Source organism: Ruminococcus sp. RTP21484sp1_RTP21281st1_A8_RTP21281_210402, from assembly GCF_040914025.1.
GTDB classification, from domain to species: domain Bacteria; phylum Bacillota; class Clostridia; order Lachnospirales; family Lachnospiraceae; genus Blautia_A; species Blautia_A faecis.
The window spans coordinates 55,464-97,785 of the sequence record NZ_JBCPGE010000003.1 but is presented as its reverse complement, the minus strand read 5'-3'; the positions used below and the strand labels follow the sequence as shown (position 1 = coordinate 97,785).

Sequence of the window (42,322 nt, the reverse complement as noted above, 5' to 3'; positions counted from 1 at the left end):
AGGAAGTCTCATAGTCTTTTACCGGAGTCTCCTCCACACGGTATGTGATCTTCTGCTGATTCTCATACTCCGGAAGGTTTTCGAAGCTGTAGTTCCAGGTGTCACTGTTGGTATTTGTCCAGGTTGCTTTCACTCCCTGTACCAGTTCTTCATCTCCAGTGCCGACTTTCCGGTAAAGCTTCAGTTCCACTTTCTCAGGTCTCAGACCGTCCTGGTTGCTGTTGTCATCCCAGGTCTTGGTTCCGCTGATTTCTATTGTTCTTTTTTCTTCCTCATTAGTAATAGAAACTGCCTGTTCTTTCTTACCTTCTGACAAAACAACATCCGTTTTCTGATAAGTTACAGTATAGTTGATACCATTAACATTCGCCTTGCCATCCTTATCTAATGTAAGAATATTACCCTGTGCATCGGTTTCGAATACATAATATATAGTTTCATTTTCTTCACCAAGCGGAAGATTGTTAAATACGACTGATTCAGTTGTTCCAGTTGTAGTACCTGTCAAAGTCAAACTCTTGACTGGTGAATAACGAACAAACTTATTATTCTCATTCCTTGTAAATACTGCGAAATAAAATGTTCTTTCTGTATTCTCAGATTTAAAGGTTTTATTAACTGTAATTTTTCCAGATTCTGGTGTTTTAACCCATACACCAACCTTTGCTGGCTCTGCGATCAAAATACCAGAGGTTTTTCCTTCATCTGTATAACTATAAGCAAAACTATTCCATGCAATATTACTTTCCCCAGTATTTTCTACATATTCCGGAACTTTACCATTAAACTGGATTGTAACAGTCTTTCCTGCTGGAAGTTTGAAATCTGCTGGGAACTGGAAGCGAATCAGTCGATCTCCAGCCTGATATTCATTATGCCATTCTACTGTATCGTTATCCTTTTCAGTAGACCATTCTCCAGCACCATCTCCAATTGTTGTTGACGCATCACTTGAGAATTGTACCGTAACACCCTTAATAGTTGAGCCATCTGCACTTACTACAAGACCTCCATTGTAAGATACTTCAAAAGCACTTCCTCTTCCATAACCAGCAATTACACCAATATCTCCTACATATGGAAGGCGATCGATTACAACCATATTTGCAATTGTTGTAGTAGTTGCTTCATTCTTTACATTCAAGGTATATGTTACATCTTCTCCCTGCATGCCTTCCACATAGTTTTCTGGCATTGGACGGTCACCACTTCCGGTATCATCCTTCGGATCCTTCTTATGATTTGCATGTCTATTATATGCAATAGTCTTTACAGAAGATGTTGCTACACTGGAAAGTGTATAAGATGCGGAATCCTCATATTCCTTATCAAAATCATCCTCACCTGGAACAGTTCCTGGCTCTGTATATCCATGAACAGTCAATTTAGCATGGTTTGTATAGATACCATCCTTAGAATCATCGGTGGATCTTATACTGGTGGCATATTTAATTTCAAGATATTCGCCAGGCTCCAGCTTAAACTCGCTATTCTTTGCCGTGTCAAAATTCCAAGCAATTGTTCCCACTTCAGTGTCTATAGTTGGTTCAACAAATGGAATTTCACGACGTAATGTTCCATCACTTTTACTATAGACTATCATAGTATTTTTATATTCACCATTTTTAGATTTCTGATACTGATATCCGCTAGGTAACGTATCCAGAATAGAATAATTAGTGAGTGCCGCACCTCCGTTTCCATACGTATCATTATTAATTACAAGTTTCCATACAATCTTACTTCCAGCAGTTCCACCAATAGTGGTCAACTGACCATTATAATCTTCTCCTCCTGCATAACATCCTTCAGCAGCCTTTTCGAAAGAAATATGTGTAGTATCTTCTTCTATTGTGAAGTTATCACTGTCACTTGTTTCTGTTCCTACTTTTCCTTCTGAATTAATAAATGGTTTCGTTGCCTTTAAAGTAGCTGTATTTTTGAAAGTTTCAAGGACAAGGGAATCTTTAGAATCCTTCAGTTTCTTATATATTTCTTCGGCTTTTTCTCTTGTCAGTCTCGCCTTATAAAAGATTATTAAACTAATTTTTTCATCGTTATTTCCCTGAACTGCTTTCGAAAACTTAGTTGTTATAGTATTTCCAGAAACACTTACCGAAACTTTTCCCCAGCTGTTTTCTGATTCCCAGGTGTATTTGTTTTTATCTGTTCCAACTTTCACAAGAACATCTTTTGTCTCATCATATTTCGTCCATTCCAGTCCTTCTGGCAAAGTATCTGTAACTACAAAATCATCCGAAACTTGGCTTCCACTTTTTTCTGAAAGATTTTTTACAACTACAGCATAAGGTATTATAAGTTTATTCTGCAAATCCTCTACACTGCTATAATCATCTGGATTTAAAGAAATAGACTTATTCAAATTATCTGGTTCAAAAGAATTTCCCTCGCCCAGACTTCCGCCTGCATATTTAAACACATCCAGTTTTCCATCTGCGCTCCCATATTCCACAGAAGTCACAGGCTCACGTCCATTAATTGAAACCTGATTATACGAATCTTTAAAATTATCTTTCAGTTTCAATTTGTAAGACAAAACCAGTTTTCCCTTCGGTTCAATGCAGAAGCCATCTATTTTTTTAATCACATCCGCATTCTTTTGCGAATTTTTATTAGATGTAATCAGGAAACTAAAATCTTTTACATCCCACTTATTTATAACCAATTCATCGCCTTTATTAATTCCTTTTACACCTTCGGCTTCTTCCACTGTTAAAATTAATTGATAATTATTATTTGCATCATCTACTTGATGCGTTGTATCACTGCTATTATCCTTATTTACCAGAGTGTCTTTTCCATATACTTCTGTGATATTACTCTCTCCAGTATTGGTAATGGTAATTTTATAAGTAAGAACATCCCCTCTTGAAACAATTCCTGGATTAGGCAAAGGATTTCCATCTTTATCATATACTACTTTTGTTTCCGTAATGTCCCCTTGACTTGGTTCTACTACAACCTCAGAATCTGATTTATGATTTTCATCGATTTCTGCTGTATTTTTAACTTTAACAAAGCCAGTCTCTACTTTCGGCATCGTCGCCCAAACATTAACGGATGCAGATTCACCAGCATTAAAAGTTCCAACGGCCTTAAATATAACTTTTGTAATTTTCCCGTTTTCGTCTTTTTCATAAACTCTTTCAATAGTGACATCGTTAGGTTTATTTTCCACGAATTTATCACTCTGTTTATTTTCTTCAATGGTAATTCCATTTGGAATATCCCAAAATGCCAATGGCTCATTTTCTGTTAATACAGATGAACTAATTCCAGTATTTTTTACTGTAATTGTATATTTTACAAGATCTTCGGAATCAGCCAAAGTTCTGTCAGCTGTTTTGGTAATATCAAAATTGCGGGAATTCTTATGTACGGTTACTTCACCCTTTACAACATGCTCCCCTTTAATCACCTGTGCAACATTTTTGAAACTCTCTTCTGTTGAATTACTTTTCAGCTTAACTGGAACTTTGATGGTAACACTTCCGCCAGGTTGTATATCCGCCAAAGTGCCTGCAATTTCACCAGTAACTGAATCATAAGTGACCTCGCTAGTAAAGCTGCCACCCTCAATAGTTACCTTTGCAACCGTACCGTCCAGTTCCATTCCAGCAGGAAGCACATCTGAGAACTTCCAGCCACTAGCCGCTGCAGTTCCTGTATTTTTAATTGTGATGGTATACTCTTCTTTTCCATCTACAATTGGTTCGGCGGAAGCAGTTTTGGTTACTTCCATTTTTTCTTCATCTTTTTTCTGCTTTACGGTATTGGTTTTAGTTGCTTTATCATTATTGATTGTAATCTGGTTTGTAATTTCCTGGGTTTCGTTTTGAACAACTTTCATGAGTACATAGCCCAAAACTTCTTTTCCAGATGGTACACTTTCAAATTTCCAGGTTGCCTTATCTCCAGCTATTTCTGCTGTTGCTTTTATTGGGGAATCTGCTTTTGTCCAAATTCTCTTAGATGGAGTAAATGCATTTCCACCTACATTCCACTGACCATTAGTCGACAATGTATTAAGCTCATCTTCAGTAATAAACGCAAGACTTCTGGCAGGACTAACCTTAGTAAGATCATCTTCAATAACGATATCTGTATCAACGTCTCCGTTATTTGTTGCTTTTACCTGATATAAAATATAATCGCCATAAAGTACATAGCTATTATTTTGATTATAATCATTCCAGTGCCCTGTCTTAGCTGTTTCAACATGCAAAATTGATTTATTATTGCCATAGTCATCCCGAAAATCAATCTCACCAGGTTTCTTAACGAGAACAGTTGCTTCCGCTTTATCAGCAAGCTTAATATCTGCAGAATTATCAATAGGTGAAACTGTTGTTTCTAACTCGTTGTTCACTTCTCCATCTACATAATTTTCTGCAAACTTAATTTTATCTTTGCTTACTATTACTTTTCCAGTCCAGTCATCAAGCTGTTTTTTTGGATCCTCAGAACTAGAACTTTTTGTATATGTAATAGTATATCCCACAACCTTATTCGAATCATTTTCATCATAGATTGAATTTTTCATGTATCCATCCATATTCTCAAAGGAAATAGCGGCATCTGCATCAGCCGCATCAATATACATTCCTTCAGGAAAACGCATTGTATCTGTAATGCTAAAACCTTTCAGCCAAAGATTTCCCTCTTTAATCTCATCGTGATATTCATGCAGAGTAAACTTGAGATCATCTTTCATTACAAAACTTGTTGTAGTGCCAGTAGTTCCAATAGATACATTATCTGCTGTTTTTTTATGATGCCATTTCGGCTCTGCTTCACATTTCAATGAGGCATTCGCTTTGTTTTCTCCATCTACTGTAAAACTAGCATTAATATCATCTTTACTACTGCTTACGCCTTCTGGAAATTTCACTCTCATTTTTATCAACTGAGTAGATCCATTTTCAGTCAATCCTTCAACTTTGATTTTTTGATTGCCATCCGCATCAGTGCTCAAAGTGTATGTTATACCATTTGCAACATATATGTTATTTACAAAATCTGGAAATTTTGCATTCGTCTTTCCAAGATTAATTTCTACGTCAGAAGTAACAATATGATCATTGTTATTAGCCATTCCAATGGATGCAAACAAGTATCCTTCTTTACCAGATTTTATACTGTCAATAGATGCACTACCACTTTCCCCATTTTCCTTAAAAGACAAAGCAACACTAGTAATTACATTTGGATTTGAAGCGCGCGTAATTGTAGTCGTCACGCCACCCACAATTGAAAAACTATCCTGCGTAAAACCCATAGAGGTGATCTCGCCGTCTGCGTTTGTGTTTACGTATTCGGTTACAACTTCGGCCTGTCCATCATTGTCCAAGTGGACAACATCTTTATTTACGACGTCGCCATCAACGGTGCTTTCCTGAATCTGTTTGAAGCTCATATCTACTTTTACATTTCCGTTTTCAGGTTCAATTCTGCTTCCATCGGCGGTCAGGAAATATACATCGTAAAGTACGTACTCAGCTTCCGTATTCTCAGCGTCCAGTCCCAACTGGCTGCTCAGCTGGCTGTTGAATGCTGCTACTGCTGCATTGTAGCGGTCGGTGCCAGGTGCGATGTAGTCCGCTTTGATTTCTGCATCCTGTGGAAGGTTTGCATCTTCCGGAGCTGTTGCTGTAATCACTACACGACTGTCTTCATATCTGAAAGAAGTCTTCGGTGCTTCTGTCGGAGTCGGTGTCTCACTTGGGGACGCGCTGACTTCTGGTGTCGGAGTTGCAGTTGCCTCGGCAGCTGGTGTTGCTGTAGCTTCCGGTGCTGCAGGAGCTTCCGTCACTTCTGCTGCAGGTGCCGCTGTGGGCTCTGTTGCAGGTGTTTCTGTCGGAGCTGCTGCAGGCGCCTCTGTTGGCTGCTCTGCTGGCGCTTCTGTCGGCTGCTCGGCAGGTGCTTCCGTCGGCTGCTCTGCTGGCGCTTCTGTTGGCTGCTCAGCAGGTGCTTCCGTTGGCTCCTGAGCTTGTTCCGCAGCAGGAGTTTCCTGCACTTGCTGAGATTCTTCCTGTTTCTCAGCAACCGGTTCCGCTCCCTCCTCTGTTGCGTATGCTTCTGCTTCGCTTTCAGACGGAGTCGGTGTTGCCGTCGCGTCCTCAACGTAGGTATCGTCTGTTGCCAGAACAGTCAGACTGGACTGCTGGAATATCATAGATACCGCCAGAAGTATGGCAAAAAACGATTTCAGCCTTGAATTCTTTTTCATGTTACAACCTCCTTTTTAAGATCGGGTTTTCCTTTTTTTCGGTGTGGTTTCGCAGGCAGAAGTAGCCCAAAACCCATTTTTATCATCATATCACACTGATTTTGAAGGAGCAATAATTTATGATCACCTGAAAAATCCCTGTTTTCTGCTGTTTCACTAAGGAACCTGGCATGAATCGGTCTTCATTTTCGTATTTTTATAGTGTGTATTTTAGTGTACTGTCTCCATTTTCGACTTTTCATTGAAAAAAACACACAATTTCTTATTTTCTCTGCTTTCACAGGACAAAAAAGCTACATGTTTACTCCATTTTCTCTGTTTGAATTTCAGCATATTGCACAATTTCACGCCCTGTTTTCTAAACTATATTCGCTCCAATTTTCGTATTTTTTCATGGTGTATCTTGATGTACACTCTTTCGTGTGGTATAATAAATGCCAGAAAACCAATGCACTTATACAATTGGCAAACAAGAAATACGCACCATCTTCATTTTCAAATGATAAAGCATACAGGAGGACTCCCTATGTTTCTCAAAAAGACCCCTAAGGCAAAGGGAACTTACCTTGCCATCACCGAATCCTACTATGATAAAGAGAAGAAAGCCACTCGTCAGAAGACCATTATGGGGTTGGGATATCTGGAAGATTTAAAGAAGGATTACCCGGATCCCATCAGCCATTTCGAGAAGGTTGTCGCTGATATGAACCAGGAACGAGAAGCTAAAAAGAACTCTGTGGTATATGTTGACCTTACTACTGCTCTCTCACCGGGAGAACACTCTCTGAAAAATGTAGGCTACGGCATTCTGAAATACCTTTATAAGGAGCTTCAGCTGGACATTTTCTGGCGTACCAGGACCTGGAATCTATCTCTCCCCTATAATATAGAAGAGCTTTTCCGATATATGGTCATTTCCCGTGCGCTTTACCCAAATTGCACCTGGAATGAAGCTATTGAAAAAGGAATCTACTTCGAAGAATCCGGAAGCATCTCAGACAAAGACCTGGATTCTGCCTTTCATGTTATTGTGAAACTGCAAAAAGATCTGCAGAAGTGGATTTATGAGCATTCCGGCAGCATCCTTTCCAGAGATACTACTTCTGCTTTTTTGGATCACACCAGCTATAATTTTTCCATTCCGGGAAGCATGCCCTCTGACACGCAGCCCAATGCCAAACGTACAGATTCCACCCTTCACCTGGATCTTCTCACGGACAGAAATGGAATTCCCATTGCATATGACCTGTCTACCAGTGGTACTGTGTTGAACCAGTCTGTTTTTAATGCCGTAAAGCAATTAAAGAGAGAGAATCCCAGAACCCGTTTTTATAATACTGCACCTGCACGTCCGGAGGAGGAGCCTTTTATTTGCAATGGAGTTCCGGCAGACGGATATATTTATGGTCTGCCTGTACATACTGCGAATGCAGAATTTAAGGATTGGGTACTGAAGGATGGTTATCAGGAAATGAAAATTCTGAATGAAAAGCATCAGACTATCCCTCTTCTTTATAAAGAGCGGATTTTTGAGGATAGGGAAAAACAATTTGTATACTACCATGAGCTTCAGGCCAGACAGCAGCGCCTTGCCAGGGAGTCTTCCGGAAGGCGTACCGGATTGAAGCTGGACGGATATACTGCCATTGCTACTGATAATCTGGAGGTGGATAATCTTGCCCCTTATCGTCTTTTCAGCGGACTTCGTCATATGGAGAAAATTTTCCTTGATTCCAAAAGCCAGTATGACTCCTCTGCTACCTTCATCTGGACACCGGATAAGATCAATGCCCATTTTGTGATTGGGTTTGTGTCCTTTACTTTAATGCGTATGCTGCAGGCGAAGCTTGATTTCCAGTTTTCCATGGAACAAATCGGGACTTCTTTGCAGCGGTATAATTGTGTGCAGATTGCAGGTAATATTTATCAGTTTACCTATTATGATGTGATTCTGGATGCATGTGAGAAGGCGCTGAAGCTGGAGCTGCATAATAAATACCGCAGCCAGCTCCAGATTCGGAGACTGCTGCGGTACTAAGGACTTTATATTTTTATATCTTTTTATACATGTCAGGCTTTTTCGCCTGGCATGTTATCTGTCTGCTCCCAGGCTTCCCTCTCCTGGAAAATGCAGTTCGTACATTTCCCGGGCGGCGCGGGTGACGATTCCAAGCTCTTCTTCCATCTTCAATGTCTGCGGAAGCACCACGGCAGTATCATAAATATCCGCTTTCAGCTTGTCCTTGGCACGCTCACTGCTCATTTTCATAATTCCAAACAGCGTGCTGTTATAAGCCTTATCAGACTCACTAAGCTCCATATACGTCTTCACCATATGGCAGCACTCCCTGTAAAGAAGCTCTTCATAATCCTTTCCCTTGGCGCAGATTTCCTGGAATTTCATTTTATTCAGCTGTTTCATGATCTCCTTACGTCCGCCACGGACTCCCATAAAGCGCTTGCCGCTGTCTTTATTAAACTCCATCAGCATCCACAGTGCGATCAAACCGTCAGCCCGGGTATCACCGCCAAGCTCAGACGGATCCTGATAACGGATGTCCCAAAGCTCCTTGCGGATCTGATTCAGCTCCGGCTCCTCTCCTGCCTCAATTGACATATTCAAAAGTGCCAGACGTCTGGCCGGGTCCGATTCTCTGTAGTATTGTGTAATAGTCGGGGTATCCATAATATTCTCCTTTATACTTCTTCGTAGGTCAGCTCGGTCTCAGCCATATTAAGAGCTTCCTCGATTACTTTATCCATATCCATATAGCGGTACATGCCCAGTCGTCCGCCGAAGAGTACATTCTTCTCTTCTAATGCACGACGCTCATACTTGTCAAAGAGCTCGTCATTCTTCGGATCATTAATGGGATAATATGGCTCTTTTCCCTTCTCCCATGCTGCCGGATATTCTCTTGTGATAACTGTCTTCGGCTGTGTCCCAAACTCGAAGTGCTTATGCTCAATAATACGGGTATAGGGCACCTCATAATCGGTATAGTTCACAACCGCATTTCCCTGATAGTTCCCCATATCAAGCACTTCTGTCTCAAAACGCAGGGAACGGTACTCCAGCTCACCATAGCAGTAATCATAAAATTCATCGATCATACCGGTAAAAAGGATCTTATCTGCCTGTGCAGTGAGCTCTTCTCTATTTGCAAAGAAATCCGTCTTCAGGCAAACCTGGACACCCTCCAGAAGCTTCTTGATAATACGGGTATAGCCGCCCTTCGGAATACCCTGATAGGGATCCTTAAAATAGTTATTATCATAGGTATAACGAAGAGGAAGTCTCTTGATAATAAAGGACGGAAGGTCCTTACACTCTCTTCCCCACTGCTTGCGGGTATAGCCCTCTACCAGCTTCTCATACACATCCTGTCCCACCAGCGCCAGTGCCTGCTCTTCCAGGTTCTTCGGGTGTGTGATGTGCATGCGGCTGATCTGCTCCTGAATCTTCGCCTTCGCCTCTGCCGGAGTCCGAACTCCCCAGAGCTGGTGGAATGTATTCATATTAAACGGAAGATTATACAATTCATCCTTATACACAGCAATAGGTGAATTTACAAAGTGGTTAAACTCTGTAAACTGATTCACATAGTCCCAGATTTCCTTCTTAGAAGTATGGAAAATATGTGCGCCATACTTGTGGACCTGGATGCCTTCTACTTCCTCTGTGTAAATATTACCGCCGATATGATCACGCTTGTCGATCACCAGGCAGGTCTTGCCCTTCTTAGTAGCTTCGTGAGCAAATACAGCTCCAAAAAGTCCGGCTCCTACAATTAAATAATCATATTTTTTCATCTTGTGTTGCCCCTTTCTGTTATGGGAATGCAGATTTATTACGTCCGTTTTCTGCCAGACACTGATATACAATGTCTTTCATTCCCGGATAAAGATGTTATTATTATAACAAATTTTCAGAAAAAAAGGTAGCCCTTTCCATATAAGGACTACCTTTTTTATAAAACTTTCTTAATGGTCGCATCGCAACCTATAACACGCATCACGATGCACAACGATCATGCAACTGCATTATTTCGCAGCAACTCTGTCAAACTCATCTGTGATTTCTTTGGACGGAGCCTTAGTCACAAGGCTGACGATCACGATCATCACCAGACTGAGCAGGAAACCAACTGCCAGGGAATAAAGTCCTGTATAGGTTCCCAGTGTCTGTCCTCCGACTAACGGAATATAGTCCCAGATAATAACGGTAAGTCCGCCAGTCACCATACCTGCAATGGCACCTGGAAGATTGGTTCTTCTCCAGAACAGGGACATTACCACGATCGGTCCAAATGCGGAACCAAGTCCTGCCCATGCATTGGAAACCAGTCCCATAATACTGCTGTCCGGATTCCATGCAATGACAAATGCGATCACTGCAATCACAATAACCGTGATGCGGCTTACTTTCAGAATTTCCTCTGTATCAGCATCCTTCTTGATAAAGCTCTGATACAGATCCTCAGACACTGCAGAAGCCGTTACCAGAAGCTGGGAATCCGCTGTGGACATGATCGCTGCAAGGATTCCGCAGAGGAACAGTCCACCGATAAAGGGAAGCGCAAGCTCTGAGGTAAACACCTTGCGGATCATCTCAATAAATACGCTCTCAGAAGAAGCAGCTCCGTTCTCCCCAAGAATAACAGGAAGCAGATAAGCTCTTCCGATCACAGCGATTGCAAATGCAGCTGTCAGGGAAAGAAGATCCCATACAATGGCAATCGCCCAGGATTTTTTCAGTTCCTTCTCGTTCTTAACTGCCATAAATCTTACCAGTACGTGGGGCATTCCACAGTATCCAAAGCCCCATGCCAGCTGGGAAAAGATCTCTATAAAGGTATATGGTCTGTCTCCATTCATAAACGGGTTCAGATAAGCACCTGCACCGCCGGTCACGCCGCTCTGGGAGATCAGGTCTGTAAGATTGCCTGGAAGCAGGAAATATGCCACCAGCGGAACTACAAGAAGTCCGATAAGCATCAGGGTTCCCTGTACAAAGTCTGTTACACAGACCGCCATAAAGCCGCCCATGAAGGTATAGCAAAGAATAACCGCAGCTCCAATGGCAAGTGCTATATGATAATCAAGTCCAAATACGGTATTGAACAGCTTACCGCCTGCTGCCAGCGCAGAAGCTGTATACACCAGGAAAAAGATTACGATTACCACTGATGAGATCAGAAGCAGGATCTTTTTCTTATCACGGTAGCGGTTCTCGAAAAATGCCGGGATGGTCATGGAATTGTTTGCTGCGATGGTGTATTTACGAAGTCTTCCGGAAATACAAACCCAGTTGAGAACAGTTCCGATAAAAAGTCCTACCGCGATCCAGATCTGTCCGGATCCAAAAGAATAAATGGCTCCGGGAAGACCCATCAGAAGCCATCCGCTCATATCAGAAGCCTGTGCAGAAAGGGCTGCCACCCATCCGTTCAGTCCTCGTCCTCCAAGGAAGTAATCCTCTGAGCTGGAGGTCTTTTTCATGTAAACCGCGCCGATGACGATCATCATGGCAAGGTAAAACACAAAAGCAATCAGAATTATCACTGTTGTACCACTCAATTTTTTCTCCTCCTCTGTTATAAAATCTGCCGTCCCCAAATCATCCGGACAGCAAAATAACATATTTCATACTTTACCACAGAAGAGTATGAAAGTGCAAGTGATATTATATATTTTTTTGAAAGTATGCGTTTTATAAACACAGAATATGAAACTACTTCTCTTTCCCTTTCAGATAAACATGTTTAATATACCACAAAGCCTTTTCTTCCCCCTTGTCATTGAGGATCCGAAGCAGCCCCTCTAGCTCTTTTTTTGTCTGGGGATGTACAAACCACAGCTTCGGCTTGCTTTTCAGAAAATATTCCAGCGGCTTATGATTGTCGTATGCGGCCCCAAGATACGTCCTGGAAGCACTGATCCTGTCCATCACCATCTCTGCCACATATCTACGAGGCATTTTCGCCCCCATGATCACATGCTCCGGATCATTTATGGAATAATCCACCCAATGCTCATAATGATGCTTATTGCGCCCTTTATGATGAAGCCAGGCGGTAGACACGCCAGTATCCTCACGTTCTGCGTTATTTGGACTTCTGTTCCCCTGATAATATTTGCAGCCCACCAGAAATTCCGATGGAGTATATTTGGAAAGGTCATGGAGAAGCCCCTGCTTGTAAAGTCCGATTCGGAAGCAATAGTGCATGACCATCAGCTTATGCTTTGTGATCGTTTTAAAGTGAAGCCATGGATGCATTGTCACCGGACCTCCTTTCCTTATTCTCAGCTTCTGTCACAGTATTGTCTGTAGCTGCAGTTTTCTTCGCTTTTGCGACTGGCAGTTTTTCATTCTTTTTTCCTTTGCCAGTATGTTTTCTTTCAGGCTCCGGTTTCTTCACACCCTGAAGTACAACCACTGTACGCGGTCCCACCTCCACGGCTCTTTCATAAACCTGGCCATTTTCCCCATAAAATCCGTCACAGGTCAGATCTCCGGTATCCATCACTTTCTTCCACTCCATCCCCTCTGGAAGATTGGGAAGCGCAATATTCCTGGTTTCCCAGTGAAAATTATAGCCTGTATAAAGGAAATCATCCTCGCTTCCGTCCGGCAGCTTTGCGTATGCCCCGCACAGCATCATGCCGATCATGCGGCTGGTATTTTCCATGTTGCAGAACCATGCACGTTCCCCATGAAAAGACATATCCGGGAATCCCTTGCCAAGGTAATCTGCTTCTTTCATGCTCTCACTCATATGAAGGACAGGATGAGCCTTCCGAAGTGCAACTGCCTTTTTTACAAAGGCGAGCATACTGGCATTTCTCCGCAGTCCCCGCCAGTCAATCCAGCCAATGGAATTGTCCTGACAGTAAGCATTGTTATTTCCCTCCTGGGAATTGCCGATCTCATCACCGCCATAGATCATGGGTACTCCCTGGGAAAACAGCAGCATGGCAAAAGCAGCACGCATCTGGCGCTCCCTCATCTGACGGATCCACTGCTTCCGGCTTGGTCCCTCAATGCCGCAATTCCAGGAATAATTATAGCTGCAGCCGTCATTATTGCCTTCCCCATTTGCCTCATTGTGCTTATAATTGTAGGAAACAAGGTCATTTAAAGTAAAACCGTCCTGGCAGGTGATATAATTGATCACTCCATGGTCATCCGGGTTATGACGGATGCGATACTGCACAGCCGGAACCATATCCTCATCGCTTTTCAGGAATCTGCGCATATCCTGCAAAAATCCCAGATTATATTCCGCAAAGCAGCGCTTTCCTGGTCTGCGGTTCTTATAAAGAGCAGCCGTATCCATTCCTTCTGCCATGATCTTCGTCCCTGCAAGCAGGCCGTCCTTCATGATCAGGTCAAGAGGTGCCCCTTCTCCCAGAATATGAAAGCCGTCCACATGATAATTCTGTTTCCAGAACTGCACTGCACGAAGTGCCATTAAAGGATTAACTTCTGCCGGAAAATACATTTCCATGATACAGCCAATCCCTGCTTTGTGAAAAGCCCTGATCATGTCACAAAATTCCCTGTGGGGATCCCGGGTAGCGCAATAAGCACTCTTTGGCGCGAAATAAAGACCATTTCCATATCCCCAGTAATTTACCTCGTCTTTTTTCCCCTTCTGGGAAACCAGACCGTCTGGCTCCTTTGGCGGAACCACCTCCATAAATTCATAGGCCGGCATAAGCTCTACTGTATTAATGCCAAGCTCCTGCCAGTATGGGATCATCTGTACCAGACCGGAAAAAGTGCCCCGAAGGCCTGCCGGCAGCTTAGCCTGCCTGGTATATCCACGGACATGTACTTTATAGAGGATCATATCTCCAAAGTCTGTTTCCGGTGCTTTCTCATCCCCCCAGTCATAACCATTGCCTGACCAGAAGCCGCATCGCACCTTGTGGGGATCCTCCTCCCACGCTGCCCCAAAGTGCTCTCTTCCGCTGATTCTGCTGGCACAGGGATCCAGATAGATTTCCCCGTTTATCTTAAAATTGTATTCCAGATTGGTTACATTTAATTTTTTCATAAAGACAGAAAAAATCCGTCCTGTACGATATTTTTCATCCAGAAGAAGCTCATAAAAGGGCTCTCTTCCCCTCTTCCTGTAAAGAAGCAGGTAAACCTCGGAATCCTCTTCCGCTTCCACTGCAAAATTATATCCATCTGCCATCTGGGTTACCCCAAGTAAAAGAGGATAACCGTATGTCACAACCACGCTCTTATTTCCCGGTATTGGCACTTTATAAGCCCTCCTGTCTTTGTCTGCTGTCTCGTCTGTAGCCATTTTTGTACACAGAGCACGTTTCCCAAAGGGAATCTGCATAATGCAATCTTTCTCATGAAATAAAATCATCCGATGATATCTGTTTATCCCCAGATCCTGCCATACAGGACTCCCTATGGTCTAAAATTTCAGATCCAGCTCTACAGGACAATGGTCGGACCCCATTATCTCGCTGTGAATCTTCGCATCCTCCAGATTCTCTTTCAAGGACGGAGAGGTGATGAAATAGTCAATTCTCCATCCGGCATTCTTCTCTCTTGCCTTAAATCGGTAAGACCACCAGGAGTAGGCACCCTCAAGCTCCGGATAAAAGTAACGGAATGTGTCAATAAATCCAGCTTCCAGAGTTCTGGTAAAGCAGGCTCTCTCTTCATCTGTGAAACCCGCGTTCATCCGATTGGTCTTAGGATTCTTCAGGTCAATTTCCTGATGTGCCACATTCATGTCTCCACAGCAGATCACAGGCTTTTTCTCCTGAAGCTTCAGAAGATAAGCCAGAAAATCTCTTTCCCATTCCATGCGGTATTCCAGTCTTCGAAGCTCTGACTGGGAATTGGGCGTATATACGGTAACCAGATAAAAATTGTCCATCTCTGCAGTGATCACACGTCCTTCTTTATCGTGTTCCTCTATTCCAAGTCCGTAGGTTACGGACAACGGTTCTTTTTTCGTAAAAACAGCTGTTCCGGAATATCCCTTGCGGTTCGCGTAATTCCAATATTGATAATAACCTGGAAGCTCCAGCTTCACCTGGTTCTCCTGACATTTGGTCTCCTGAAGACAGAAAATGTCTGCGTCCAGCTTCGCAAAGCTTTCTTCAAAGCCCTTGGTGATACAGGCACGGATTCCATTTACGTTCCATGATACAAGCTTCATGTTGTTCTCCAATCTGTAAAAATTTATATGATGCACAAAAATCCTTCTGTACATGATTTTGCCCATTTTTTCAAAGTTTCCAGTGAACTTCATTCGCCAAAAACCTCTCATAGGATATTGCCTGTGAATATTCAATATATTCTAACATTTTCTTCATTATAACACAGATTTCCCTATTCACAAAACCCTATTTTTCTGGTACAATCTAAATATTGTCCGGGCATACCGTTACCAGTGAAAATGAAGCTAAAGAAGTCCCGGTGTTACCTTGTTTTACAGCATGGACATGCTTTTTCACAGGTAACATATAAATACAATTTTTTTATAAAGTGAGGTATTTTTAATGAGTGATTCAGATATGACAAATTCTTGCAGCAGCTGTGGAAGCAGCTCATCCTGCGGCGGTTCCGACTGTTCCACATGCGGTGGATGCAGCACTGACGCAAACCAGCACAGCACTATTACTCTTACCATGGAGGATGATACTGAGGTAGAATGCGCCATCCTTACCATTTTCCCCGTAGATGCAAAGGAGTATATTGCGCTTCTTCCTCTTGACGAAGAGGGCCAGAATCATGACGGTGAAGTTTATCTGTATTCCTTCACCCGCACTGCAGAGGGTGCTCCCATGCTTTCCAATATTGAAAGCGACGAAGAGTACAATAAGGCTGCTATCGCATTTGACACTGTTTTACAGAATGCACGGGAAGCAGAAGCTGCCGGAGCGCCTTTAGAGTAATCTCTCCGGTGGTCTTTAAAGAAATTTCCTGCGGGAGCATCAGAGTAATCTTCCCGGTGGTCTTTAAAGAGATTTCCTGCGGGAGCCTGTTTGAAAAAGGCTTTCTGCAAAATTTGAAAAAAACTTAAGCACAATAAAAGCAGGTATCTGTGATTGATAAATTCATCACATTTACCTGCTTTTGTATTTCCCATAGAACTGCGAGGGCGCCGCAGCGGGTTACTTCGTCGTACTTCCAAACCCGCCATTTCTCACATCTGTCACATCATCATCTACGGTAATCCCGTACTCAACGAAGATTCCCTGCATAAAGCCTGTATCTGCCTTCAATTCTACCACTTTATTCTCATTGGTATCATTTGTCAGCTTGGCAAAAATATGGCCTTCATTGTCAGAATAAAAATAATCGCTGTCAATAATCCCCACCGTATTATTCAGCTGCAGACGGAATTTGAATCCCAGGCCGCTTCTTGGATAGCATTTCAGCACCCATTCCTGATCCATCTCCACACAGATCCCGGTCGGAATCTTGATGGTCTCGCCTGGCTTGATGGTAAAATCAGCTGGGGAAAAGAAATCATAGCCTGCGCTTCCGGCAGTAGCCCGTCTTGGAAGACGGATTCCCTCATAAATCTTCTCTGCCTCGTCAGCAGACACGCCTTCAAAAGCATCCATCCAGTCTGCCACAAAGCGCTCTTTACTTACTTTATGAAATTTTGCAATTCTCTTCATGTTTCCTCCTGTTTGTCCCGTGCAGACGCCTTTTCCAAAGCTCCGGCTCTGCAGCGGATATAAAGAATGCCGGGCACATCTGTCCGGCATCCCCCAAGCTGTCACTGTGCTTTTCCTACACAGTGACCTTGCATTTTATTCTTATTTTGCCTCTGCCGGAACATCCTTGATGCTGAAGCTCATTCTTCCCATCTTGTCTTTTCCAAGGCATACAACAGTCACTTTATCCCCAAGTGTAAGAACATCCTCTACACGGTTGATTCTCTCCTTGCAGATCTTGGAAATGTGAACCATTCCCTCTTTGCCAGGTGCGAACTCAACAAATGCGCCAAACTCCTTGATGCTTACAACCTGTCCGGTAAGGATCTGTCCCTGCTCGAAGTCAGAAGCAATGATCTCAACCATACGCTTTGCTTCCTGCATGTTCTTGTCATCTACGCCGCAGATAGATACAGCACCCTCATCTGTGATGTCGATCTTGACACCTGTGCGCTCAATGATGGTGTTGATGGTCTTACCTCTCTGGCCAACAACATCACCGATCTTCTGAGGATCGATCTGGATCTGGATGATCTTCGGAGCATATTTTCCAACAGTTGTACGAGGTGCAGGGATACATTTCTCAATAACTTCGTTAAGGATGTACTCTCTTGCTTCCTTGGTACGTCTGATTGCTTCTTCTACGATCTGTCTTGTAAGACCGTGGATCTTAATATCCATCTGAATCGCTGTGATACCGTCATGAGTTCCGGCTACCTTGAAGTCCATGTCGCCAAAGAAGTCCTCAAGTCCCTGGATATCAGTAAGAACGATATAATCATCATCTGTGTCACCTGTTACAAGACCACAAGAAATACCTGCAACTGGCTTCTTAATCGGTACACCGGCAGCCTCAAGAGACATGGTGGATGCACAGATACTTGCCTGGGAGGTAGATCCGTTTGACTCAAAAGTCTCGGATACAGTACGGATTGCATATGGGAATTCTTCTACGCTTGGAAGAACCGGTACAAGTGCTCTCTCAGCAAGTGCTCCATGACCGATCTCACGGCGTCCCGGTCCTCTGGATGGCTTGGTCTCACCTACAGAATAGGACGGGAAATTGTAGTGATGCATATATCTCTTGCTTGTCTCAAACTCGTCAAGTCCGTCAATTCTCTGTGCCTCTGCAAGAGGTGCCAGAGTAGTGATGGTACAGATCTGAGTCTGTCCACGGGTGAACATAGCGGAGCCATGTACTCTCGGGATGATGTCAACCTCTGCAGCCAGAGGACGGATCTGTGTGATCGCACGGCCGTCCGGACGTTTGTGATCTTTCAGGATCATCTTACGAACGGTCTTCTTCTGATACTGGTAAACAGCCTCACCAAGAACAGCAAGCCACTCCTCTTTCTCTGCGAAAGCTTCTTTCAGCTTGTCTGTGATCTCTGCAATATTGTTCTCTCTTGTCTGTTTGTCATCAGAGAATACGGCAACTTCCATTTCTTCCGGAGGAACGATCTCCTTGATAGCGTCAAACAGCTCCTGCGGAACTGCACAGGACTCATAGCTGTGTTTCTCTTTACCGCACTCAGCGATGATCTGATCGAAGAATCTGATGATCTCCTGGTTTACTTCATGTGCTTTATAAATAGCCTCGATCATCTGATCCTCCGGAACCTCGTTGGCACCAGCCTCGATCATGATAACTTTGTCTCTTGTGGAAGCTACTGTCAGCTGAAGATCAGAAATATCCTTCTGAGCCAGTGTAGGGTTCACAACATACTCTCCATTGATCAGGCCGATCTGTGTCGTTGCACATGGGCCATCAAATGGAATATCAGAAATACAGGTAGCAAGGGAAGAACCAAGCATAGCCGGGATCTCCGGGTTGCACTCCGGATCTACAGACATAACCATGTCTACCAGTGTTACATCGTTTCTGTAATCCTTCGGGAACAGAGGACGCATAGGTCTGTCGATAACACGGGAGGTAAGGATTGCGTGCTCGCTTGCCTTTCCCTCTCTCTTATTGAAACCGCCCGGAATCTTTCCTACGGCGTACATTTTCTCTTCATATTCAACGCTTAACGGGAAAAAATCGATTCCCTCTCTTGGCTCCTTGGATGCAGTTGCTGTAGCAAGTACAGTGGTATCACCATAATGCATAAGTGCTGCGCCATTGGCCTGTTTCGCAACACGTCCGATATCTACGGTAAGTGTTCTTCCAGCTAATTCCATGGAATAACTTTTGTACATGTCTTCTCTCCTTTTTCATATAAAATATTGATCTGAAGCCACCCTACACTTCTGCAGAAACTGTGAAAACCAGTTCTGACCAACGTATATTGCAGCTCTCTTTGCCTCTGTCACAACAGAAGTCCGAAACGACTGAAAAACACATTTGATATTGCTGTGAGTAGTTTATTTCAAATGTCCTTTTCAGAAGTCTCGGAAATCTTTATCTGTCAGGTTACCCTTACAGACAATAGTGCCTCTATTGTGACACTTGTCACTATCCACAAAAGCTCCGGTGCGGAGCTTGTCTGTGAACAATCATAGCTTTCCTTACATCTTAAAATAGGGCGGATGGATATCCGCCCCTTCCGCATACTAATTATTTTCTTAAACCTAATTTCTCAATCAGTGCACGGTATCTTTCGATGTCTGTTTTCTTTAAGTAAGCTAACAGTCCACGTCTCTGACCTACCATTTTCAGCAGACCACGTCTGGAATGATGATCCTTGTGGTTGTTCTGTAAATGCTCAGTAAGCTCCTGGATTCTTGCAGTAAGAACAGCTACCTGTACCTCTGGTGAACCAGTATCTCCCTCACATCTTGCATACTCTTTCATAATTGCTGTTTTCTTTTCTTTTGAAATCATCTTGATTTCCTCCTTATTATTCTTAATGGTCTCCCATGCAGGTATTCCTGTGGGGACGTAATCGCCGCATATTAAGAGACGGTCGGAGTGTCCAACCCCTGAATATGGGCTGTCTGATATGTGAACGCAAGGACTAAACCTGCTCACACCTTGCCTAGTATAGCATACCCGCCAAATTCTGTAAACTGTTTTTTTCGTTTTTCTTCCCGATATTATTTCTCAGTTTTCTCAAAATATCTCCGGCCATCCTCTGCATCCGCCAGAAGTCTGCTCTTCAGCGCCTCAAGAGAGGGAAATTTCCGTTCCGGCCTCAAAAACTTTTTGAAATCCACCCGGCATTCCTCTCCGTAGAGATCTTCCTTACAGTCAAAAAGATAGGTTTCCACCCCTATAAAGCTCTCACCAACCGTAGGCTTACAGCCAATGTTGGTAATTCCGTGGTATATCTTATCCCCGAAATAAGAGCTTGTCACATACACACCGTTTGGCGGCAGGATCTTGGTCCTGGGAGGCACGAGATTGGTAGTGGGAAGCAGAACCTTATGTCCCATTCCCCTGCCATGTACCACCTGGCCTTCCACAAAGTAATCCCTTCCCATAAGGGAAGTAACTTTCTCCATATTTCCTTTTTTCAGTTCTTCTCTGATATAGGTACTGCTGATCTTCCTGTGTCCATCCATTTCTTTGGAAAGGATTTCCACATCAAAGCCATACTTTTCTCCAAATTCCATAAGAAGCCGGGGCGTACCTTTCCGCTCAAAGCCAAACCGGTTGTCCTCTCCCACTACTACGTAGGATGCCCCAAGATCTCCCATAAGAATCTCTTTTATAAAATTCTCAGCCTTCATATGCCGGATCCTGTCATTTAACTGGCATTCTACCAGCACATCCACGCCAAGCTTTTCAAGAAGGGAAGCGCGCTCCTGGCTGGTAAGGATCATGTTGCTGGAAGCATCAATGGCAAAAAGAACAGCCTGTTCTCCAAGTGTCTTCCGCTCCCTGATCTTCTCAACCAGTTTCCTGTGGCCACGGTGGATCCCGTCAAATTTTCCCATTGTTACTGCACAGTTGGCAAGTTTTGGAAACTCACCCTCTATCTTCAGGTATTCCATAATCTCTCCTGTCAAACCAGTTTATGTCTGATTGGTGACTGTTCAGCACCTGCCAAATCGTCACTTTATTATTCAGAACATTTTCACCGGATAATATTTCTTCTTCCCTGCATCCCACTGAAAAATACCTGTAAAAGTTCCGTCACTGGCGTACATGCGCACCCAGCCCTCTTTGTGCTGGGGACTCACCAGATTGTCGGACAGCGGATTTCCGTTTGCCAGAAGCCTGTCCCCGTAAGAATCCGCATAAAGAGCTGGGTACTCAGCCAGAACTGCTTCTACCGGATCGATCATATCCTGGACGGTTCCATCAGCCACAGCAGCTTCCACCTGGGCAAGTGTATGACTCTCACAGAGAGAATACCGGCCCACCCTTGACCGGAGCAGTTCTTCCATACAGCCGCCACAGCCAAGCTTCTCGCCAATATCATGGCACAAGGTGCGGATATAGGTTCCTTTACTGCAGGTCACTCTTATTTTCACCAGCGGAAGATGAAATTCCAGAGGTTCAATCTCGTAGAAGCACACCGGCCTGGCTTTTCGCTCAACCGTTTTGCCCTCTCTTGCCAACTCGTAAAGTTTCTTTCCATTTACCTTCAGAGCAGAATACATAGGCGGAACCTGAAGCTGCTCCCCTACAAAGCTTTTCAGTACTTTTCGCACTTCATCCTCAGTCACATTCACTGGCCGCTCTTCCAGAACTGTTCCGGACATATCCTGGGTATCTGTGTCGATTCCCAGATGAAGCACTGCCTCATACGTTTTTTCCTTATCTGTAAGAAGATCCACCAGCTTGGTGCCTTTTCCAAGGGCTACCGGCAAAACACCGGTAGCATCCGGGTCAAGAGTACCTGTGTGCCCTATCTTTTTCATATGGAGAATTCCCCGAAGCTTGGCTACCACATCATGGGAGGTAAAGCCCTTTTCCTTGTGAATTACAATAATTCCCTGAAAATCTGCCATTACTTATCCTGTCCTAAAAGCTGTTTTTCGATCTGTTCTGAAATATTATTGATAACGTCATACATGGAGCCGGCCAGATCACAGCCTGCAGCTTTCACATGTCCGCCTCCTCCGAAATAGGAAGCAATCTTGCTTACATCTACAGAACCGTTGGAACGGAGTGATACCTTAAACACCTGGCTTTCATGCTCATAAATAAACATTGCCACTTCCACACCTTTCGTAAGACGGAGCTGGCTTACGATTCCATCCAGGTCTGACGGCTTTACACCATAGAAATCCATGTCTCTCAGCTTCATGTAGCCAACGATACATTTACCATCCAGAAGCATAATGCTCTCTGCCAGAACACGCCCCATGACCTGATTCTGGATGTAGCTCTTCTGATAGAAGGATTCGTCAATAATATTGGAAAAATCAACACCTTTTTCCATCAGGTCACCGGCAATGCGCATGGTGTCCGGAGATGTGGAGGAATACTGGAATACACCTGTATCGTGGATCATTCCGGTATAAATAGCAGTTGCAATATCCAGATCGATTTTTTCTTTGTCAAGAAGCTTATACAGAACCTCGCTGGCAGAGCTGATCTCACCATGTACGTGGTTCACATCTGCAAATCCCGGATTGCTCACATGATGGTCAATGCAGACGGTCTTTTTCGCAGAAGCGAAATAATCAGCCGCTACTGCCAGACGGTCAGGGGCGCTTACATCACAGGTCACAAAAAGATCATACTCTCTGGGCTCACCTGCTTCATAATGTACCTCATCCATGCATGCAATATGTCCGAATACCGGCTTCGGCTTCTCCAGATAGATATCTGCCTTGATTTCAGGATACCATTTCTTTATATACAGATAAAGTGCCATGCAGGAACCTACACAGTCACCATCTGGGCGAACATGTCCCCCAATTCCCATGGTCTTTACGCCATCCAGAATTTCTTCGATTCTCTCCATTCCCTTCACCTCGATTTTTACTCTTCGTCTTCAGTTTCTGCTGTATCCTGTTTTTCCCCGTCCTCACTCTCAGTGCCCTTCGAATGGTCGTGTTCGATCACATCATCGATAAGTCTGGACATATTTACGCCATATTCAATGGACTCATCCAGAATGAAGCGGATTTCCGGAGTGTTGCGAAGATTCAGGTTCTTCGCAAGCTGACGGCGGATATAGCCTTCTGCACTTTTCAGCCCTTTAATTGTGGACTGCTTGGATTCCTCGCTGCCAAGGACACTGATAAATGCCTTGCAGGTCTTAAGATCCGGTGCAACCTCCACAGCCATGACAGATGTCATGGGATGGATGCGGGGATCCTTGATCTCACCGCGGATAATGTTGCTCAGTTCTTTCTGAACTTCTGCATTGATCCTTGTATTTTTAATGCTGTTTTTTCTCATTTTTTGGTCTCCTATATGAGCGCAGGCTCTGACAACGAAAATTGGGGGCAATGAGCTTGCCCCCAACTGACACCTGCGATTACTACGCTCTAGCGCGGCACCTCAACCATAATATATGCTTCAACTTTATCTTCTTCTTTAACGTCATTGAAATCCTGGAATACAAGACCACACTCATAGCCTGCACGAACTTCTTTGACATCATCTTTAAATCTCTTAAGGGAAGCCAGCTCACCTTCGTAGATCTGCTCCTCGTCTCTGGTGATGCGTACCTTGCATCCTCTCTGGAAGGTACCGTCAAGCACATAGCTTCCTGCGATAGTACCGATACCGGAAGCCTTGAACAGCTGACGAACCTCTGCATGACCGATTACCTTCTCCTCAAATACCGGATCCAGCATACCCTTCATGGCAGCTTCCACGTCCTCAATTGCCTGGTAGATAACACGGTACAGACGAAGGTCAACGCCTTCCTGCTCTGCCAGCTGTTTCGCTGTGGTATCAGGACGAACGTTAAATCCGATGATGATCGCATTTGATGTAGCAGCAAGGCTGACATCAGACTCATTGACAGCACCAACGCCGCCATGGATCACTCTTACAACAACCTCCTCATTGGAAAGTTTTACAAGACTCTGTTTTACAGCCTCTACAGAACCCTGCACATCGGCTTTGACAATAATCGGGAGCTCCTTAAGGTCGCTTGCCTGAATCTGGTCAAACAGATTATCCAGGGAAAGTTTACCCTTAGTTTCCTCAAGAAGACGGTTCTTATTCTCGGAAACAAATGCTGCTGCAAAATTCTTAGCCTCTTTATCATTCTCAAAGGACATAAGAACCTCTCCGGCATTCGGAACATCGCCAAGACCAAGGATCTCTACAGGAGTAGACGGACCAGCCTGTTTTACACGGCGTCCCTTATCATCCATCATGGCACGTACTTTACCATTGCATGCTCCGGCTGCGATAAAATCTCCAACATGAAGAGTACCCTTCTGTACAAGGATCGTAGCAACCGGTCCTTTGCCTTTATCCAGCTGAGCCTCGATCACAAGACCTCTTGCTGCACGGTTCGGGTTTGCCTTCAGCTCAGAAACCTCTGCGGTTAAAAGGATCATTTCAAGAAGATCATCAATGCCCTCTCCTGTCTTGGCAGATACCGGAACGAACGGAGTTGTACCGCCCCAGTCCTCAGGAATCAGCTCATACTCGGAAAGCTCCTGTTTTACACGTTCAATGTTTGCACTTGGCTTATCGATCTTGTTGATGGCAACGATGATCTCAACACCAGCAGCCTTTGCATGGCTGATAGCTTCTACTGTCTGTGGCATAACACCATCATCAGCTGCAACTACAAGAACAGCGATATCTGTGGAGTTTGCTCCACGCATACGCATGGCAGTGAATGCCTCATGTCCCGGTGTATCAAGGAAAGTGATCTTCTGTCCGTTGATATCAACTACATAAGCACCGATATGCTGTGTGATTCCACCAGCCTCGCCTCTTGTTACGTTTGTCTTACGGATTGCATCCAGAAGAGAAGTTTTACCATGGTCAACGTGTCCCATTACACAGACTACCGGTGGTCTTGAAACCATTGTGGATTCGTCTTCCTCTTCCTCTTTCAGAAGCTCCTCAATTACATCTACTTTTTCTTCTTTTTCTGCAATAATGTCAAATCCAAGAGCAATCTCTTCTGCCTGCTCGAAATCGATCTCGTGGTTTACCGTTACCATCTGACCTTCCATGAACAGCTTCTTAACAATTGCAGATGGCTGCATCTTCATCGCTTCTGCAAGCTCGCGGATGGTAAGCTTCTCCGGAATTGTGATCTCCTTGATCTCCGGTTTCTTCTCTTCCTGTTTCTGCTGCGGAGCAGGTTTCTGAAGTGCTTTCGGGATTCTGGACATCTGGTTTCTGCCGCCCTGGTTTGGTCTGTGTCCGCCACCTGATGTCTTATCGAAATCTTTCTTTTTATTCTTGTTCTCTCTGTCACGCTCACGCTTGCTGTCCTTGGATGTCTTGGTCAGCTCTGGTGTAAAGATTGCGTCAGATCCGCCGCTTCTTCTTGCACCGCCGGAGCGCTGTCCACCCTGGTGGTTCTGTCCGCCAAAGCGTCCTTCACTACGGTTATCTCCGTCTTTTCCTCCGAAACGTCCCTGACCGCCCTGTGGTCTTCCCTGGCCAAATCTGCTGCCATTTCCGTTTCCATTTCTATTGTCTCTGTTGTCACCGCCCTGACGGAATCCACGTCCGTTTCCATCACCCTGGCGCGGTCCTCTGTTCTGGGAATCCCCCTGTCTTACAGGTCTTCCCTGACCATCATTATTTCTGTTTCCGCGGAATCCGCCCTGGCCGCCCTGTGGTCTTCCCTGGCCGAATCTGCCTCCGTTCCCATTTCTGTCACCACGATTGTTATCCCCGCGATTATTGTCGCGGCCTTCGCCTTGACGGAAATTACGGTTGCCCTGGCCATTTCCCTGACGCTGTTGGCCGTCGTTTCTGTTCTGCTGTGCAGCTGGTCTCTGGGATTCTGTCCTTGGAGCTTCTGCTTTTGGTGCAGTCTGAACCGGTTTTGCCGGCTCTGTCTTCGGTGCACTTACCGGTGCGCTCTTTGGTGCTGTCTCAGCTTTTGGTGCCTCAGCTTTTGGTGCTTCTGTCTTAGGAGCCTCAGCCTTCGGTGCACTTACCGGCTTCGGTGCTTCTGTCTTAGGAGCTTCTGTCTTCGGTGCTGCCTTTACAGGTGCCTCCGCTTTCGCTGCCGGCTGTGCCTGTGCTGCAGGACGTGTGCCCTGTGGACGTGCTTTTCTCTCTCCAACTGGTTTCTTTCTGTTCTTCCCGCCGTCACTTGCATTCTGTGCATGATATACGCGGATAATATTTTTTTTCTTCTTCGGTGCCTCTGCACCGTCGCCTTCTTTCTTTACTGACACTTTCTGCTCTTCTGTCTTAGGAGTCTCCAATGTTATTCCTTTCTCCTTTCCCGTATCTATAACTTTTTTCACTCTGTTTTTATTCTCTCTGTTTTGCTTATTTCTGTCTTTGGCAGGCTCATGTGACTTTATCACCATATGCCATTCTCCCTTCACCAGTACGAGCCAGGATACGCTTTCATAAGTCTTTCGCAGCTCGTATTATCAAAAATCATTTCCCGGGAACATTTAAAAGCATTCCCTGGAACGCTTTTTCCTCTTTGGTTCAGGTCGTTTTCTCAGACAACAGTGGTATGCTCTAAAGCTCCTTCCCCTCATCCTGCAACACCTTCATAATAGCTTCTGCAAAATTCCAGTCCTGTACAGCCAGGCTGGCACGGAATTCCTTGCCCATGGCATGCCCTAACGTTTCTTTATCTGAAAGGATATACAAGGGCACTTCGTAAAATTCACACATGTTCCGGAATTTCTTCTTGGTGTTATCAGAAGAATCTCCGGCTACGATTGCCAGATATCCTTTGCCGGTCTTAATGGATTTCTCAGTGGAAAACTCTCCGCTGACTGTCTTTCCGGCCTTTGTTGCAAGTCCGATCAGGGACAGTGCTTTATTATTCTTCAATACTATCAAACTCCTTCTCAAGGCTATCATAAACCTCATCCGGGATAGCTGCTTTCAAAGAACGCTCCAGTCCGTGATTTTTTCTGGCTTTCTCCAGACACTCACGGCTCTTGCAGATGTAGGCTCCGCGACCGTTTTTCCTGCCTGTAGCATCCAGAACGATCTCATCCTCTGCGGTTTTCAACACCCTGATCATTTCTTTTTTATTCTTCATTTCTCTGCAGCCAGTACACTGGCGCATGGGAATTTTATTCTTCGTCTTCATTCTCTACCGCATCCTCAGTCTCTTCAGACTCTTCACCGGCAGCTGTTTCTTCGCTATCCTGAGAAATTTCTTCTGTAGCGGACTCCTCAGACTCTTCGTACTCGTCATCCTCATAGTACTCATCGTCATCCTCGTCATAATCATAGAAGTCGCCGGACTCTCTTGCCTGGGTTTCACTCTTGATATCAATCTTAAATCCAGTCAGACGTGCTGCAAGGCGTGCATTCTGTCCTTCTTTGCCGATTGCAAGGGAAAGCTGGTAATCCGGAACCACAACAAGTGCAGTCTTCTCATCCGGATCTGCCATAACAGCGATTACCTTCGCCGGGCTTAATGCATTCTCGATCAGGATTGCAGGATTCTCATCCCAGTTGATGATATCAATCTTCTCACCGCGAAGCTCATTTACAATCGCACTTACACGGGCACCATTTACACCAACACATGCTCCAACCGGATCTACATCAGGATCGTTGCTCCATACTGCCAGCTTGGTACGGGAACCTGCCTCACGGGCAATGCTCTTGATCTCAACAGTTCCGTCCTTCACCTCAGCAACCTCAGACTCAAAGAGGCGTTTTACAAGGCCAGGATGTGTTCTGGAAACAAGGATACGAGGTCCCTTCGGTGTATCCTTTACCTCAAGAATATACACTTTGATTCTCTCAGTAGGCTTGAAGGTCTCGCCCTTCACCTGCTCATTCTCAGCAAGGATTGCATCTGCCTTACCAAGATTTACGCTTACATTATGTCCTACCACACGCTGTACAATGCCGGTAACAACTTCTTTCTCATTGCCGTGATACTGGTCAAACAGAACTTTACGCTCTTCCTCACGGATTTTCTGAAGGATTACATTCTTTGCATTCTGTGTTGCAATACGGCCAAATTTGTCAGAGTGAACCGGTACCTTCAGGATATCGCCAACCTCTGCATTGGTGTTCTGCTTCTGTGCTTCTACAAGAGAAACCTCTTCAGCAGGATCTTCTACGAATTCTACAACCTTGCGGTCTGCATATACACTGAAATCGCCTGTTTCTCTGTTAATGGTAACATGTACATTGTCAGCTTTTCCAAAATGATTCTTGTATGCCTGGATCAGGGACTGCTCAATGGCATCCAGCAAAGTTTCCTTGCTGATATTTTTCTCGCGTTCCAGTTCGTCCAGAGCACCCATTAACTCCTTGTTCATTTTTCTTATTTCCTCCTTTTTGCTTTCCAGCATAATCGCTTATTTCTTAAATCGGACATGTCGCCTACTGGCAGCATCTTCCTATATGAAAGTCAGCTGTTCCGCGCCTGTGGTACTCCCACAGCTGCCAGCCCGGACTTTCATGGTAACTTAAAAATCAATTGCCAGACGCACCAGTGCGATATCTTTCTTATCGAAAGTGCGTGGAGTTCCCTCCTCATCAATGGTCACACTGTTATTATCATATGCTGTCAGTTCACCACAAAATTCTTTCTGTTTCTCGATTGGCCGGTAGGTTCTGATTTCTACCAGTTTGCCAATGCTTCTGGCAAAATCTTTTTCTTTCTTCAGAGGTCTGTCAAGTCCCGGAGAGCTGATCTCCATGATGTAGCTGTCCTCGATGAAATCATCTTCGTCAAGCCTGTCGCTGAAAGCCCTGCTTACTGTCTCGCAGTCATTCACTGTGATTCCACCTGGTTTGTCAATGTAGCCGCGAAGATACCAGTTTCCTGCTTCCTTGACATATTCCACATCTACCAGTTCGAATCCATTGCTTTCTACGATCGGAGATAACAATGCTTCTGCTTTCTGTTCATACTCTTCTTTTCTGCTCATTTTTCCCACCTGCCTCTCTAGAGCCTTTTTCAAACACGCTCTAATCCGGTATTCGCGGTTATCACCTGCGAATGCCGCTCTGGTCCTTATCATCAAAAAGAGTGGGCTCACGCCCACTCCTTTGTCAACAAGTTCTGATTTCTTGTATTATTCTAACACCTTTAAATCCAAATTGCAAGGGCTTTTTCTTATAAATGCCCATTTTACAAGGTTTTAACCCATTTTGACAGTATTGTTAAGCTTGTTTCACCAGCAACAGCTTTTACTCTCAGCTCTTTTGAGCTTCCGCTACACAACCTGTATAACAGCCTTTTCTTCATAATCTGCTGCTTAGATTCTGGGCTTCATACCCTTGGTATCACGTTTGGCCAGCTTTACCTTGTTCAATGCATACGGCTTGTCGTGATACTGAATGGTGTACTCCTGTCTCGGTTCCACCAGATAGGCATGCTCAAGAACATCCCCGTCCCCCAGCTTCATTCCTCTTACACCAACAGAGGTCTTCTTCATAGTAGAAACATCCGTTTTCAGGATACGGAGAAAATAGCCATTCTGACTCTGGAACACCACCTGTTCCATTTCATCTGCAGGACCTACAAATATCAGCTGATCCTCTTCTCCCAGCTTGGTAGATGCAATCGTTCTCTTTGCCACATCGAATTCCTCACCTGCGACAAGCTTGCACATGGAGGTCTTAGTCACGAACAACAGGGTGGATAATTTCACCTGTCCTACAGGTGCCACATAAAGGATCTGCTCTTGGCTGCTGTCGTAGTTACTCAGGTTATCAGCCGGAGTTCCCTTGTCACGGAAGCGCACCAGCGGAATGTCTGCCACTTTGATGGAATGCATGCGTCCCATATCTGTGAAAATGCAGATCTTGTCTGTATTCATACAGGTAAAAATAAATTTATTCTCTGCATGGGCAGCCTCTTTGTTTCTCTCATAAGCATTCTTATCAATAAGGCGCATATAGCCGAAGCGGTCCATAAGGAAGCAGACCTCTGTCTCTTCCATCTTCTTTTCTTCGTAAACTGCCTCTTCTGCGTTCTCGATCACAGTTCTTCTCTTGGTGCTGTATTCTTTTTTGATTCCGTCAAGTTCTTCAATAATTACTTCACACATGGAATCATAGTTGTTCAGAATATCTTCATAAGAAGCAATATTTTTCATAGTCTGGTCATACTCTGCCTGAAGTGCCTCAATTTCTAGTCCGATCAGACGATACAGACGCATTTCCAGAATGGCTGTAGCCTGATTCTCCGTAAATTTCAGATTCTTTGCAGCTTTCTCACTGGCTTTTGACTTGAATCTGATTCCCTCTGTGATACCCTCTACCAGACACTTTTTAACCTGGTCACGGCTCTTGCTGCCTCGAAGGATCTCAATGATCAGATCGATTACATCACAGGCTTTGATAAGGCCTTCCTGAATTTCCTTTTTCTCAAGCTCTTTTCCCAGAAGAGTCTTGTACTTGCGGGTAGTTACTTCGAACACAAAATCCACATGGTGCTCAATCACCTGCTTCAGGCTTAAGGTTTCCGGACGTCCGTCTGCAACAGCCAGCATATTGACTCCGAAGGTGTCTTCCAGTCTGGTTTTCTTGTAGAGCATGTTGGTGAGATTCTCTACATCTGCATCCTTTTTCAGTTCCAGTACAATACGGATTCCTTCCTTGGAGGACTGGTTGGAAATATCCACAATATCTGTGGTTTTCTTGGTTTCTACAAGGGAGGCTACGTCGTTAAGGAATTTTCCAATATTGGCACCGATCATGGTGTACGGAATCTCGGTGATCACCAGCTGCTGGCGACCGCCTTTTACTTTTTCCACTTCCACTTTACCGCGGAGACGGAGCTTGCCGCTTCCGGTCTCATAAATATTCAGAAGATCATCTTTATTTACAACCAGACCGCCTGTAGGGAAATCCGGTCCTTTCAGATAACGCATCAGGCCTTTCACACTGATGTCGTTGTTCTTTATATAAGCCTTCACTGCATCCACAACCTCCCCAAGGTTATGAGGCGGAATGCTGGTGGCCATACCTACGGCGATACCATCTGCACCGTTTACCAGAAGGTTGGGAATCTTCACCGGAAGCACCTGAGGCTCCTTCTCTGTCTCGTCGAAGTTTGGCATAAAGTCCACTACATTTTTGTCAAGGTCTGCCAGAAAAACCTCCTGGGTCAGTTTCTCCAGTCTTGCCTCTGTATATCGCATGGCAGCGGCACCGTCTCCCTCAATGGAGCCGAAGTTTCCATGACCGTCTACCAGGATTTTGCCCTTCTTGAAATCCTGCGCCATTACAACCAGTGCTTCATAAATAGAGCTGTCCCCGTGAGGGTGATATTTACCCATGGTATCTCCAACGATACGGGCGCACTTACGATATGGACGGTCGTAACGGATCCCAAGCTCGTACATATCATACAGGGTTCTTCGCTGTACCGGCTTCAGGCCATCGCGGACATCCGGAAGTGCCCTGGAAATGATAACGCTCATGGCATAATCTATATAGGATTTTTGCATCACGTCCGCATAGTCCGTGGCAATTACATTCTCCTGCTTTGTTTCCATAATCTGTTTTCCTTTCAAACACACTCTGGAGCCTGTTTAAAAAATCATTCCTGCAATCTCCCACAAATTGTAACGCACATCTTGCAGAAAGCATTTTTCAAACACACTCCAAGCTAAAATCTGAGGTTCTCCTCTTGCAAAATACTCTTCTATATTACGTTCAGACCATATTCTGCTTTTTCGTCCGAAAAATCCTGCTCTTTCGGATTTCAGCCTTCTTAAATATCCAGTTCTGCATCAGTTGCATGCTCGTAAATAAATGCCTTTCTTGGCGGCACGTCGCTTCCCATCAGGATTTCCGTCACGCTGGAAGCCATACGGGCATCCTCAATTTCCACCCGTTTCATTCTACGGGTTTCCGGATTTAAGGTTGTCTCCCAAAGCTGCTGGGCATCCATCTCTCCAAGACCTTTGTATCTCTGGAGGGTAAAGCTTCCCGGCTTGTGACTGCGGCGGTATTTTTCCAGTGCCTTATCATCATACAGGTACTCTTCGGCACCCTTCTTCGGCATTACTTTGTAAAGAGGGGGCATGGCAATATAAACATGTCCCTCATAGATCAGTTCCGGCATAAAACGATAGAATAAAGTAAGTAAAAGTGTGGAAATATGAGCACCATCCACATCCGCATCGGCCATAATCACGATCTTGTCGTAACGAAGTTTGGTGATATCAAAGTCGTTTCCATAGCCTTCGGAAAATCCGCATCCAAATGCATTGATCATAGTCTTGATCTCTGCGTTTGCAAGCACCTTGTCAATGGTGGCTTTCTCCACATTCAGGATCTTACCGCGGATCGGAAGAATTGCCTGGTAATTACGATCTCTGGCAGTCTTTGCAGAACCGCCAGCGGAATCTCCCTCTACGATAAAGATTTCACAAAGTGAAGGATCTTTTTTCTCGCAATTGGCAAGCTTTCCATTGGAATCGAAAGAATATTTCTGCTTGGTGAGAAGGTTGGTCTTGGCACGCTCCTCTGTCTTACGGATCTTGGCGGCCTTTTCCGCACAGGACAAAATGGTCTTCAAAGTTTCCAGGTTTCGGTCAAAATAGAGTACCAGCTGCTCAGACATTACTTTTCCCGTGGCGCGGGCTGCATCCTGATTGTCCAGTTTGGTCTTGGTCTGCCCCTCAAAGCGTGGCTCCGGGTGCTTGATGGAAACAACCGCTGTCATTCCATTACGGATATCCGCTCCTGTGAAATTAGCATCTTTTTCCTTCAGAATACCGATCTCACGGGCGTAAGTATTCATCACCGTTGTAAAGGTTGTTTTAAATCCGGTAAGATGAGTACCGCCTTCTGCATTGTAAATATTATTGCAGAAACCAAGTACATTCTCACGGAATTCGTTGGTGTACTGAAATGCTGCTTCTACCTGGATTCCATCGGCTTCTCCTTTCAGATAAATCGGTTCGTGGAGAGCTTCGGAATTGTGATTCAGGTCTTTGATATATCCCACGATTCCATCTGGCTCATGATAAGTGATATCTTCAGGAGTATCACCACGAAGATCCATGAAATGAATGGTAAGGTTGGGATTCAGGTATGCAGTCTCATGGAGACGGCTCTTTACTTCTGTGGATGAAAATCTTGTTTTTTCAAAAATCTCCGGGTCCGGAAGAAAATTCACGCAGGTTCCGGTCTGTCTGGTCTTGCCAAGCCTGGGGAGAAGTCCCTCTTCCAGTTCAATCGTGGGGATACCTCTCTCATAATGATCGTGATGTACAAATCCATCACGGCTGATCTTAATATCCAGATATGTGGACAGGGCATTTACAACGGAAGAACCAACGCCATGAAGTCCACCGCTTGTCTTATAAGCAGAGTTGTCAAATTTACCGCCTGCATGGAGGGTGGTAAATACAAGACGCTCTGCAGATACCCCTTTCGCATGCATATCTACCGGAATTCCTCGTCCATTATCAGTGACCGTACAGGAGCCGTCTTTCTCCAGTGTTACTTCAATTTCAGAACAGTAACCGGCCAGATGTTCATCTACCGCATTGTCCACGATCTCATAGATCAGGTGGTTCAGGCCTTTTCTGGATACGCTTCCGATGTACATTCCCGGACGTTTCCGAACAGCTTCCAATCCTTCCAGGACAGAAATACTACCCGCGTCGTAAGTGTCTTTCTTTGCCATGGTGTTAATTCCTTTCTTACTATCATTCAGACTGTTACCAGTGAACAGTAACTTCAGACTCTGCTGTCCCATATTCTTCTTTTATGCATCCAGTGTACCGACAGGATTGTTCGAGAAATCAACTTGTAAGTGCACGAAATAACTGCTCATTTCATTTACAGCTCTACATTTCATGATGCACTGTCTGGGCTTCAGCATTTATTCCAATGGTTGTGAAAAGCGGACAGTATGTCCGCTTCTTTTCCATTCTTATCTTCTGTTCAAACATTCGTTCTATATCATACCCCAGTTTATGGTATTTTTGCAAGTAAAATTTGGGTTTTCTATTTTGTTTAAAATTTTTTTGACACCGCAAACCCGCTTATTTCCTGGCTTTTTTCGGAGTTTTTCAATTTTTCGCAAAAAAAATAAAAAAAGTGCTTGCATTCTCCTGCAAAGTAAGATATACTAAGCGAGTCGGTTGACAAGGCCAGTTGGTCAAGGGGTTAAGACGTCGCCCTCTCACGGCGAAAACACGAGTTCGATTCTCGTACTGGCTGCTTTATTTTCCGACAAATTGAATACATATGTTAAGCGAACCGCTTACATGGCCAGTTGGTCAAGGGGTTAAGACGTCGCCCTCTCACGGCGAAAACACGAGTTCGATTCTCGTACTGGCTGCTAGAAACTTCCGAAGTGATTCGGAAGTTTTTTTGTTGTCTGAATATATTTCTGCCGCCTGGGTTATGCCTTCTTTTTTTATGCAAAAAGACGCCGCAAAGCGACTTTTTTCGTCAACCTTGCGGCATCTGGATTCAGACCTTAGAAGTCAGAATCTTAATTTTTTTACTGAAAATCTTCGAAAGCAAGTGCATCGGCGTCAGCTTCTGCATTTTTCCATATTGCAATCTCACATCACAATACAGCGGCTTTCCTTATTTTTCCTAATTCACTTCAACTTCTTATTCTTCCACATCCTCCGCCGGTTCTGCCGGGATGAAGACTCTGGAATTTTCATGTTTTTCTTTTTTCTTTAACGCTTCTGCTTTCTCAGTGGCCTCCCTGCAGAATTCCATCTGGGAATTGATCAGAAGCTTGCCTCTCTTGTCCTGCTTCTCGTAAGTTCCATCAGGCTGAAGAATATGGGCTTTTACATTATCACGGAACTCCAGATCCAGAACATGCTTGATCTCATTCTTGATCTGCTCGTCCTCGACCGGGAAAACAATCTCCACACGGCGGTCCAGATTACGAGGCATCCAGTCCGCACTTCCCATATAAATCTCGTCACTGCCATTATTGTGGAAATAGAAAATACGGCTGTGCTCCAGGAAGTTTCCTACAATGGAACGTACATGGATATTCTCGCTCACACCCGGGATTCCCACTCTCAGACAGCAGATACCTCGGATCAGCAGGTAAATCTGCACGCCACAGGAAGATGCATGATAAAGAGCTGCAATGATCTTCGGATCACAAAGAGAGTTCATCTTCGCTACGATCATAGCCGGCATTCCTTTCTTCGCGTGCTCTGCCTCTCTCTCGATCAGCTTCAGGAAACGATCCTTCATCCAGATTGGTGCCACGATCAGACGATTCCAGTTCTTCGGCTCAGAATATCCGGAAAGCATGTTAAACACTGCAGTTGCATCCTCGCCGAAGCGCTCATCACAGGTAAAAATGCCGCAGTCCGTATAAAGCTTTGCAGTAGAGTCGTTATAGTTACCAGTTGCCAGATGGACATAACGGCGGATTCCGGTGTCCTCACGGCGAACCACCAAAGTAATCTTACTGTGTGTTTTCAGGCCAACCAGACCATAAATAACATGACAGCCTGCTTTTTCCAGCATTTTTGCCCACACAATATTGTGTTCCTCATCAAAACGTGCCTTCAGCTCTACCAGAACCGAAACCTGTTTGCCATTCTCCGCTGCCTGGGCAAGTGCTGCAATGATCGGGGAATTTCCACTGACACGGTACAACGTCTGCTTAATCGCAAGTACATCCGGATCCTTTGCCGCCTGGCGTACAAAATTTACAACCGGGTCAAAGCTCATGTATGGATGGTGTAAGAACACATCACCCTCACGGATCACCTGGAAAATATCCTTACTGGTATCTGCAAATGCAGGCACTACAGCAGGGGTATATTTCGGCTCTTTGTACTGATCAAAGCCATCCTGTCCATAAACCTTCATCAGCATGGTAAGGTCCAGTGGTCCGTTAATATAGAAAATATCCTCTTCTTTAATGTCAAATTCCTTTTTCAGAATGCCAAGAAGTCTGGAGTCCGTTTTATCCTCCACTTCCAGGCGGATTACCTCACCCCACTGGCGCTTCTTCAGCTGCTTCTGGATTTCCACCAGAAGATCCTCCGCCCCATCCTCATCTATGGAAAGATCCGCATTTCTCATAATACGGTAAGGATGTGCACAAACCACATCATATCCAAGGAAAAGCTTGTCAATATTGCGCTCGATAATCTCCTCCAGAAGGATTACGGTAGTGTCCTCTTTATTCCCGGATGGAACGACAACCACACGAGGCAGTACAGAAGGCACCTGGACAGTGGCAAATACCAGTACATCCTTGCCCTTTTTCTTATCCTTCTTGGAGATCAAGGCGCCAATATTCAATGTCTTATTTCGAATCAATGGGAAAGGTCTGGAAGAATCCATTGCCATAGGGGTAAGAACCGGATAAACATTATCCTCGAAATAACGGTCCACATACTCCTGCTGTTCTTCGTTTAATTTCTCGTGCTCCATCACCAGATGAAGCCCCACCTTCTCAAGTGCCGGAAGAAGGGAACGGTTCAGAGTGCTGTACTGGGAGCGAACCAGCTCATGTGTCTGAACGCTGATCTCCTTCAGCTGCTCTCTTGGTCCCATTCCTGCAATATCTGTTTTCTCATAACCAGCATGAACCTGGTCTTTCAGGGAAGCCACACGAACCATGTAAAACTCATCCAGATTGGAAGATACAATGCTGGTAAATTTCAGTCTTTCAAACAATGGCAGACTTTTATCTCTTGCTTCTGAGAGAACACGGTCGTCAAACTTCAGCCAGCTCAACTCCCTGTTCACAAAATACTCCGGTTTTTCAAAATTTTTCAGATCCATTGTGCCCCTCCTCACACTTTTCTCTTACGCCTGAATACCAGACGGATACCAAATACCTCTTCAAAAAATTCAACTTTATCCATAAGAAGTCCAAGCTCCAGGGAGATATCCTGCTCAGAATCAACTGTAAGAAGCAGAGTTCTGTCCTTCAGCATAGCCTTCATATTCTTTACCTTCTGATAATGGCTGCGATCCATAGCATTTGCAATACGAAGGATTGCAGTCAGCTTGGCGATCAGAAGATATACGGAACGATCCATTCCGACCTCTCCTGCGATCTCGCTGTAATAAACAAATTCTGCGGTATTGTAGCGCACCGCATTTGCTATGATCTGACGTTCTTCTGTGGAAAGTCCAATGATCTCCGTAGCCATAATGATCTGATAGGAGCACTCTGCCACATCTCCCATACTGATATATTTGCCACAGTCATGAAGCTGCACTGCGATCTGAAGAAGCAGGCGCTCTCTGTCTCCCATTCCGTGCACTTTCTTCATGCTGTCAAAAATCGCCAGGGCAAGGTCGGTAGTGCCCTTAATATGATCCTTTCCAGTAGAATAACGTTTGGCAATGTTTCTGGCTGCCACCAGAATATCATTTTCAAAATTGTGTGCACTCTTAATAAAATTCTTCTTTTCCCCGAAATCATAGGCAATACCATCAAGAAGAGATACACCTGGCATCCAAAGCGCTTCTGCATTGAAAAGATCCATAAAATCTTTACAGATAACCATAGTTGGCACAATCAAAGCGGCATACTCCGGATCAATATCCATTTCCTCTGACAGTGAAGTCTCGGTCTTATAAACCGTATTCTCATACCGCTTCTCGAACTCAGCCCGTGTAATAATGTTGTCCTGTCTCTCCTCACGGAAAATAGTCTCAGTAAGAAAATCCCCCATAAGGATCAAATTCTTTATCTCTCGGTCTTTCAGATAAAGACGCTTAAACCCGGTCAGGTCATTACGGATAAACTCCTCCACCAGCTGTGCATAATTCGTATTGGTTTTCTCCAGCTCTTTCAGTCGCTGACGGATACGCACGCTTCCCATTTTCAGGCTCTGGGTGGTTACAAGCGCATCTTTGTCAAACAGGGAAATCTGCAGGTTTCCACCACCCACATCCAGAATAGCGGTTCCTTTCTGGATCATTTTCTTAAAACCATTCTCAATGGCCGCAATAGATTTATAGCCCAGAAAATGCTGCTCGGCATTGCTTAAAACCTCCACATGAATTCCGGTTCTTCTGAAAATCTGTTCAATGATAATCAGCGGATTCTTCATCTCACGGAAAACACTTGTGGTACAGGCGCGGTATTCTTTCACACCGTACTCTGCCATGATCCTCTTAAAGTCGTTAAGTACTTCACAAATAGTATCTACCTTATCCACTTCCATGGTTCCGCCGGAATATACCCCTACTCCAAGATTCAGACGATACCGGATATCGTCTACAGTCCGGAAACCACCCTTTTTGGAAAATTCAAAAATTTTCATGGTGATCTCATAGGAACTGATATCAATTGCCGCAAATGTGGTCACTGCCATACGTTTTTCCCTCCTGCCAAGGATTATTTCTTCTATCTGTGCCTGTAAGTCAGACACAAGCAAAAGCTTTTTCTATTGTACTGCCCGCTTTCGCCAAAACCTAGAGCCTGTTTAAAAAATCATTCCCGCAATCTGCACGCCCCACTTTGCGGTAGATTTCACCCGAATTCGGTTGCACAGGTATAAATTTCAGATAATCTCTGGTATTCTTTTACTGTTCCTCACTTGTTCCCAGAACATGATCAATAAACTGCTGCGCCGTTCTTCCAGTGAGACCGCCGTGAGAAAGCTCCCAGGCGTTTGCCTTCATCAGAAGCTCCTCTGCAGGCATTGTAACACCATAGCGCTCTGCAAGTGTAGTAACAATATTCTGGAATTCCTTCTTATTCGGTGCACCAAAATAAATACGCACGCCAAAACGGTAAACCAGAGAAAGCTTCTCCTGCACAGTATCGGAGGAATGCAGATCTTCATCGTCTGCCACCTCCAGCTTATCCCCGGATTTCTCCCGAACAAGATGACGTCTGTTGCTGGTTGCATAGATCAGGATGTTGTCCGGCTTTTTCTCAAGACCGCCCTCGATCACTGCTTTCAGATATTTATATTCGATTTCAAATTCCTCAAAGGAAAGATCATCCATATAAAGAATAAATTTGTAATTACGGTTTTTGATCTGTGCGATCACATCATTCAGATCCTGGAACTGGTGCTTGTACACCTCGATAATACGAAGTCCTTCGTCATAATAACGGTTCAGGATACCTTTGATACTGGAAGATTTACCAGTTCCTGCATCACCAAAAAGCAGGCAGTTGTTGGCCTTTCTTCCTCTTACAAAAGCCTCCGTGTTCTCGATCAGTTTCTGCTTGGGGATTTCATATCCAACCAGATCATCAAGATTCACATGGGCGATTCTGGTAATCGGTGTGATCACCGGCTTCCCATCCTTGCCATGCTCAATACGAAATGCCTTGTTCAATCCCAGCTTACCTACGCCGAAATCTTTGTAGAACTGCACCATATCTGCCATAAACTCTTCCACTGTAGAAGCCTCTGCCAGTGTTTTGCTCATATCACAGATTCTGTCGCAGATGCGCTGGTTGTATACCTTGCTGTTGCATCCTGTATTCACATAATTACAGAGAAAATCAGCACAGTCTGTTCCAAACGCACTGTCAAAAACAGCAAGATCAAAGTCATAAAGTTCTTTGAAAATTCCAAAATCATGAAGAGCCAGATGGTTAATGCTTCCCTCCACTGCCCCTCTGATCTCGGAAGCGGTACTGAATGCATTCTCGTGATTGACAAGAAGCTGTGTCAGATAAGTGTGCCACAGATTCCCGGAAAACCCATACATTCCTGCCATTTCCACCAGGCTTCCTGCCATATGGAAAAATTCCTCTTTCCGATTCTCAAAGCCTTCTTCACCAGCCTCATAGCTGTTCATCAGTGATGTCATTATGTCCAGTACCTCACCGTTGTCGAAATTGCGGTAAAGGATACATTCTTCTGTTCTTGCCATTTTTGTTTCCTCTCAATTCCATAGCGCATTTACGCGCCTCTTCTCCTTTTTGCCGCCCGCACAATTCATGGCAGCACACTTTCGGATATACAAGCTCACGCATTTGCACCGTTTTTCATTCTACTTTTCTTATATTAAAAACAGATAAAATCTTCTTAAATTCTTTGGTTAATTTTAACAATAAATGAAATTGCTGCCACTCTCTGCCTTCGCAGCTATAACCGGCTCTAGAGCGTGTTTGAAAAATCATTACCGCACGCCCCACTTTGCGGGAGATTTTGCAGAAAGCCTTTTTCAAACACACTCTAATAATTGCCCAGAATTTTCAAATAGCTGGTCTCTGCTTCCATGCCCCGCAGTGCATTCTTTACCGCGCTGTCCCGCAGGTTTCCCTCGAAGTCCACGAAGAAACGGTATTCCCAGGTTTTTCCCGGAATAGGCCGGGACTCGATCTTGGTCATATTCAGACCATTATAGATCATATGGGAAAGTACATTGTAAAGAGTTCCGCTTGCATGACGTGCCTCGAAGCATACACTAATCCTGGAGCTGTTGTTCTCATAAACCGGTTTCTTTGCCAGAATAATAAATCTGGTCACATTGCTGTCATTTTTGCAGATATTCTCTGCCAGAACCTTCAGATTATAAATCTCTCCAGCAGCCCTGCTGGCAATTGCGGCGTGAGTCTTATCCTGATCTGCGCTGACCTTTTTGGCCGCTGCGGCGGTGTTGGTTACGGCTGTGGTTTTCCAATCTCTATGCTCTTCCAGATATTCCTTACACTGGGCGAGCCCCTGAGGATGGGAATATACCCCGGCAATATCGGAAAGCTCAGCCTCCTGCAGGCCAAGCAGTACATGCTCAACCTTCAGGATCTGCTCTCCCACGATAAACAGATTATATTCTGTCAAAAGGTCATAAATATCTGCCACAATCCCAGCTGTGGAATTTTCAATAGGAAGGACTGCGTAATCTGCTCTTCCTGCTGCAACTTCTTCCATGGCATCCCGGAACAGCTTCACATGATAGCTCTCAATGTCTTCCTGAAAGTAGGCGCGCATGGCTCCATAGCTGTAGGCGCCCTCTACCCCCTGGAAAACAACAGTCACATTATTTCTGGGAAGCTGCTCCACCATTTGGAAGTCTTCCTTTTCTTTCGGACCATATTCGGTGAGAAGCTGATACTGACGCTTTCTGCTGATGGCCATGATCTGCTGAAAAAGCTCCTGGGCTCCAAGTTCGTTGAACTCACCGTGCGCTTTTTTCCTGATCTCTTCCAGTTTGGCATGCTCTCTCTCCGGATCCAGCACTTTCTTTCCGGTATGGATCTTATACTCTGCAACCTCCTCGCAGACCTTCATCCGCTTCTCAAAAAGTTCCACCATCTGATTGTCAATTTCATCTATTTTTCGTCTGCATTCCTGCAAATCTGTCATATTGTTTTCTCTCCAGTTTTTGTATTTAATCATGCAAATTCAGCTGCTGCACACTTCAATTTCCACAATGTACTGCCATTACTGTTCACTCCGTGACCAGTAACACGCTGCCATTTCAGTACCTGACACTTATCCGACATATTCTTCCACCGCATTTGTAAGCGCTCCAATAAAGGAAAGTGAACCAAATGCCAGAATCACACTGTTCTCGTCATCTCCTGCACAGGAAAATGCCTTTTCTACAGCATCTTTTATACTTTTTGTACTCTCGGCACTGGAATTATATACCCTTGCCGCCTTCGCCAGTTCCTCTGCCGGCAGTGCACGGGGATTATCCGGTGTCTCTATGGTATAGATTTTTTCTGCAAAATGGGCTGTTTTTTCAAGGACAATCTTATATTCCTTGTCTGCAAAAACCCCCATAATATAGATCAGTTTTTTCCCATTAAAATAGTGCCGGACAGATTCTGCCATCTTGTCGGCTGCTCCGGCATTGTGAGCGCCGTCTACAATAAAAAGAGGCTTTTTATTGATAACCGTAAATCTTCCCTTCCAGCTTGTGTGGAGAAGACCGTCCTTCCGCTGTTCCATGGTAGTAGTCCAGCCAAGTCTGTCCAGTTCTTCAAGGGCGTTTAATGCCAGCACTGCATTTTCTTTCTGGTAAACACCGGCAAGGGAAATTGCAAATTTCTCTCCTTTATAAGAAAAGGTCTGACCGAATACGCTCTCTTTTTCCAAAACAGCCTCATCAGGGTCAGATACCACACAGGGTACATGAAGCTTGTTGCAGGTATCTGCAATCACCTGTGCCGCTTCCGGCTTCTGCTTTGTGGTCACAACCAGGCAGCCAGGTTTGATAATTCCCGCCTTCTTCTCTGCGATTTCTCCAAGGGTATTTCCAAGAAATGACATATGATCCATGCTGATAGAAACCAGCACAGCCAGTTTGGTATTCTTCACAATATTGGTGGCATCCAGATTACCGCCCATTCCGGTCTCCAGAAGGACCAGATCACAATTTTCTTCCTTAAAATATAAAAACGCTGCTGCAGTCTCAATCTCAAAAGGGGTAGGATGATTCATGCCAACCGCTGTCATCTGGTCAATTGACCT

General features: G+C 44.6%; 29 protein-coding genes, 2 tRNA genes and 3 pseudogenes (1 of these 34 running past the window's edge). 7 read left to right on the top strand and 27 right to left on the bottom strand.

What is annotated here, in order from left to right:
• On the bottom strand, nucleotides 1-5,680 hold a 5,680-nt coding region (locus AB5170_RS02245; protein WP_368365038.1), incomplete at its 3' end, for a Cna B-type domain-containing protein.
• Between AB5170_RS02245 and AB5170_RS02240 the strand changes: the two genes are divergently transcribed.
• Nucleotides 5,625-6,008, top strand: coding sequence for a hypothetical protein (locus tag AB5170_RS02240; RefSeq protein ID WP_368361397.1), 384 nt, complete (start codon nucleotides 5,625-5,627; stop codon nucleotides 6,006-6,008). The genes AB5170_RS02245 and AB5170_RS02240 overlap by 56 nt on opposite strands.
• A gap of 768 nt (nucleotides 6,009-6,776) precedes the next feature.
• Nucleotides 6,777-8,288: a hypothetical protein gene (locus AB5170_RS02235; RefSeq protein ID WP_173771810.1), complete on the top strand. Its 1,512-nt coding sequence runs from the start codon at nucleotides 6,777-6,779 to the stop codon at nucleotides 8,286-8,288.
• A 54-nt stretch (nucleotides 8,289-8,342) separates the two neighbouring features.
• Here the strand turns inward: AB5170_RS02235 and AB5170_RS02230 are convergent, their stop codons facing one another.
• The 6 genes from AB5170_RS02230 to AB5170_RS02205 all read right to left on the bottom strand — a co-directional run bounded on the left by AB5170_RS02230 (nucleotide 8,343) and on the right by AB5170_RS02205 (nucleotide 15,447).
• Nucleotides 8,343-8,936: a DUF6553 family protein gene (locus AB5170_RS02230; protein WP_173718751.1), complete on the bottom strand. Its 594-nt coding sequence runs from the start codon at nucleotides 8,934-8,936 to the stop codon at nucleotides 8,343-8,345.
• Nucleotides 8,937-8,947: 11 nt separating this feature from the next.
• The gene (gene glf, locus AB5170_RS02225) at nucleotides 8,948-10,063 is read right to left on the bottom strand and encodes a UDP-galactopyranose mutase (RefSeq protein ID WP_148462337.1); all 1,116 of its coding nucleotides are present in this window, start codon (nucleotides 10,061-10,063) and stop codon (nucleotides 8,948-8,950) included.
• 231 nt (nucleotides 10,064-10,294) lie between these two features.
• A complete protein-coding gene (gene putP, locus AB5170_RS02220) occupies nucleotides 10,295-11,830 on the bottom strand; it encodes a sodium/proline symporter PutP (RefSeq protein WP_368361398.1) in 1,536 nt (511 codons plus the stop codon).
• A gap of 154 nt (nucleotides 11,831-11,984) precedes the next feature.
• Entirely contained in the window at nucleotides 11,985-12,530 is a 546-nt protein-coding gene (locus AB5170_RS02215) for a DUF5662 family protein (protein WP_173771812.1), read from the bottom strand.
• Nucleotides 12,508-14,640, bottom strand: coding sequence for a Type II secretory pathway, pullulanase PulA and related glycosidase (locus AB5170_RS02210; RefSeq protein ID WP_173771814.1), 2,133 nt, complete (start codon nucleotides 14,638-14,640; stop codon nucleotides 12,508-12,510). Before AB5170_RS02210 ends, AB5170_RS02215 begins: the two co-directional genes overlap by 23 nt.
• Before the next feature lie 51 nt (nucleotides 14,641-14,691).
• A complete protein-coding gene (locus tag AB5170_RS02205) occupies nucleotides 14,692-15,447 on the bottom strand; it encodes an exodeoxyribonuclease III (protein ID WP_173771815.1) in 756 nt (251 codons plus the stop codon).
• A gap of 343 nt (nucleotides 15,448-15,790) precedes the next feature.
• On the opposite strand from AB5170_RS02205, the gene AB5170_RS02200 reads away from it, so the two are divergent.
• Nucleotides 15,791-16,186 (top strand): DUF1292 domain-containing protein, encoded by a 396-nt coding sequence (locus AB5170_RS02200; protein ID WP_173771818.1) that lies wholly within the window; start codon nucleotides 15,791-15,793, stop codon nucleotides 16,184-16,186.
• A 219-nt stretch (nucleotides 16,187-16,405) separates the two neighbouring features.
• On the opposite strand, the gene AB5170_RS02195 is transcribed toward AB5170_RS02200, so the two are convergent.
• The 13 genes from AB5170_RS02195 to AB5170_RS02135 all read right to left on the bottom strand — a co-directional run bounded on the left by AB5170_RS02195 (nucleotide 16,406) and on the right by AB5170_RS02135 (nucleotide 31,459).
• A complete protein-coding gene (locus tag AB5170_RS02195; RefSeq protein WP_148462341.1) occupies nucleotides 16,406-16,918 on the bottom strand; it encodes a deoxyuridine 5'-triphosphate nucleotidohydrolase in 513 nt (170 codons plus the stop codon).
• Between the two features lie 141 nt (nucleotides 16,919-17,059).
• Nucleotides 17,060-19,156, bottom strand: a complete 2,097-nt coding sequence (locus tag AB5170_RS02190; RefSeq protein ID WP_148462345.1) for a polyribonucleotide nucleotidyltransferase — start codon at nucleotides 19,154-19,156, stop codon at nucleotides 17,060-17,062.
• Nucleotides 19,157-19,514: 358 nt separating this feature from the next.
• The gene (gene rpsO / locus AB5170_RS02185) at nucleotides 19,515-19,781 is read right to left on the bottom strand and encodes a 30S ribosomal protein S15 (protein WP_148462347.1); all 267 of its coding nucleotides are present in this window, start codon (nucleotides 19,779-19,781) and stop codon (nucleotides 19,515-19,517) included.
• A 212-nt stretch (nucleotides 19,782-19,993) separates the two neighbouring features.
• Nucleotides 19,994-20,893, bottom strand: coding sequence for a bifunctional riboflavin kinase/FAD synthetase (locus tag AB5170_RS02180; protein ID WP_173771820.1), 900 nt, complete (start codon nucleotides 20,891-20,893; stop codon nucleotides 19,994-19,996).
• A gap of 72 nt (nucleotides 20,894-20,965) precedes the next feature.
• Nucleotides 20,966-21,856: a tRNA pseudouridine(55) synthase TruB gene (gene truB / locus AB5170_RS02175; RefSeq protein WP_173771822.1), complete on the bottom strand. Its 891-nt coding sequence runs from the start codon at nucleotides 21,854-21,856 to the stop codon at nucleotides 20,966-20,968.
• Complete coding sequence (locus AB5170_RS02170) at nucleotides 21,856-22,818, bottom strand: bifunctional oligoribonuclease/PAP phosphatase NrnA (protein WP_173771824.1); 963 nt, start codon at nucleotides 22,816-22,818, stop codon at nucleotides 21,856-21,858. Before AB5170_RS02170 ends, truB begins: the two co-directional genes overlap by 1 nt.
• A 17-nt stretch (nucleotides 22,819-22,835) precedes the next feature.
• Complete coding sequence (gene rbfA / locus AB5170_RS02165; RefSeq protein WP_118578680.1) at nucleotides 22,836-23,258, bottom strand: 30S ribosome-binding factor RbfA; 423 nt, start codon at nucleotides 23,256-23,258, stop codon at nucleotides 22,836-22,838.
• 89 nt (nucleotides 23,259-23,347) lie between these two features.
• A complete protein-coding gene (gene infB / locus AB5170_RS02160; protein ID WP_173771826.1) occupies nucleotides 23,348-26,329 on the bottom strand; it encodes a translation initiation factor IF-2 in 2,982 nt (993 codons plus the stop codon).
• A 160-nt stretch (nucleotides 26,330-26,489) separates the two neighbouring features.
• Nucleotides 26,490-26,810 carry a ribosomal L7Ae/L30e/S12e/Gadd45 family protein gene (locus tag AB5170_RS02155; RefSeq protein WP_148462358.1) on the bottom strand — a complete coding sequence of 107 codons (321 nt, stop codon included), beginning with the start codon at nucleotides 26,808-26,810 and terminating at the stop codon, nucleotides 26,490-26,492.
• On the bottom strand, nucleotides 26,800-27,075 hold the full coding sequence (locus AB5170_RS02150) for an RNase P modulator RnpM (protein ID WP_148462361.1): 276 nt from the start codon (nucleotides 27,073-27,075) through the stop codon (nucleotides 26,800-26,802). The genes AB5170_RS02155 and AB5170_RS02150 overlap by 11 nt, the downstream gene beginning before the upstream one ends.
• Nucleotides 27,059-28,267 carry a transcription termination factor NusA gene (gene nusA, locus AB5170_RS02145; RefSeq protein WP_148462362.1) on the bottom strand — a complete coding sequence of 403 codons (1,209 nt, stop codon included), beginning with the start codon at nucleotides 28,265-28,267 and terminating at the stop codon, nucleotides 27,059-27,061. Before nusA ends, AB5170_RS02150 begins: the two co-directional genes overlap by 17 nt.
• Before the next feature lie 150 nt (nucleotides 28,268-28,417).
• Nucleotides 28,418-28,882: a ribosome maturation factor RimP gene (gene rimP / locus AB5170_RS02140; protein WP_118578686.1), complete on the bottom strand. Its 465-nt coding sequence runs from the start codon at nucleotides 28,880-28,882 to the stop codon at nucleotides 28,418-28,420.
• A 330-nt stretch (nucleotides 28,883-29,212) separates the two neighbouring features.
• Entirely contained in the window at nucleotides 29,213-31,459 is a 2,247-nt protein-coding gene (locus AB5170_RS02135) for a DNA topoisomerase (ATP-hydrolyzing) subunit A (protein ID WP_148462364.1), read from the bottom strand.
• 32 nt (nucleotides 31,460-31,491) lie between these two features.
• On the opposite strand from AB5170_RS02135, the pseudogene AB5170_RS02130 reads away from it, so the two are divergent.
• Nucleotides 31,492-31,572, top strand: a pseudogene (locus AB5170_RS02130) (DUF6783 domain-containing protein); the annotation flags it as partial.
• A 105-nt stretch (nucleotides 31,573-31,677) separates the two neighbouring features.
• Here the strand turns inward: AB5170_RS02130 and AB5170_RS02125 are convergent.
• Nucleotides 31,678-33,603, bottom strand: a complete 1,926-nt coding sequence (locus tag AB5170_RS02125; RefSeq protein ID WP_148462366.1) for a type IIA DNA topoisomerase subunit B — start codon at nucleotides 33,601-33,603, stop codon at nucleotides 31,678-31,680.
• A gap of 467 nt (nucleotides 33,604-34,070) precedes the next feature.
• Between AB5170_RS02125 and AB5170_RS02120 the strand changes: the two genes are divergently transcribed.
• A tRNA-Glu gene (locus AB5170_RS02120) sits at nucleotides 34,071-34,142 on the top strand.
• A gap of 49 nt (nucleotides 34,143-34,191) precedes the next feature.
• Nucleotides 34,192-34,263 (top strand) — tRNA-Glu (locus tag AB5170_RS02115).
• 281 nt (nucleotides 34,264-34,544) lie between these two features.
• On the opposite strand, the gene AB5170_RS02110 is transcribed toward AB5170_RS02115, so the two are convergent.
• Nucleotides 34,545-36,704: an RNA degradosome polyphosphate kinase gene (locus tag AB5170_RS02110; protein ID WP_173716348.1), complete on the bottom strand. Its 2,160-nt coding sequence runs from the start codon at nucleotides 36,702-36,704 to the stop codon at nucleotides 34,545-34,547.
• Between the two features lie 11 nt (nucleotides 36,705-36,715).
• Nucleotides 36,716-38,251, bottom strand: a complete 1,536-nt coding sequence (locus AB5170_RS02105; RefSeq protein ID WP_173771830.1) for an HD domain-containing protein — start codon at nucleotides 38,249-38,251, stop codon at nucleotides 36,716-36,718.
• Between the two features lie 75 nt (nucleotides 38,252-38,326).
• Between AB5170_RS02105 and AB5170_RS02100 the strand changes: the two are divergent.
• Nucleotides 38,327-38,398: pseudogene (locus tag AB5170_RS02100) on the top strand (hypothetical protein); the annotation flags it as partial.
• Here AB5170_RS02100 and AB5170_RS02095 read toward each other — a convergent pair.
• The 4 genes and pseudogenes from AB5170_RS02095 to AB5170_RS02080 all read right to left on the bottom strand — a co-directional run.
• A pseudogene (locus AB5170_RS02095) lies at nucleotides 38,369-38,431 on the bottom strand (DUF6783 domain-containing protein); the annotation flags it as partial. The pseudogenes AB5170_RS02100 and AB5170_RS02095 sit on opposite strands and share 30 nt — an antisense overlap.
• A 31-nt stretch (nucleotides 38,432-38,462) precedes the next feature.
• Nucleotides 38,463-39,773 (bottom strand): ATP-binding protein, encoded by a 1,311-nt coding sequence (locus AB5170_RS02090; RefSeq protein WP_173735390.1) that lies wholly within the window; start codon nucleotides 39,771-39,773, stop codon nucleotides 38,463-38,465.
• A 305-nt stretch (nucleotides 39,774-40,078) separates the two neighbouring features.
• Nucleotides 40,079-41,209 (bottom strand): prephenate dehydratase, encoded by a 1,131-nt coding sequence (pheA, locus tag AB5170_RS02085; RefSeq protein ID WP_173771832.1) that lies wholly within the window; start codon nucleotides 41,207-41,209, stop codon nucleotides 40,079-40,081.
• 129 nt (nucleotides 41,210-41,338) lie between these two features.
• A protein-coding gene (locus AB5170_RS02080) for a folylpolyglutamate synthase/dihydrofolate synthase family protein (RefSeq protein WP_173735392.1) crosses the window boundary here: on the bottom strand, nucleotides 41,339-42,322 show its 3' portion. The gene runs 309 nt beyond the window's last position; the window shows 984 of its 1,293 coding nt (coding positions 310-1,293); its start codon lies off the right edge, out of view — the gene reads right to left on this strand; its stop codon occupies nucleotides 41,339-41,341.

Coding starts and splice junctions, on each gene's coding strand:
- AB5170_RS02090 (WP_173735390.1), bottom strand. CDS start 39,773: ATGGCAAGAACAGAAGAATGTATCCTTTACCGCAATTTCGACAACGGT.
- AB5170_RS02105 (WP_173771830.1), bottom strand. CDS start 38,251: ATGGCAGTGACCACATTTGCGGCAATTGATATCAGTTCCTATGAGATC.
- AB5170_RS02200 (WP_173771818.1), top strand. CDS start 15,791: ATGAGTGATTCAGATATGACAAATTCTTGCAGCAGCTGTGGAAGCAGC.
- AB5170_RS02180 (WP_173771820.1), bottom strand. CDS start 20,893: ATGGAATACCTGAAGATAGAGGGTGAGTTTCCAAAACTTGCCAACTGT.
- AB5170_RS02215 (WP_173771812.1), bottom strand. CDS start 12,530: ATGCATCCATGGCTTCACTTTAAAACGATCACAAAGCATAAGCTGATG.
- glf (WP_148462337.1), bottom strand. CDS start 10,063: ATGAAAAAATATGATTATTTAATTGTAGGAGCCGGACTTTTTGGAGCT.
- AB5170_RS02205 (WP_173771815.1), bottom strand. CDS start 15,447: ATGAAGCTTGTATCATGGAACGTAAATGGAATCCGTGCCTGTATCACC.
- pheA (WP_173771832.1), bottom strand. CDS start 41,209: ATGACAGATTTGCAGGAATGCAGACGAAAAATAGATGAAATTGACAAT.
- AB5170_RS02235 (WP_173771810.1), top strand. CDS start 6,777: ATGTTTCTCAAAAAGACCCCTAAGGCAAAGGGAACTTACCTTGCCATC.
- AB5170_RS02150 (WP_148462361.1), bottom strand. CDS start 27,075: ATGAAGACGAAGAATAAAATTCCCATGCGCCAGTGTACTGGCTGCAGA.
- AB5170_RS02125 (WP_148462366.1), bottom strand. CDS start 33,603: ATGGCAAAGAAAGACACTTACGACGCGGGTAGTATTTCTGTCCTGGAA.
- AB5170_RS02135 (WP_148462364.1), bottom strand. CDS start 31,459: ATGGAAACAAAGCAGGAGAATGTAATTGCCACGGACTATGCGGACGTG.
- nusA (WP_148462362.1), bottom strand. CDS start 28,267: ATGAACAAGGAGTTAATGGGTGCTCTGGACGAACTGGAACGCGAGAAA.
- AB5170_RS02190 (WP_148462345.1), bottom strand. CDS start 19,156: ATGTACAAAAGTTATTCCATGGAATTAGCTGGAAGAACACTTACCGTA.
- infB (WP_173771826.1), bottom strand. CDS start 26,329: ATGGTGATAAAGTCACATGAGCCTGCCAAAGACAGAAATAAGCAAAAC.
- rimP (WP_118578686.1), bottom strand. CDS start 28,882: ATGAGCAGAAAAGAAGAGTATGAACAGAAAGCAGAAGCATTGTTATCT.
- rbfA (WP_118578680.1), bottom strand. CDS start 23,258: ATGAGAAAAAACAGCATTAAAAATACAAGGATCAATGCAGAAGTTCAG.
- AB5170_RS02170 (WP_173771824.1), bottom strand. CDS start 22,818: ATGGAGAGAATCGAAGAAATTCTGGATGGCGTAAAGACCATGGGAATT.
- AB5170_RS02230 (WP_173718751.1), bottom strand. CDS start 8,936: ATGGATACCCCGACTATTACACAATACTACAGAGAATCGGACCCGGCC.
- rpsO (WP_148462347.1), bottom strand. CDS start 19,781: ATGATTTCAAAAGAAAAGAAAACAGCAATTATGAAAGAGTATGCAAGA.
- AB5170_RS02110 (WP_173716348.1), bottom strand. CDS start 36,704: ATGGATCTGAAAAATTTTGAAAAACCGGAGTATTTTGTGAACAGGGAG.
- AB5170_RS02195 (WP_148462341.1), bottom strand. CDS start 16,918: ATGAAGAGAATTGCAAAATTTCATAAAGTAAGTAAAGAGCGCTTTGTG.
- truB (WP_173771822.1), bottom strand. CDS start 21,856: ATGGCAGATTTTCAGGGAATTATTGTAATTCACAAGGAAAAGGGCTTT.
- AB5170_RS02210 (WP_173771814.1), bottom strand. CDS start 14,640: ATGATTTTATTTCATGAGAAAGATTGCATTATGCAGATTCCCTTTGGG.